Below are 55,547 nucleotides of genomic sequence, written 5' to 3' on the forward strand. Positions count from 1 at the left end.
ATCACCGCCGGCTGGCCGAGACGCTCCAGCAACTCGCCGATGCCGCGGCCGACGAGAAGCAGAAGGAGGATTTCGAGAACGAAAATGCCCTCGCTGGACATGCCGGTCTTTTCGGCTGCCAACGATGCGGCCGGCATGAATGCGAAAGCTGCCGCGGCAAGCGCGACCGACCGGCGCCGGTTGACCACGAAGGACATGCACCCCCTCATTGTGCCCGGTATAACGTTTTGAGGGCGAGATCGGTTGCACGCCACGCTCCCTTAGCGCGCCGCAGGTTCCTCCTTACCTGAATCGCATAACGGGCCTATCTGACTGCGGATAAACCGCCGAGACCCGGGCCGGCGACGGAACATTTTCAACCGATTGCGCGTTGCGCGGATGGGGATGACCGGCGTCGTTTCGGCCGGCCATGGCGTTGGGAGGCGAGTGGCAAGGGATGTCCCAGGTCAAGACCGTGAAAACCGACGAAGCGGCTGCAGCGCCGCGGGCCTCTGATGCGTTCGCGCTGAAGCTCACCTCATCGGAATTCGTGGCCACCATGTCGCATTTCCACCGCGCCGAAATCGCCCGCATGGCCGGCTGGCGCGACCGGCTGGACCGTACCAGCAACTGGGCGATTACTGTCGTCGCCGCCATGCTCTCAGTCTCACTCTCGACGCCCAGCGCCCATCACGGGGTGCTGCTCTTTGCCATGCTGCTGACCACGCTGCTGCTATGGATCGAGGCGCGGCGCTATCGTTTCTTCGATGTCTACCGGGCCAGGGTGCGCCAGTTCGAGCGCTATTATTTCGCGCAGATCTTCTCGCCGCAGCCCGACTACGCCTCCAACTGGCTGGCCATCGTCGGCGAAGGCCTGCGTTCGCCGCGCTTCCTGATCTCGCAACGCGCGGCGTTGGTGCGCCGGCTGCGCCGCAACTACATTTTCATGTACACGATCCTGATGCTGGCGTGGGTGCTGAAGATCACGACGCCCAGTCTGCAGCGCGAAGGGTCGCCGATAGGCTTGGGCGCGTCATTTCTCGACGCCGCGCGCGTGGCGCAGCTCGGCCCGGTTCCAGGCATCTATGTCGTGTGCATGGTCGGGCTGTTCTATGTCGGCCTGCTCGCAGCCGCTTTCCTCATCTCAAGCGACGAGGGCGAGCTTTCGCATGGCACCGTGCATGTCTGAGAGCGGCCTCGAAAAGCGCAATCTGCCGCGGTGATCTTCAGCAGACATTGTCGACCAACAGAGCGGTCGCTTCCGACCGGCTTGCGGCTTCCTCAACCGGAAGCCGTGCGCGATGGCGCTTGTAGGCGGTGAGCGCGATGACCAGCACGCAGCATACGGCGTTCAGCCAGTTGATCGCCGCCAGAGCGGGATCGTTCAGATTGATGTGGGCGTAGAGTCCCGTCGTGGCGTTGGCGCCTGTCCACAACAGCCAGGTCGCGTAGGAAATCGCCGACGCCCCGTGCCTGTCCCGGGCCACCCGCACGATCTGCGGCAGGTAGGACACCACGCGCAAGCCATTGAAAATAGTGAAGAGATAAAAAGACAGATCTGCAAGTGTCATCCGAAACCCCTGTCATGGCCGGACGTCCCATAGCGTTCCTTGCAGTGGCGGCATGTGAGCCCGTTCACATGCCGGCTTTGATTTTCCTGTTGCGGCCCGGCACCCGGATTCTTTCGCCATGTGGGCGTTCGCCGTGAGCCAGCCCGACGAGGTCGACATGAACCAGATCCTGTTTCGGCCGACGGCGCGGGAGTACTAAACAGATCTCGTGCTTGGGCAAAGTTCGGGTTGACCGCTGCCAAGAGCGCGGCGACTATCCCTGCAACGTGCAGGAGGACATGAGAATGGACGAACCCGATCGCTGGCGGCACATGGCGAGCGCGCCCAAGGACGGCAGCCGCATCCTGGTCACGGTCAGGCCATCGGAACAGGGGCCGGCCGAGGTCGACCTCGCTTACTGGTCGCGCGCCGACCAGTTCGGCACGGAGGGCTGGCGCTCTTCCGATTCGTCGCCAGGACGGGTGATCGAATACCCCGAACCGGAGTTAAAATGCTGGATGCCGCTGCCGACGGCCAATCTGAGCCGGGCTTCAATGCCAAGTCCGTGGCAAGGCGAAGACGTCCCGCTGCTCGACGGCTCCGGGATATGATCTCGGCGGGATGACCGTAGGAAATATGCTGCCGGCCCAATACTTGACGGCCTTACTTCGGCCGACGCACTGATCGCACCATGCCGCCGGGGCCGCTGCCGCAGAAGAAGCGGTCGCCGCCGTCGGATTCGAGCCCGGAAACGCCCACCCCTGCCGGCATGTCGAGCCGTTCCAGCACCTTTCCGCTTTGCGGATCGACGCGCCGGACATCGCTCTGGTCGCCTTCCCAGGTGCCGTGCCAGAGCTCGCCATCGACCCAGGTCACTCCGGTGACGAAGCGGTTTGAGTCGATGGTCCGCAGGATTTTCCCGGTCTCGGGATCGATCTGGTGGATCTTGCGCTCCCGGTTTTGCCCCACCCAGAGCGTGCCCTCGGCCCAGGTCATGCCGGAATCGCGGCCGCCGCCGGGCGCCGGGATGATGGAGAGCACCTTGCCGGTATCCGGGTCGATCTTCTGGATGCGGTCCCCGGCGAGCTGAAACAGATGTCGGCCGTCATAGGCGGTGCCGGCATGGGCGGCGACATCGATCGAGCGCAGCGTCTCACCGCTTGCCGGATCGAAGGCGGTCAGCCGCTCGCCAGTCGCAAACCAGACATTCTGTCCGTCGAAGCTCACGCCGTGCACGGTGTCGACATCAGGAAAGGGCCCGTATTCGCGCAGGATTTCCGCTGCTGAATGTTTCATGTCCTGGTCCTCGATCATGGTCACCTTTCCTAGCCGTTCGGCAGCGGCGACGGGAGTAACAAGGTGGTCGTGAAACCAGCGACCGGTGGCGTCATCCAGCGCCGCGCCCGGCCGTGGCCGAAGGACTGCACTTTGCCGGTCTCGGCCAACTGCTCGAGCGCCCGCTGTACGCTGCGCTGTCCGGCGCCCAGCGCCAGCGCCAACGCCGAGCTGGCCCAGGATTCACCATCAGCCAGGAAGGCCAGCACCGCGGCGTGCCGCTCCTCGATCGGCCGCGCCAGCACCGCCACGGAGCCTGCTTCGCGCGGCTTTAGCGCAAAGCCCTGGCTGGTCGCGCCTATGCCCGCCAGCGGCCGCAATTCGGCGCGCAGCCGGCCGATCTCGACCCGCAGCCTGGCGCGATGCGATTCATCGGCATGCCGGCCGCCAAAGGCGCGGGCAATCAGCGTCGCCCTCGGCACATCCGCCGGCCAGGCTTCGGCAAGCGCGCGCGCCAGCGCAAACAGCACCGGCCTCGTTGCCAGCGAGATCGTTGTTTCCTGCTTGTGCACGATATAGCGGAACGTATCGACGACCAGCGCGCGCGACGCCTGCAGCGCTTCGACCTCTTCGAGCAACAGCGGATGCTCCTCGCCGCCTGCGATCAGCCGCGCCGCCGGCGTCTCCAGCGCCAGGAAGGCGCTGTCGACCTCCGCCATGAGACCCGGAATGCCGGCCCGGCGGGCGGCATGGCGCGCCCACTCAAGGGCTGCGCGCGCGGCCTTCGTCTTCAGGCGCCGCATGGCGATGCCGGCAACCGCGAGTTCATGCGCGGCGCGTGAGGCCGGCGGAAGCGGCGACGGATCGAGCCCAGCCAGCACGTCTTCAGCCTCGTCGAGGCGGCCGATCAGCAGCAGGCGGCGCACTTTGAGATGCCCGGCATGCGCCGCGTTCAGCCGGTCGCCATGCTTTTCCAATGTCGACCGCGCCGCGTCGAGCGCCTTGGACGGCCAGCCGAGATCACGCGAAACAAGTGCGATCTCGGCTTCGGCGACAACGCACCTGGCGCGCGCCACCGCCTCCTTTGGACCGAAGGCACGGCCGGCCCTACGCAACAGTACTTTGGCGCGATGGAAATCGCCGAGCTGCGCCATGGCAATGCCGCGCAACGCCAGCGCCGGGGCATCCTCGCGCAAGGCGACGCGGTCGAGTGCCGCCAGCGGATTGCCCGCCGCCAGCGCCAGCCCTGCCGCGGTGATCAGCGAGTCCATGCAAATCCCGTCACATTTGTAACTCCCACCGCTCCCCTTAATCGGCCCTAACTTAAGTCACCACCGCCAAGCAGCAAGCCGCGGACGGCGACCTAGCCATCTGGACTGGTTGAAGACGCCCAGGCCTGCGTTGACGGCAATATTCGCATTCGCTAGCCTGAGCATCTCAGACAGTCGTGTTAAGCTTCTCAATAAGGAAAAACCGACCATGCCTGCTTCCGAGGACTTCGAGCCCACCGTGCGGCCTCGCCACCCCTGCTGCGGTGGCCCGCCTGCAAATGCCGTCACATTTGTAACTCCGCCCTCGCCGCCTCGCGGCCCTAGCCTGCCTCACGATCAACAGGCAACGACAAGCCACAACGGCTCAACAACTGGCAAAGGAAACAAGCAATGACCAAGCACGTGGCAATGAAGACCCCACCGGTCGTTTCAAGGCAGGAATGGGAAGCCGAGCGCGAAAAGATGCTGGTGAAGGAAAAGGCAACGATGCGCGCCAGGGACGCGCTGTCGGCCGAGCGCCGGCGCATGCCATGGATGGAAGTAGACAAGCCCTATGTGTTTGAAGGTCCCAACGGCAAAGCGAGCCTGCTCGATTTGTTCGAGGGCCGGCGCCAGTTGATCGTCTACCGCGCCTTCTACGAACCCGGCGTCCACGGCTGGCCCGAACATGCCTGCCGCGGCTGTTCGCTCGGCGCCGACCAGGTCGGCCATCTCGCCCATCTCAACGCCCGCAACACCACGCTTGCCTATGCCTCCCGCGCGCCGCAGGCCGACATTGCCAGCTTGAAGCAGCGGATGGGTTGGGAGATGCCCTGGTACACAATCACCGACAGTTTCGACAAGGATTTCGGCGTCGACGAATGGCACGGCCACAACGTGTTCATCCAGGACGGCAAGAAAGTGTATCGCACCTACTTCATCAACAACCGCGGCGACGAGCAGATGGGCACGGTCTGGAGCTACCTCGACGCAACGCCGCTCGGCCGCCAGGAAATCTGGGAGGATTCGCCCGAAGGCTATCCGCAGACCGAGCTCTACAGCTGGTGGAACTGGCACGACAATTACGACGCCGCGCCCGACAAGACGTGGGAGGAAGTGTCGGCGGCCGGCGAAGCCGCGTTCCGCAACAAGGACGGCAAGTAAGGACCTGGAGCGGCGCCCATCCAGCTTGGTTTCCTGTCCCTCACGGGACAGGAAACCCGGGCATTGATCATCAAGGGATTACGACCATGAGCGATATCGGCACAGGGACCGACAGTGAGGTCCCTAAACGCTCCGATGCAGTTTCTCTCCGCACCGCCGACTGGCTGTGCCTCGCCGCGGCCCCTGTTTTCGCCGTGATGGCGCTGCTTACCTGCATTCACGCTGGCGACGGCGTCATGTCGTGCCTGGGGGCCGATGCCTCCCCGCTCACCGGCATGCCGCTGATGTATCTCTTGATGAGCGCCGTCCATCTGGCGCCTTGGCTGCGCGTGATTTCCGGCCGGCCGGTCCGGCGATAGGCTGGACCGCCGCCGCCATGCTAACGCTCTTTACGTCGGAGAGAGACTATGAAGCTGGTCAGGCTGAGAGCGCCGGGCGGGTTGGACAAGCTCGACCTGGTCGAGGTGGATCAGCCCCGGCCTGGGCCGGGAGAAATGCTGGTCAGGATTCGCGCCTGCGCGCTGAACATGCGCGACGATTTCGCCGTACAAGGCAAGGTGCCGCTCGCCGAAGGCCGCGTGCCGCTGTCGGATGGCGCCGGCGAGGTGATCGCGATCGGTGACGGCGTCGACACGTTCAAGCCGGGCGACAGCGTCGTCAGTGTTTTCTACCCCTGGTGGCTGGCCGGCGACATGAGATCCGATACAAGCCGCGACATTCCCGGAGACAGTTTCGACGGCTTCGCCAGCGAGTATGTGTGCATGCCGGCGCACGCATTCACCAGGGCGCCGGCGGGCTATACGCATCTCGAGGCGGCAACGCTGACCTGCACGGGCGTCACCGCCTGGCGCGGGCTGGTGACATGCGGCAAGGTAAAGCCCGGCGACACGGTGCTGATCCTTGGCACCGGCAGCGTGTCATTGTTTGCGCTGCAATTTGCCAAGGCCGCCGGCGCAAGGGTCATCGCCACCTCGTCCGATGAAGGGAAGCTGGAGAAGCTCAGACGACTCGGGGCCGACAGCGTCATCAACTACAAGGCGGTGCCGCAGTGGGGCGGCAGGGCCAGGGAACTGACGGACGGACGCGGCGTCGATCATGTGATCGAGGTCGGCGGACCGGCGACGCTGGCGCAGTCGATAGCGGCCTGCCGGACAGGCGGGCATATCGCACTCATCGGCGTCCTGACCGGCTTTGCAGCAGAAGTTTCAATCCCGGCGCTGTTTTCAAACCAGATCCGCATCAGCGGAATTTCCATCGGCAGCAAAGCCGACCAGCAGGACATGATCCGTGCGATAGAGGTCAACCGCCTGAAGCCTGTCATCGACAGCAGCTTTCCACTGCAGGATATCGCCGCCGCCTTCAGGCACTACGAAGCGCAAAGGCATTTCGGCAAGGTCTGCCTCGAGCTTTAGATCCTGCGATCGGCATTCCTACCCAGCGGCCGGCGCCAGCGTCCCGCTTGCCATCAGGCCCCAGAGCTGATCGGCGGTCAGCTGTTTGGCCGAGCCGTCGTAAGCCACCCTGCCGAGGCTGAGCACGACGATCCTGTCGGCCAGCGCCCTGACCGTCGACAGGTCGTGCGTGACCAGGATGACGCCGGTGCCGCTGGCGGCGATCGAACGGATCAGCTTGACGACCTGCGCGGTCTGCTTGACGCCGAGCGCGGCGGTAGGCTCGTCGAGGCAGATCAGCTTGACGTGATCGGCAAGCGCGCGGGCAATGGCGATGGACTGCCGCTGGCCGCCCGACAGCGAGCGCACCAGAACGTTTTCGTCGCGAAGCGTGACGCCCAGCGCGGCAAGCCGGGCACGACACTGCTCGGCGGCCTTTCGGTCGTCGCGAACCGGGAAGACACCGAGCCAACGCCGCGTTTCCTCACGCCCGAGGATCATATTGTGGGCGACGCTGAGGTTCGGGCAGAGCGCCAAATCCTGATAGACGGTCTCCAGGCCGGCGCCGCGTGCATCCTGCGGGCTCCTGAAGGAAATCGGCTGGCCCTCGAGGGTCATCGCGCCGGCATCGGGCTGGATGGCGCCCGAAATAATCTTCACCAGCGTCGACTTGCCGGCGCCATTGTCGCCGAGCAGACAGACGATCTCGCCTTTGCCGACCGTGAAACTCGCCTCTTCCAATGCCGTCAGCGCGCCGTAGGATTTGCGGGCGCCGGCAATCGAGAATGCCGGACCTTGCGGGGCCTCTCCATTGCCCTCCGTCACGGCAGGGCCGGCCGAGGCGACGGCACCATTGTCCGCCACCGTGAAGTTGGTCGCGGCGGCCCGAGCGCGCCGGCCGCGAAAACCGATCGCAGCCTGGTCGGCCACCAACGCCAGCAACAGCATGCTTCCCACCGAAATGGATTGCCACCATGATTGCAGGCCGACGAAGATCAGTCCTGCATTGAGGATGCCGATGGTGGCAACGCCGATGGCGATGCCGAGCGGCCGGCCGGAGCCGCCGGAAAAAGCGACGCCGCCAAGGATCGCGGCGGTGAGCACGTCGAGCTCGAAGCGAACGCCGATGGTCGGCGTGATGCTGCCGAGACGACCGGCGATCAGAACCGAGACCAGGCCGATCAGCAAGCCATTGGCGGCGTAGAGGCCAACCACCGTGCGCCCCACCGGAATGCCGCAGAGTTCGGCTGCGCGCGGGTCGCCGCCTATGGCGTAGAGCCTCAAGCCGGTGACCGTGCTGGTCAAGATAAAGGCTCCGATGACAAAGACAGATGCGGCGATGATCACGGTGTACTGGATGCCGAAGATCTTGCCCCGCCCCAATTCGAGCAGAGCCTCGGGAAAACCATAGACCGCGGTGCTGGAGACGACGAAGGCAAGGCCGCCATAGAGCGCCAGCATCGCCAGCGTGACGATCAACGGCGAGATGCTCAGCCTGCGCACCAGCAGACCGTTGAGCAGACCGAGCAAAAGGCCGAGACCCAGGCCGACGCAGATTGCCAGCGGCGCGCTCTGCGTCGCCACCGCAACCTTGGCAGTGATGATGCCGATCAAGGCGACCATGCTGCCGATGGAGAGGTCGACATAGCCGGCGATCAGCAGCGCGGAGGTGCCGAGCACGGCGATCAGGATCGAGGTCGAGTTGACGCCGATGACGACGAAATTGTCGAGGCTGAAGAACGATTTGTTCAACAGCGAGAAGGCGATGATCAAGCCCAGCGCGACCAGCGCCAGCCCGATGCGGCCAGACGCTTCGCCCGGCGCCTTGACGCCCGGCAGCAAGGATGAAAACCGGCCCGTTTGCAGCGGTGTCGTCCCCGTTCGAAGGCTGTCTGTGCTCATGCTTGCCTCTCACTGAAGCGGGCGGTTTCAGGTCAGGCTGAACCGCCCGTATCGCGCGGGAAAAACAGGCGCTACTTTGCCTCGGATGACCAGGGGAAATTCACATACTGGTCGCGCGTATCGTAGCAGATGTTGCCGTACATCCTGAGATAGATATCGCGGCGCTTCGGGTCCTTGTAGACCGCGGCCGGGTCGGCGACATCGGCCTCGTACTGGGCCATGTAGTCGCTGGTCAGCGCCACGGGCAGGATATCCATCGCCTGCGGGATGCTCTTGCCCTCCAGCCAGTCGGCCGCGTGCTGGCCCATGGCATAAGCGAAGACTGGCGACGCCAGGCTGATGCTTGCCTTGTAGGGACCGCCGCCTTTCTTGATCGCGGCGACTGCCTCCGGTTCGCCGTCGATGCCGCCAAGGAACTGGTCCGGCCGCGCCTTGCCCGCCGCTTCCAGGGCAGCCAGCGCGCCGAGCACGACCGTGTCGGCGCCGAGCACGACATCGACGTCGGGATGGGCCTGGAGAATGGTGCTCATCGTGGCAAAGCCGCCTTCCTTGTTGACGGGATTGGGTGAGATGTCGGCGACGATGGTGACATCAGGCATGGCCTTGAAGATGTCGCGCATGGCGGCAAAGCGCGGCGCCAGGAATTCCATGCTGTCATGGGACAGGATGACGACATTGGCCTTGCCGCCGAGCTTGTCCTTTATGTAGGCTGCGGCCGCTTCGGCCAGCACCTTGCCGGTCTCGTATTGCGGCGCATTGAGCAGCGACGTGGCTGGCGGCGGCACGATGGTGCCGACATAGGCGCCCGACCAGATAAGCTCCTGCAGGCTGCGGCTCATGGAGGCCGGGTCCACAGGCGCCGCCACCAGACCGCCGATCTTGGAGGCGAGAAACAATTGCACCTGCTCGACCCCCTTGGCGGCGTCATTGTTGGCAAGCGCGCGGCGATATCCCAGCCCGCGATCCTTGGCGGCGGCGGCCAGGCCGCGGTCGACGCCCTGCATGAATTCACGCTCGTTATCCTGCGCGAAGGCCAGCACCTTGTTCAGGCCGGGCGGTGGGCTGCAGGCCGGCGCCTTCGGATCGAACGGCGCAAATACCGCCGGCTTGGTGAGCCCGGCCGGGCCGTCCTGCGCGCCTGCCAGAATGGTACCGCCCGCGAGCACACCGGCAACGCCGAGCAGCGTCGCCAGCATCATGTTCCTGTCAGATCGCATTTCACTTCCTCCCTGTCGTTGATTGTTGCCGCGCATCGCAAGCCTCGCGGTCGCTACTCTTCCCAGTCTCCCCAGATACCCACCTTCCCGCTCGCAAGTCAAAACTTTTTCCAGTGGAATTAATTAATCAGAGATAGTCGGGTGACTCGCCCACGCGATCACGCCTTGCCGATCAGCGACTGGACGACTTTGGCCAATTCCGTGCCGAGCACGCGATGCGCGTCGCTGTCGAGGTGAATGCCGTCTACCGCGCTCGACTCGACGACATCGCCGGCGTTGAAGAACGCGGCGCCGGCGCGCCGGGCGGCATCACGGAACAAGCCGGCAAAGTGCATCGACTTTGAAGCGCCGCCCAGGAACATCTGGCCGAACCAGTCGACCTCCAGCATCGGCGGCGGCGCAACAATCAGGACCGCGGGCGCCACGCCTGCGGGGCCAGCTTCGCTGCGCAGCACAATTCTGGCCAAGATCTCAATAGAATCAGCGACATCATTCGGCGTTACCGAGAACCTATGCTTGAGATCGTTGGTGCCGAGCATAAGGATGACGAGGTCGAGCGGCATATGCGTTTCCAGGCACACCGGGAGCGATTTGAGCCCGTTCTTGTGGAGACCTTCGATCGGATCGTCGTGCACGGTGGTGCGCCCGCCCTGCCCTTCTTCGATCACATCCCATCCGCTGCCGAGCTGGCGGCGCATGATGCCCGGCCAGCGCCGGTCGGGCGTGAAGCGGTGCCGTCCGACCCGGGCCAGGGTGGGAATGGCGCCATAGGTATTGGAATCGCCAAAGCACATGATGGTCCGGGTCTGCGTCACGGCATTGCTCCTCCAGGCCTGCATACTTTGAACGACAGCGGGCCGGCCGGCGTCAACTACATTTTTCCATCGGGTGGATTTAAATGTTGCCTTGCCAGGCCCGCATTGCTACGTCAGCGCTTTGATCGGCTCGCCTTGCGGCCAAACTCCTTGCGCAGGGGAAAGCGTGACCGGAACCAGCTTCTTCAGTCTCGAAAAGATCGCCGAGGGCCGCAGCGGCGGAACCACGCAGGCCGAGAGCCGCATCTACAACGAACGCCTGATCGTCTCGCTCATCCGCCGGCACGGGCAGCTGGCTAAGACCGATTTGACGCGGCTGACCGGGCTGGCCGCGCAAACCATCACCACCATCGTCAACCGCGCCGCCGACAACAAGCTGCTGCTGCGCCTGGAGCCTTTGCGCGGACGGCTGGGGCAACCCTCGGTTCCCTATGCGTTGAACCCGAAAGCCGCGTACGCCTTCGGCCTCAAGGTCGACCATCGCAGCGCCGATGTCGCCCTGGTCAATTTCGTCGGCGACGTGATGTCGTTCGAACGCACACTGTTCGACTATCCGACGCCCGTCGAGGTGATGAAATTCGCCAAGGGCGCCATCGCGCGCATGTGCCGCAAGCACAGATCGATAGAGCAAGACCGCATCGCGGGTCTTGGCATCGCCTCGCCATTCCATCAGTGGAACCTGAGCGAAGAGGGCGCGGTGCCGGCGAGCAGGCTGGATGCCTGGAGGGAAATCGACATTCGCGCCGAACTGGACCGGGCGTTCGACTGGCCGGTGTTCCTCTACAACGACGCCACGGTGTCGGCCGCGGCCGAACTGATGTTTGGCGCCGGCGGATCGCGCGCCGACTTTCTCTATGCCTATGTCGGGCACTTCATCGGCGGCGGCCTGGTGCTCGATCATCACTTGTTCCCCGGCCGCAACAAGCTGGCCGGGGCGCTAGGCGACATGCCGGTGCCCGCGCCGGGGCGCAGGGGCGACCGGATGACGCCTCTGCTGCGCGTCGCTTCGCTGCATTCGCTGGCCGGCAAGCTCAACGACCAGGACAATGGGGAGAAGGACGCCGGCCGCATCTGGTCGTCGCCCGACGATTGGGGCGACCTTGGAGAGCCGGTCACCGCGTGGATCGATGAGGTTTCGGACGGGCTTGCCTATGCCGCCCGCAGTGCCGTTGCCTTGCTCGACATCGACAATGTGGTGATCGATGGCGCCATACCCAATGGCGTGCGCAAGGAGATCGCCAAGGCCATGCGCAGAAAACTGGCACGTATCCTTGTCGATCGTCCCGAGCCGTTCTCTGTCATCGAGGGGACGTTTGGCCATCTCGGCCCCGTTATCGGCGGCGCCAGCATTCCGCTGCTGGTGAAATATTCGAACGACAAGGAATTGCTCTTCAAGGAATAGGCGCGCAGCCGCCGGCACCAGGCATTCCCCCAAAACAGCGAACTGTGAGACTTGTCACATACCTGCTCGTGAAGCGCGTGCTACTTGCACTCTGCGGTCGGTCGACGCCGAAAGAAATCGCCTGCCATGGTCTGGCGGTGACGGGCCTTTCACTTTATGCTGTGGCAGGTTGCATACTCTCAACGGACCTTGATGCCGCAAGCGGTGTTCTCGTCGGCGTCAGGCCGCGACCAGGAGTTTTGTCATGCTCCGACTTTGCGGATTCATCGCGGCCTTCATCCTTGCCGGCCTCACAAGCTTTGAGGCCTGCGCCGATCGAAGGGTCGCGCTCATCATCGGCAATTCCGATTATCGCGACATCCCGGCGCTGAAGAACCCGGCCAAGGATGCCCAGGACGTATCGGCCACGTTCCGGCTGGCCGGCTTCGAGGTTTTCGTCGCCGAGAACCTCACCAAGCAGCAGTTCGAAGGCCAGTTCCGGGACTATCTTGCCGCCGCCGACGGCGCCGATCTCGCCGTCGTCTACTATTCCGGGCACGGCTTTCAGATCGGCGGCGAGAATTTCCTGATACCCGTCGACGCCTCGTTGAAGAAGGCGGCCGACATCGAGGTCCAGGCCATCAAGCTCAACGACGTGCTGGAGCAGCTGCGCTCGAAGTCGAAGATCCAGGTGATCATCCTCGATGCCTGCCGCAACAACCCCTTCCCGCGCAACAATTACTGGCTGCGCGACCAGCTTGTCACCGCCGGCAATAATGGGCTGGCGCAGGTGCGAAGCTCGCTCAACACGCTGATTGCCTTCGCCACCGAACCAGGTGCGGTCGCCTATGACGGCAGCGGCGACCTGAGCCCGTTTTCATCGGCGTTTTCGCGGCGCGCGCTGGCGCCGAACCAGGAGATCCGAACGGTCATGTCGGCGGTGCGCCGCGATGTCGTGCAGGCCACCAACGGCATGCAGGTGCCATGGGAAAATTCCTCGCTGATCGACGACGTGGTGCTGGTGCGCCGCAACAATCGGCCTTCGCTGCCGCCAGTGCTGGAGAAGGTGGTGCTGTCGGGGGTCGGGCCTGTCGCTCTCGGCCTGCCGGAGCCGGTCGATGTCGATGGCGGCGCCATCAGCATCAGCATCGAACGGCCGCCGGCAATGGGCCGTCTGGTGCTGGACGGCAAAGACGTCGCGGTGGGCGAACCGATTGCCGGCAAGGACCTGCCGCGCCTGCAGATGGATATCCCCAAAGGAGCCGCCACGCAGGACGAGGTGGATATGCTGGCCTACGCCACGCATGACATTTGGGGCGGCGGGAGCCAGGGCATACTCGTATTCCGCGTCAAGAGCGGCGAAGGCGCTGCCGGCCAGCAGATCATGGCTTCGCTCGAGGCCGAGCAGAAACAGCAGGTGCTGGAGCGCGGCATCCACATCACCGGCGCCGCCGAAGCAATCGAGAACCGCAAGCTTGATATTCCCGTCGGCGTCGGCCCGGTCGCGCTCAATCTGGATTTCCCCACCGACGATCCGGCGGTCAGCCTGAAGGTCTCGGGGTATCCGGCAACGGGAACGCTGTCATTGCCTGATCGAACCTTGTCGCCGCAATCCAGCCTTCTGGCCGGTGAAGTCGACCATCTCCGTTACGAGCCGCAGATCGGCGCCGGCGCGCCGGTCGAGGTCGGCTTCGAAATCCGGGCCGACAGCAGCTCGGCTAAGCCCGCGACAATGAAGCTGTCGCCGACGGTCGATGCCTGCGATACCGCCGCCGGCGAGCCTCTCGACCTGCAAGGGGTGGTGCCCGGCCTGCTGCCGAACGAGATCGGCGCCGGTGCGGTGGCAGCCTGCGAGGCGGCCGTGAAAACCTATCCAGACGTCGCCCGCTTCCACTACGAGCTCGGCCGCGCCCTGCTTGCGGCAGGCCAGGTTAGAGAGGCCAGGACAGCCATCGAGGACGCCGCCAAGAAAGGCCATGTGCGCGCCGTCTTCGAACTCGGCTATCTCAACGCAACCGGAACCGGAACGACCATAGACCGCACCCAGGCCAACGCTCTCTACAAGGCTGCCGCAGACAAGGGCGATCCTTACGGCATGACCTCGTGGGGACGCGCGCTGTTCAATGGCTATGGCGTCAACCGCGATACGGCCAAGGGCCTCGACCTGCTGCTCAAGGCGGCGGCCATGGGGCACACCTATGCCATGAACGATCTTGCCGCCATCTTCACCGAGGGCCGCAACGGCGTGCCTGCCGATCCGGCCCGCGCCGTCGCCTTCCTGCAAGCGGGGGTGCAGCGCCAGGACATGTATTCGATGAACCTGCTCGGCCGCAATTACCTGGCCGGCCAGGGCATCGACAAGGATCCGAAGACGGCGCAGGCGTTGTTCCAGCAGGCCACCGATCTTGGCCAGCCCTACGCTCCGGGCAGCCTCGCCCGCATGTACAGGGACGGCGCCGGTGTGCGCCAGGACCCGGCGGAAGCGCAAAGGCTGTTCGAACTGGCGACCACGCGCGGCGATCCGTCGAGCGCCTATGATCGCGCGGCGCTTGAAATGGCGAAAGGCGACAAGGCCGATCAGGCTGTCGCGGTGCGCTTCCTGGCATTCGCCGTCGCGCTCGATCTGCGCAAGGAGCTGCCGGACGCCAAAAAGGGCCTGGCGCAGTTCGGCACCAAGCCGAAAACGGCAGCTTTGGACGCCCTGCGTCGAGAGCTCAAGTCGAAGATTCCCGCGTCCGGTTCGCTGGACACGCAACTGGTCAATGCGGCCCGGGGGGTCTGGGAAGAAGCCAATCCGCGTCGGGATTTGTTCTGAACAATAAGGAGGCCATGGTGGGCAAGGCATTCAAGCAGACATTCATCGGGCAGGCATTCATCGGGATAATTCTATCCGGCGTTCTGGCCGGGCTCATGGGCTGCACCTCGGTGTCGCCGATGTTTGAGCCGGCACCGCCGGTGAAACATCGCAAGGTGGTTCGCGTAGCACCTCAGCCAAAGGTGGTCAGATACAAGAAGGCGACCACCGGCAAAGTGGTGAAGCCGGCCGAGGAGATCCCGCAAAAGCCGCCCGTGATTCCTTCTCTCGGCGGCAGCGGAGGCGGCGGTGGGGCTGGCGGCGGCGGCGGCGGTTGGGGATGAGATCGTCGACCAAGGGCGCTGCACTCAGCGGCCCCAAAGGGTCTTGCTAAGATCCGCATGAGCCTTGGACAACGTCAAGCCGAAATCGTCCATCCCTGTCGCGGCATCGGTTGGCCAGCGGACAATTCGGCGCAGCGCTGCACGGAAAAGGCAGCGGACGAACGCTGCCAGTGCAGAGGCCACGACCGCCGCCGGATCGAGTCTGCGAGCCGCCAATGCCCGATGGGCCTGTTGTGTTTCGAGATAGCGGGCCAGCGCAATATCGTGACGCGATGGTGCGCCAAGCTCCTGCCGGTCGCGCCCGGGGTCGTCATGCCAGATGGGCCACTCGGTCGGGCCAGGGTGATGCACGGTATCCTCCTGCGAAAAGAGATCCAGTGCGAACAATCTCCTCAAGCGCCGTGAGCAACGCGTGGGAACCTGCGTGATGGAATCGTGAAAAGCGCCTCGGCGGCGGAATAAGTGTTGAAATGGAGTGAGCTTGAGCGGATCGTCGTCGCGCTGTGACCGTGGCGGATCCGATGACCGGACCTTATCTTCACCTGCTGGGTGGTTTCGACTTTGCCGGCGTCGGGGCCACGGTTCCAGCCATCAGCCGCAAGGCGCGTGCGATGGTCGCCTATCTCGCGCTGCAGTCGGGGCATTCGCAGTCGCGCGAGAAGCTGGCGACCCTGCTCTGGGGCATCAACAGCGAGGCGCAGGCGCGAATGAGCCTGCGGCAAGCGGTATCGTCTGTCAGGAAGGCCATGCAGACGTGCGGCGGCGGCCGCTTCCTCACCGATGGCAACAGCGTCGCTCTGCATCTCGACGGCCTTGATTTCGACGTCGCGCGGTTCGAGGCGCTGGTCGCCAGCCCGGCACCCGAAGACCTCGAACTGGCGCTCAATGTCTACCGCGGCGACCTGCTCGACGGCTTCGGCCTGAAGGAGGAGCCATTCGAGGACTGGCTGAGGATCGAACGCGAGCGGCTGCGGGCACTGGCCGTCGCGGCGCTCGACAGGCTCGTCGCGCATTATGCAGCGACGAACGATCCTGCCGCATGCGTGCGCGCGGCGGCGCGCCTGCTGGCCATGGACCCGTTGAGGGAGGATGTCCACCGTGCCCTGATGCGCGCCTATGCGGCGCAAGGCAGGACCAATCTCGCGCTGAAGCAATATGAGCACTGCCGCACCGCGCTTCTACGCGATCTCAAGCTGCAGCCGGAGCCGGAGACGCGGCAATTGTTCGAGACGCTGCGCACACGCCGCACAATGGCGCCGGCACGGCCACCCACGACTGATGCGGATGACGCTACCGGCTTCAGCCACGAACTCGCAGCCCCCCCGACCCACTATGTCAAATCGGCCGGGATCAACATCGCGTATCAGGTGACCGGCGACGGTCCGGTCGACCTGATCCATGTGCCGGGATGGGTCTCCAACCTCGACCACGCCTGGGGCTCGCCGCGGCTTTCGCATGTGCACCGGCGGCTCGGCACTTTCTCGCGCCTAATCCGCATGGACAAGCGCGGCACCGGGCTCTCGGACCGCAATGTCGGTCTGCCGACCCTGGAAGAGCGGATGGAAGATGTGCGGGCAGTGCTGGATGCGGTTGGCTCAAAGCGCACGGTGCTTTTCGGCAGCTCCGAGGGCGGCCCGATGTGCATGCTGTTCGCGGCGACCTATCCCGAGCGCACAGCGGCACTCGTGCTCAATGGGGCCTACGCCCGCGGCAGGTGGTCACAAGACTATCCGTGGGCGAAGACAAGCGAGCAGGTGGAAGAGGATCTGGCGATCGTCGAGAAAGAATGGGGAGCGGCGGCGGATATGAGCAACGCGGCGCCCAGTCTGATGAGCGACACGTTCGAGACAGAATGGTTCGCCGCCTATCTCAGGAATTCTGCCTCGCCCGCCGACGCGATCGCCCTGTGGCGCTGGGGAGCCGAAATCGATGTTCGCGACATTCTGCCTGCTGTCCATGTTCCGACACTGATCATGCAGACGACTGGCGACGGCTGGGTGAAGCGGGAAGAAGGACGTTACCTGGCGACGCACATCGAGGGCGCCCGATACATTGAGTTCGCCGGCCGCGACCACGTCATCTGGGGCGAGAATTCCGATCGGATCGTCGACGAGATCCAGGCTTTCGTCACCGGCGCCTTGCCGGCGGCCCCAGGCGAACGGCTGCTTGTGTCGGTGCTGTCCCTCGATATGACGGGCTCGCCTTTCGGCATCGACCCGGCCGAGCGGCACGCCGAAGCGCTCCGTGGCGAACTCCTCGCGGCCGAAGGCAGAGAGATCAGGCGATCGGACGGCAAGGTGCTCGCGGTGTTCCAGCGGCCAACGCGGTCGATCCAGTGCGCGATCGCCATCCGCGATCGCTTGCGGCAATCCGGTGTCGAGGTCCGCTCGGCGGTGCATATCGGCGAGTGCGAGCAGCGGGGCCATCAATTTTCAGGCGCGGCGATCGAACTGTCATCGCGTCTGCTTGACCATGCGCGGCCGGGCGAAATCATCGCATCAAGGACGGTGCGCGATCTCGTGGTCGGCTCCGGCCTGCGGTTCGAGAAGCGTGGCGAAATGGCGGCAAGCGGGCTGCCCGGCGCGTTTCCGTTCTATGCGGTCGATGGTTCGGCTTGAGCCGCTAGGTCACCTCTTCCCTGCCCCGAACCGCAGCCCGTCCATCAGCAGCTTGACCAGCCGGCGCGAGCGGTCGCGCCAGTCCTTGGTGTCGGGGGCCGAGTAGATGCCGCCGAGTGCGTGCAGCACATCGGAGGCATCGACGTCGCTGCGGATCGAGCCTTCGGCCACCGCCGCCTCGACCAGTTGCCGCAAGGCCAGCGACACCCGGCCCGACATGTCGGAGAACACGGCGGAATTCGTGTTGAACAGGATGCGCAGGCTGGCCGCCAGGCCGCGCTTGGTGGCGATGTAGTCGACGAAGCGCTGCATCCACTGTTCCAGCGCCATGTCGGCCGAATGGTGGCTGGCGAGGTCATCGGCCGCCGCACAGAGCGCCTCGACTTCACGCCGGTAGACCACTTCGACCAGATGCTCGCGGGTTGGGAAATGCCGGTAGAGCGTGCCGATGCCGACGCCGGCCTGGCGCGCGATCTCCTCCAGCGAGGCATCGACACCGTGCTCGGCAAAGGCCGCTGCCGCAACCTCGACCAGCCGGTCGCGGTTGCGCTGCGCATCGGCGCGCAGCGGCCTTGGCGCTGCGGCTTCGCGCTTCTCGTCGGCAATTGCTTGCGACTGCTCGGTCAATTTTTTCTCCACTGTTGATATATGGGGGCTTGAACCCAAAGGGGTAAGCCCCCAACTAGATAAACGGAGGCGCCTCCGTTTTAGTGGAGCAGTCTTATCATATAATCAGGGGAGCCGATATGTCACGTGTTGAGATTGTGAAGACTGAAGCATCCCCTGCCGGCTGGAGAGTCGGGGCGGCAGAGCTGCCAATCTTCCCCCTCGTGGGGGAGATGTCCGGCAGGACAGAGGGGGGCGCTGTCCCGCCAGCCTATCAAGGCCTGACTAGCGCCTCCTCGGACAAGATTCGTGTCGACGCATGTAAATCGGGAACGTCGCATTCCTTCGCGCCCCCTCTGCCCTGCCGGGCATCTCCCCCACAAGGGGGGAGATTAGGCGCACCGTCGCCTCTTCCCTTGTCCTCTCCCACTCGAGCCCATTTCAATCCCCTAGCGTCAAGCAACTGGAGCCAGACGCCTCATGACCGACCAAACCAAATCCACCACTATCCCAATCCGTCTCACCATCAACGGACACAGTCACGAACTGCAGGTCGAGCCGCGCGTCACGCTGCTCGATGCATTGCGTGATCGCCTCGACCTGACCGGCACCAAGAAGGGTTGCGACCAGGGCCAGTGCGGCGCCTGCACGGTGCATGTCGAGGGACAGCGCGTGCTGTCCTGCCTGACGCTTGCAGCACAAGCCGAAGGCCGCGAGATCACCACCATCGAAGGATTGGCCGGCGATGACGGCACGCTCAACGCGGTTCAGGCTGCTTTCCTCGACCAGGATGCTTTCCAGTGCGGCTACTGCACGCCCGGACAGATCATGTCGGCGGTGGCCTGCATCCGCGAGGGCCATGCCGGCTCGGATGACGAGATCCGCGAATACATGGCCGGCAATCTGTGCCGCTGCGGAGCCTATCCGCACATCGTTGCCGCCGTGCGCCAGGCGGCACTGGAGGTCGCGTCATGAGGGATTTTTCCTACGTTCGCGCCCATAGCATCGACGCCGCACGCCAAGCTGCCGCCCTGCCTGGGGCCATGCTGCTTGCCGGTGGCACGACGCTGGTCGATCTCGCCAAATGCGGCGTGGCCGAACCCGACAGCCTGGTCGACATCACCCATCTCAAAGGACTCGACGCCATCAAGGTCGACGCTGACAGTGCCATGATCGGCGCGCTGGCCAAGATGAGCCACGTCGCCGACCATGCCGAGATCAAGAGCCGCTTTCCCGCGGTCTCCGAAGCGCTGTGGCAGGCGGCTTCCGCGCAACTGCGCAACATGGCGACCATCGGCGGCAATCTGATGCAGCGCACGCGCTGCCCCTATTTCCGCGATCCCGCGAATTTTTCCGCCTGCAACAAGCGCTCGGCCGGCAGCGGCTGCTCGGCGATCGGCGGCGTCACCCGCGGCCATGCCGTGCTCGGCACCAGCGACGCCTGCATCGCCATGTATCCCGGTGACCCCGCCACCGCGCTGGTCGCCTTCGACGCCGTGGTTCACCTTGGCGAACGCCAGGTTGCCGTCGACGACTTCTTTCTCCTGCCCGGCGCCACGCCCGACAGGGAACATGCCATGCAACCGGGCGAGATGATCACGGCCATCAGCATCCCGGCTTCAGTCGCCGCCCGGCAGTCGACCTATCTCAAGGTTCGCGACCGGCAGTCCTATGAGTTCGCCGCTGCAAGCGCCGCGGTCGGCATCGACTTCGAAGCCGATGGCCGCACCATTCGCGACCTGCGCGTCGCGCTGGGCGGCGTCGCGACGAAGCCGTGGCGGGCGCACGCCGTGGAAGCGGCGTTGAAGGGCAAGGTGCTCAGCGAAGACAGGGTGCGGGCAGCCAGCTTGCTCGCCATGGAAGGGGCGATCGACCACGGCGCCAACCACTACAAGATCGAACTGGCGCCGCGCGTCGTTGCCCGCGCCATCCTCAAGACGGGAGCCATGTCATGACCATTCACGACCCGAGGACACGGCACGGCGACGCTTCGGACGGCACTGCCGATCAGGTTGGCGGGCGGCTGTCGCGCGTCGACGGCCCGGCCAAGATTACCGGTGCGGCAAAATATGCCGTCGAGCAGCAGCTCGACGGGCTAACCTACGGCGTCCTGGTCGAAAGCACGATCGCATCAGGCAAGGTGCGCTCGATCGACACGTCAGCCGCCGAGGCGGCACCTGGTGTGCTCAAGGTGCTGACGCCGGACACCATCATGCCGCTGAAGACTGCATCGGACTGGTTCGGCACACCGCCGCCGGACAAGCCCTACTGCCCGCTGGCGCGCGATATCACCTTTTCGGGCCAGCATGTCGCCGCGGTCATCGCGGAGACCTTCGAGCAGGCCGTTGCGGCCGCAGCCCTGGTCAAGGTCAGCTATGACGAGACGCCGGCCATCGTCGACCTCAGCGACGCCAAGGCGGGCGACGGCATTCCGATCGCCGCCATGACCAAGGAATGGGGCGATGCGCAGGCCGCTTTCGCCGCTGCCCCGGTGCGCGTCTGCGGCGCCTATAACACGCCGCGCGAATACCAGGCGCCGATGGAGCCGCATGGCCTCATCGCCCGCTGGGAGGGCGACCGGCTGACCGTGTGGGAACCGAGCCAGTGGCTCGACGGTATGGCCCGCACCTATGCCGAATGGTTCGGCGTGCCGTTCGAAAATGTACGGCTGGTCTCGCCCTATATCGGTGGCGGCTTCGGCTCCAAGGCGCTGGCGCTCGGCCACGGCGCGGTAGCGGCTGCCGCAGCCAAGATGCTGGGACGGCCCGTGAGGGTGGTCATGACTCGGCCGCAGACTTTTACCGGCTATGGCGGCCGCGCCGCGACCCGCCAGACGGTGACGATCGGCGCCGACCGTGACGGAAAAATCCAGTCGATCGTGCATCGCGGCGTCAATGAAACGTCGATCGACGGCATGTGGGTCGAGCCTTTGGGCGTGGTCACCTCGATCATGTATGCGACGCCCAACTTCTCCTCGAAGCAGAATGTCGTGCGGGTGAATTCGGTGGTGCCTGGCGCCATGCGCGCGCCGGGCGAAAACCCTAGCGCCTTCGGCATCGAAAGCGCCATTGACGAGCTCGCCTACGAGGTCGGCATCGATCCGCTGGAGATCCGGCTGAGGAATTACGCCGAGCAGGATCCGCACGCAAAAAAGGCTTGGTCGACGCGGCAGTTGCGCGAGGCTTTCGCGGCTGGCGCCGAACGCTTCGGCTGGGCCCAGCGCACGCCCAAACCGCGTTCGATGCGCGACGGCAACCAGCTGATCGGCTGGGGCGTCGCCGCCGGCACCTATCCGGTACGGCGCGCTTACGGCGAGGCCATCGTGCGTATCCTTGCCAACGGCTCGGTCGAGGTCGAAAGCTCCTCGATCGACATGGGCCAGGGCACCTACACGATCCTGGCGCAGACAGCGGCCGAAACGGTAGGCGTGGCGGCCGACCATGTCGTGGTGAAGCTCGGTGATTCCCGGTATCCCCGCGCCGGCGTGGCCGGCGGGTCGCGGCTGGCCGGCGTGATGACGGGCGCGGTCTACAAGGCAGCGACATCGGCACTCGACCAGCTGGTTGGTCTGGCGATCAGCGATTCACGCTCGCCCTTCCACGCGCTGCAGGCCAACACGCTGGTCGTCGCCAACGGCCGCATCAGGTCGCCGCGCGGCGATGGTCCCGATGTCTCGATCGCCGACCTGCTGGCCAGCGTCGGCCGCGACCGCATCGAGGCCACAGGCGACACCATGCCGGCGAACTCGACGGCCGCCGATCGCTACAAGAACTACACCACCATCGCGGCGGCATTGCCGCACACCGAGGGCGACTATTCGCGCCACTCCTGGTGCGCGCATTTCATCGAGGTGCGCGTCGACGAGGATTTCGGCACGGTGCGCGTGTCGCGCGTGGTATCGGCGCTGGATTCGGGCCGGCTCTACAACCCCAAGCTGGCCGAAAGCCAGTGGAAGGGCGGCATCATCATGGGCATCGGCCAGGCGCTGTTTGAAGAAGGCATTGTCGACCGCAGGCATGGCCGCATCGTCAACAACAATCTCGGCGACTATCTGGTGCCGACCAATGCCGACATCCCCGATATCGAGGTCATCTCGGTCGGCATTCCCGACCTGCACTCTTCGGTGCTCGGCGGCAAGGGTGTCGGCGAACTGGCCATCGTCGGCGTAGCGCCGGCGATCGCCAATGCGGTGTTCCACGCAACTGGAAAAAGGATACGCGACCTCCCGATCACGCTGGAGAAGTTGATCTAGGAAGCGGCGTGCGTAATCTCCCCCCTTGACGAGGGGGAGATGTCGCCGAAGGCGACAGAGGGGGTCGCCTCTCGTAGAGCGCCAACCTCCTTCCGCCGCCGTAGGTCGAGCCCGGTCGGACCGACCCCCTCTGCCCTGCCGGGCATCTCCCCCTCAAGGGGGGAGATTGGCAGCTCGCGCGCCTCGGTTACCAGTCGAGCTTGAACGCAAGCTTGCCGAAATGCTGCCCGCCTGCCGACATGTGCGCGTAGGCTTCGGCCGCCTGCTCCTGGCTGAACACCTTGTCGACGACCGGGTCGATGCGGGCGGCGGCGATGGCGCGGACGGCGGCGCGAAGGTCAGATACCGACCCGGTGTTGTTGCCGACCACCTTCAGCGCCTTGATGATGATCGGCAGCAGGTCGACCGTGGCCTCGGCGCCGGTGACGAAACCGATGGTGAACAGCGTGCCGCCAGGCGCGGTGGCGTTGACGGCGCGGGCGAAGGTGGCGGTGCCGGCGGTCTCGACGACGAGGTCGGCGCCGAGGCCGCCGGTCAGTTCCAGCACCTTGCCGTCCCAGTCGGGCGTCGCGCGGTAGTTGATGAGATGATCGGCGCCGAGTGCCTTCGCCCGCTCCAGCTTCTCGTCCGACGAAGAAGTGATGATGACGGTGGCGCCAGCGGCTTTCGCCAGCTGAAGGGTGAAGATGGAGACGCCGCCGGTGCCGAGCAGCACGACGACCGAGCCCGGCCCGACATCGGCGGCGCGGACGGCGTTCCAGGCGGTGGTCGCGGCGATCGGCAGGGTCGACGCCGCCTCGAAAGAGAGACGAGCCGGTACCAGCACGAGCGAGTTGGCCGGCAGCGCGACATATTCGGCGAGCGACCCCGGCAGCGAAATTCCGCGCATCTGCGTCATCTCGTTAGGCCGGGGCGGACCGCCGATCCAGCGCGGCTTGGCATGGGCAACGACGCGATCGCCGACGGCGAAATCCGTAACGCCCTCCCCCAGCGCGACGATCTCGCCGGCGCCGTCGGCGACGGGAATGAGCGGAAAGCCGGGCACGCGATAATTGCCGCTGGCCACCGCCACATCGACGAAATTCAGGCTCGCGGCGCGCTGGCGGATCAGCACTTCGCCGCGCTGCGGTTCAGGCGTGGCAATGGTGGTGGCGCGAAAGGCGTCCAGCTTGGCGGCGGTCAGTTCGATGGCTTTCATGGCTCACGCATTCCTGTTTAAGGGGTCAATCGTCAGGATTGAGTGAAGCTATCTGCTGCGCTACAAGCAGATAATCCGGAATTTTTACATTTGAGTCCTGTGCTTTATGCAGCAATCACACGACCCCGCCAGCCTTGCCGAAATGGCCGCCTTTGCGGCCATCACCGAAGCGCGCTCCTTCACCAAGGCAGCGTTGCGCGTCGGGCGCGACTCGACGGTTCTGTCACGCCGCCTGCAATCGCTGGAGCAGCGGCTCGGCGTGCGGCTGCTGCACCGGACCACCCGAAGCGTATCGTTGACGGAGGCGGGAGCGGAGTTCCTGATACGCGTCCGCGCCATCCTGGCCTCGGTAGACGAAGCCGAGGCTGCTGCTTCCGCGCATGCCAGCGGGACGCCGCGCGGCTTGCTGCGGCTGGCGCTGCCGGGAACCTTTGGGCGTATGTGGATCGGGCCGCTGTTGCCGCACTTTCTAGCGACGTTCCCGGATGTCCGCATCGAGGCCGAGTTCTCCAACCGGTTCGTCGATCTCGTTGCAGAGAACTTCGATGTCGCCGTCCGTCTCGGCGCGCTGGAGGACTCGCGCCTGGTGGCGCGCAAGATCGCGACACGGCGGCGGTTGCTGTGCGCTGCTCCCTCCTACCTCGCCCGCAGGGGCGCGCCGGAAGCGCCGGAAGCGCTGACCGAACACGCCTGCCTCGGCTTCTCCGGCTTCCAGACCTTTCCCACCTGGGAGATGACCGACAGTTCGGGCCGCCGCGTTAACGTCGAAGTCTCGGGGCCGATGGTTTGCGACGATGCCGAAGTGCTGGTCGAAGCCGCGGTGCAAGGCCTCGGCCTGATGATGAGCACCGATTGGCTGGTCGGGCGCGAACTCGCCGACGGACGGCTGGTGCCGTTGCTGGAGGACTGGACGCTGGCCGACGAAGGCGCTGTCTATGTCGTCATGCCCTCGGCCAGGGGACAAGCCGCCAAGACACGCGCCTTCGCCGACTGGATCGGTAAGCGCTTCGCGCCGGAGCCGCCCTGGACGTCGAGGCCGGTCTCAAAGGCTTGATCAATGGGGCGGGCCGGGGCTAAGACGGCATGCCGCTGTCGCGAGGCCTTTTGTCCTGTATGATCTCGTTGAATGTAGCTCGGAGGGGATCATGCAAAGTGCATTGGCGAAGTTCATCATGGCAAGTTCCGTTCTGGCCGCGCTGCAAGCCGCGCAGCCGGCTTTTGCCGCGTCCTGCAACTGGAGCGCCAAGATGGAAGAAGACGAAGGCGGCAGCGTGCTGACGGCTTCGGTGTGCGGCGGACCGAAGGCCGAGGCGCATCTGATGCTGGTCTGTTTCGACAAGCCGTTGCTGAGCTACGATCTGGGCGCGGCCGGCCAGCAGCTGGAGCCCGGCATCAGCGCTTCCTTCACCTTCAAGGGCGGTGACAAAAGCATGACCAAAAAGCTCGACCTCGAGGCCATGTACAATTACTTCACGGCTGAGCTGAGCAAAGACGATCCACTGCTCGGCTTGTTGCGCGGCAAGGGCGACGTCACGGTTACGGCCGACAAATATGGCGAGAACAGCTTTCCGCTGACGGGCTCGAGCGCTGCGATCGGCAAGGTGCTGGCGCAGTGCGGCAAAGGTTCGGCCGGCGAAGCGGACTGAAGCTCCCTACTTCGACCACGCAGCTTGGTCCCGCGCCTCCATCAGGGCAAAGCCAAGCGGGTTCTAGCCGCGCCCCGGTTTGCCGTTTCGCTCATCGACGGGGGCACGGGTTTGGAGGCGGCAACATGCGGCCTGAGTTTTCAACGCGAGCTGCGCTCTCCCTCCGGTGTCGCCACCAGCAAGGCGGCGGTGGCATTGGCTGCGGCAATCGCTGCTTCCATCTGATGGCCACGCGCAAGGCCTGCCGCGAAGGCGCCGACGAATTCGTCGCCGGCGCCATGGGTGCTGACGACCTTGACGGGGACGGCCGCCAGCGCGAAGGCCGCGCCGGTCCGGTCGCAATAGGCGACGCCTTCGCCGCCGGCGGTGACGATCGCCGAGGGGTAGGCATCGATCAGCCGCCGCGCGGCTTCGGTTGCGCCGGCGAGCGTATCGACGACCGGAATGCCGGCCAAAAATTCCGCTTCGATGGCGTTGACGATGACGATGTCTATCAGCGCGGTCAATTCGGCCGACAGTGTTCGCGCCGGTGCGGCGTTGAGCACGACGCGGCCGCCGGATGCCTTCACCGCGCGCGCGGCAGCGATGTTTGCGGCGTCGGGCACTTCGTTTTGCAGCAACAGCACTGCCGTCTGTACCACCACCTCCCTTGCTGCCACGACGTCATCATCGTCCAGCGTGAGATTGCTGCCGGAGACGATCACCGCACCATAGTCGCCATCGCTGTCGAAGATCGCCACGCTCATGCCGGAGCCTGCGCCTGCCGCCACGCGCACGAAGCGGCGATCGACGCCGGCGCGATCTAGATTGGCCAGCAGCGCCGTGCCGAAATCGTCGTCGCCGACGGCGCCGATCATCGCCGCGCGCACGCCGGCGCGTGCCGCCGAGACCGCCTGGTTGCCGCCCTTGCCGCCGCATTTCGGCTGCCAGGCACGGCCGGTCACCGTCTCGCCCTTACGCGGACGGTCGGGCGCGTCGACCATGATGTCGTAGTGCAGGCTGCCGAAGACGGTGACCAGCGGAACCGTCATGTGCCCCGGTCTTTTCGTTTCGAGGTGACGGCCGACATGGTGCGGCCGAGATTGCGCTCCGCCGCCTGATAGTCGCGCTGCGCCACCGCCACGAACAAAGCGTCGAGGATGTTGAGCTGCGCGATGCGCGCCGCCGCGTTTTCGCCCATCAGCGGCGAGCCTTGCGCGGTCGAGCACAGCACGATGTCGGCAATCTGGGCCAGCGGCGAGTTGTCGTAGTTGGTGATGGCCAGCGTGCGGGCGCCGCTCTTGCGGGCTAGATGGATGGCGTCGATGACGGCCGACGTGTTGCCGGAATGCGAGAAGCCGACGGCGATGTCGTCGGCGCCGAGGAGCGAGGCCGACATCAGCATCATGTGCGAGTCGTCATAGACAGACGCGCGGATGCCGATGCGCAGGAATTTGTGCGAGACATCGCGGGCGATCTGGGCGGAGCCGCCGACGCCATAGAAATCGCGGTTCCTGGCGCGGTAGAGCAGATCGGCGGCACGGTCGAAATCGTCCATGTCGAGGATCGCGAGCGTCTCCTCCAGCGCCTGGATCGAGGTGCGGAACACTTTCTGCACGATCTCGGCCGAGCTGTCGTCGACCGACAGTTCCTGGTGCATCTCGGCGGTCGGGAGGCGGCTGTATTCATAGACGGCGGTGCGGAAGTCGCGGTAGCCGGAGAAGCCGAGTTTCTTGGCGATCTTGACCACCATCGCCTCCGACACGCCGGCCTCCTCGGCGATCTGCTTGAGCGGAATGGTCTCGTCGAAACCGCGCCGGCCGAAGACGGTTTCCACCACCTTGGCCTCAAGCGGGGTGAGATGCGGCATCATCATGCGGATGCGCGGCCCCACGGCTTTCAGATCGAGATTGCTCAACGTCATCCACGTCCCCTCGTCTCCGGCCCGAGCATGGCTTCCTGGACGATAGCCTGCGACGTCACGGCGTCCTGGCTGGCCATCGCGGCGGACAGGCGGTTATCCTTCTCCAGCCGGTCGACAACGCGCAGCAGGCGCTTGACGGTGGCGATGTTGACTTCGCATTCGCGCACCGGATCGAGCCCGGTCATGTCGGGGAAAGTGTCGAAGTAGATGGCGCCGGCGTAGCCGTCGCGACGGATCTGGCACAGCAGTTCGATGGTCTGCAGCGTGTGCACCGCGCCGACCATCAGGCCGTCGTCGCGCTTGGCATAGCCATCGTTGAGATGGACGCCGAGCAGCTTGCTGTGGCGAGCGATCAGCGCCGCGGCGAAGGCCGGCTGTTCGTCGGCATAGAGCACATGGGCGAAATCGAGCGTGACGCCGAGATTGGGTAGGCCGACCTCGCGGATCGCCAGCAAGGTGGTCGCCGCATCCGGCATCAGCGAGTAGGAGCGCGGTTCGTTAGGCTTGTACTCCAGGCTGATCTGGCAGCCGGGATCATGCGCGGCAACTTCACGAATCCCCTCGATTTCGTGCTGCCAGAGCGTCGCATAGTCAGTTTGAAATGCATAGTCGAAGCCATCCTGGCCCAGCCACAGCGTCATCAGACTGGCGCCGGCCGCGCGCACCGCATCGATACCGGCCTTGGTCAAGTCGATGGCTTCGCGGCGCACCGCCGGGTCCGGATTGGTGAAGGCGCCGAGCTTGAAGGCCGGATTGGAGTAGTAACGCATGGCAAAGCCATTGATGGAAAGCCCGAAATCGCCGAGCTTTCGGGCGATTTCAGCCGGCTTTTCACTGACATGATCGGGGAAATTAAGATCAAGATCGGTCAACCCGTCGACCTTGGCCGCGCGAGTGGCCATCTGCAGCATGGACGGCTTGCCGGTGAGATCAGGCCATTCGGCTTGCGGCCGCGAGGCGAAGGAATTCAGGCGGGTGGCGAAGCGACTGTTTGTCATGATCGACCTTTCAGTGATTTACTTCACATAAATACGAGTATTTGTAAAGTTATCATTTGCGAGGCGGTTTGTAGCGCGCAACATCCTGCTTGGCCGAGATCTTCGGCTGCGCCTCTGCATCCATGCCGGGAGTTTCGAGTCCCGCAACGGTGCGGATGCTGGTGCGAGCCCTTGCGCCCTGCCTGCCGATTGACCAATCTGGCCGACACTGTCATGAGCCGCGGTTGGGGGATCGCACATGCCAACGCTTTATCAACTGAAACCGGCCTTTCAGGCCAGGCTGCGGCCGTTGGCCGACCGGCTGGCCGATGCCGGCGTCACCGCCAACCAGATCACGCTTCTCGCCGCAGCACTGTCCATCGCCACAGGCCTGGTGGTCACTGCCTTTGCCTTCCGTCCCCTGGTGTTCCTGTTGATGCCGGTGGTGCTGTTTGTGCGCATGGCGCTCAACGCCATTGACGGGATGCTGGCCAGGGAACATGGACAAGCATCAAAACTCGGCATGTATCTCAACGAACTCTGCGACGTCGTCTCGGACCTAGCGCTGATCCTGGCCTTTGCCACCTTGTTCCCGGCCTGGGGTGTCGTCGCCTTCTCTATTACCGCCATGCTGGTCGAGTTCGCCGGCGTGCTTGGCGTTGCCGCAGGCAGCGGGCGCAACTATGCCGGGCCGTTCGGCAAGAGCGACCGGGCCCTGGCGCTCGGCGTCATCGCCTTCCTCATCGCCTGCGGCCTGTGGTTCCAAGCGATTGTGCCCTTTGTGTTTCCGGTCATGGCTACACTGTCAGTCGTAACCGCCATCAACCGGATACGCGGCGGCCTTAGAGCGGGCGGCGCATGATGCCAAAGCGTCAGGCACCCGACCGCCAGAGGGAAACCATGATCCACCAGACCATTGCAGCCGGAGCACCGGCAAGCCTCGAGCGCATCGCGCAGGAGCGCACGTTCAAGAGCCATGACGGCACCGAGATCTTCTACCGCTACTGGCCGGCCGCCGGGTCGACGCCAAAGGGTGCGATCCTTCTGTTCCATCGCGGCCACGAGCATGGCGGCCGCATGGCGCATCTGGTCGACGAACTCGCCATGCCCGACCATGCCTTCTACGCCTGGGACGCGCGCGGCAATGGCCGCTCGGCCGGCGAGCGCGGCTATGCGCCATCCTTTGCCGCCCTGGTTCGTGACATCGAGTGCCTGGTGCGTGAGATCGGCCGGGATGGTTTTGGCCAGCGCGACATCGCGCTGATCGCGCAGTCCTTCGGCGCCGTGCTGGCCGCTGCCTGGGTGCATGACCATGCGCCCGACATCCGCGCGCTGGTGGTGGCTTCACCGGCCTTTTCGGTCAAGCTCTACGTGCCCTTCGCCAAGGAGGGCATTGCGCTGTGGCAGAAGCTCAAGGGCCGCTTCTTCGTCAATTCCTACGTCAAGGCGAAGTTCCTGACGCATGATGCCGAGCGCATCGCTTCCTTCGACGCCGATCCGCTGATCACGCGACCGATCGCCTCCAACATCCTGGTCGAGCTTTACGACCACGCTGCCCGCATCGTCTCGGACGCGCGCGCCATCACCGCGCCGACGCAGCTCTTGATCTCCGGCAGCGATTGGGTGGTGCGGCATGGACCGCAGCACGAGTTCTTCGTCAATCTCGGCAGCAGCGCCAAGGAGCGGCATGTGCTGCCCGGCTTCTTCCACGACACGCTGGGCGAGCGCGATCGCAAGCAGGCGCTGGACCTGATCCGGCCATTCCTCGAAAAGCAATTTGCCACGCCGGAGAAAACCATCGACTTGCTTCAGGCCGACCGCGCCGGCTACACCCGCGACGAGGCCGAGAGGCTGGCCTCGCCGCTGGCGCTGCTGTCGCCAAAGGGTATCTACTGGGCGATAAGCCGCGCCTCGATCCGCATGGGCGCCTGGCTGTCTTCGGGCATGAAGACCGGCATCGCCACCGGCTTCGATTCCGGCTCGACGCTCGACTATGTCTACGAGAACGACGCGCGCGGCATCGGCTTCATCGGCCGCATGATAGACCGCACCTTCCTCGACGCCATCGGCTGGCGCGGCATCCGCCAGCGCAAGCTGCATCTGGAAGAGCTGATCGGCAACGCCGCCGCCAGCCTGAAGGCAGCCGGCCGTCCCGTCCACATGCTCGACATCGCCGCCGGTCACGGCCGCTATGTGCTCGATGCCGTCGCCAAATGCACTGAACCACCAGCAAGCGTGCGGCTGCAGGATTATTCCGAACTCAATGTCGGGCTCGGCTCGAAGCTGATCGCCGAGCGGCGTCTGCCGACCAGCGTTACCTTCCATCAGGCCGACGCCTTCGATGCCGACATGCTGGCTGGGTTGACCCCGGCGCCGGACCTCGCCATCGTCTCCGGACTTTACGAATTGTTCGCCGACAATACGATGATTTCCCGCTCGCTCGGCGGGCTGGCGAGCGCCATGCAGTCCGGCAGCCTGCTCGTCTACACCAATCAGCCGTGGCATCCGCAGCTGGAGATGATCGCGCGCAGCCTGACCTCGCATCGCGGCGGCCAGGCCTGGGTGATGCGGCGGCGCACGCAGGGCGAGATGGACCAGTTGGTGACGGCGGCCGGTTTCGAGAAGATCGACCAGCGCATCGACCAATGGGGCATCTTCACTGTTTCGGTCGCTCGGCGCGTCTGAGACCATGGCCGCACCTGCGACTGACCCTGCCCCGGCTCGGGAACACAATTTGGGTATCGTGCTGAGGGCCGCCCTTTGGCTGGCGCTGCTGGCGCCGTTCTTCTATTCGACCTACGGCTTCGCCAACTGGCTGGCGTCGCGGCGCGACCATGTCGGCAGCATCGTGTTTGCCTGGGAACACGCCATCCCGTTCGTCGCCTGGACGATCGTGCCCTACTGGTCTATCAATCTGTTCTACGGCCTGTCGCTGTTGCTCAACACGACCAGGCGCGGCGTCGACCGGCTCGCCGGCCGCTATCTCTCGGCGCAGATCATTGCCGTCGCCTGCTTCGTCGCGTTCCCGCTGACGGCGACCTTCGTGCGGCCGGAAACCACCGGCTTGCCGGGTTTCCTGTTTGCGGTGCTCGGTGGTTTCGACAAGCCGTTCAACCAAGCGCCATCCCTGCACATCGCACTCCTGGTGATCATCTGGGACCATTGGCGTCACGTTCTGGCACGTCACCGTCTCGGCGGCATTCTCCGCCCGGTCTGGCACGTCTGGTGTTTTCTCATCGGCGCCTCGGTGCTGACGACCTGGCAGCATCATTTCATCGACATTCCGACCGGCGCCCTGCTCGGCCTGTTTGCGCTGTGGCTGTTTCCGTCCAACGGCGAGCTGCCATTCTGGGGTTTTCGGTTGACCGCCGACCCAAGGGCGCGGCGGCTGGCGGGTTATTACGGGCTGGGGGCGGCCCTTGCCTTGGCCGGCGCTGCCGAGGGCGCGTTGGTCTCCGCCGATTTTCTCATCCTGTTGTGGCCGGCATTGGCGCTGGCCATCGTCGCCTTCGGCTATGCTGGGGCCGGCGCCAAAGTGTTCCAGAAGGCAGCCGATGGTAGCGTCTCACTGGCCAACCGTATCCTGCTCCTGCCCTACCGGCTTGGCGCCCGGATCAATGTGTGGGTATGGACCCGCCAACTGGCGCCGCAAGTGGAGATCACCGACGGTGTTTTCCTCGGCCGGTTTCCGAGTGCCGACGAGGCCAACCGTTTCGGCACGGTGATCGACCTTGCCGGCGAGTTGGAACGGCCCGGTGGCGTGACCTGCCGCTGGATCAGCTACGCGATGCTCGACCTCGTGGCGCCGCCTCACGACAGGCTGGAGCGGGCCGTGGCGGCGATCGAGCTGGCGCGCCGGCGCGGCACCGTCCTGGTCTGCTGCGCGCTCGGCTTCCAGCGCAGTGCGGCCATCGTCGCCGACTGGCTGGTGGTGACGGGGCGCTCGTACACAGCTGCACAGGCGCGCAAGAAACTCGCCGCGTCGGGAAGGCCCGTGCACCTTCAGATCGGGCTGGATGAACCGGGGCTGGAAGAACCGACATGAGTTGGCCGGCATGAGTGGCGACAATTTTCCCGAGAAGGCCGAAATATTCGCCGCCGGGCTGATGGTGCAGGCGGTGTGGCCGATCCTGCTGGTGGTCGCGGCTGTGATGGCAGCGCCGGTCATCGGCCTGGTGGCCGGACCGCAGACGACAGCGCTGTCCGCGGCGGCCTGGCTGGTCACGGCGGCGAGCGCCGTGGCCACGCTGGCTCTTTCGGCCTTGCTTTTGTTCGATGCGCTGCTGTTCCGGCTGATGGCAAGCCACGCCAGCGAGGCCGCCGGGGGTGCCGCGGTCGACGATGTGCTGGCGCGCATGCGCCTGAAATCCACCACTGCCGGCGGCCGCTCGCTCGACCATCGCATGGCAGGCACGCGCCGCCTGCTGACAAGGCAGCGCATGGCGCTCGCCATGTTTGCTGCGGCATCCCTTTTCGCAGCGTTTGTTTGAGCCATGACAAAACTTCACCTGCGCGCCAACACCTTCACCTTGCTGCAGACGGTGACGTCGGTCGGCCTGTCGGCGGCGGCCTGGGTGGTAACCGGCGTCAGACCAATCTGGAACGGCAGCCAGCCGTCGGAGCGGCAGCGCATCTACTTCGCCAACCATGCCAGCCATGGTGATTTCATCCTGCTGTCGGCTTGTCTGAGCGAGAAGGTGCGCGCCCGCACCCATGCGATCGCGGCGGCCGAATATTGGGGCAAGTCGCGGCTGCGCCGCTTCATCGCGCAGGACATGCTGTCGTCCGTGCTCATCCACCGGCAGTGGACCGACGAAACGCAACACCCGATCTCGATCATGCTGTCGGTGCTCGACGACGGCCACTCGCTGATCCTGTTTCCCGAAGGCACTCGCAACACGACGGAGGCGGATCTGCTGCCGTTCCGCTCCGGCCTCTACAATCTGTCGATGGCGCGGCCGGATGTCGAACTCATCCCGTGCTGGATCGAGAACATGTCGCGCGTGCTGCCCAAGGGCCAGTTCCTACCGGTGCCGCTTTTGTGCCGCGTCGTCTTCGGTCCGCCGGTGGCGATCGCGCCCGGCGAAGAACGCCACACCTTCCTCGAGCGCGCGCGCCAGACGCTGCTGTCGCTCAACCCGCGTCCCGATCGGGACCACTAGCATGACCAGGCAAAGAGACTTCGTATGACACTGCCGCCAATGCATGAAACCGTCATCCTGCTGGCCGGCCTGATCTGCGTGCTGACCATGGCGAGCATCGTTGCCGGTATCCTCTCATGGCGGGCGCCGAAGCCGCTGCCCTCGACGCTCGTCAACTTGAACCAGCGCATCAACGCCTGGTGGGTGATGGTGCTGGCGATCACCGTCGCCTTCTTCTTCGGCCGCACCGGCATGACCATCCTGTTTGCGCTGATCTCGTTTGCCGCGCTGCGCGAGTTCGTGACGCTGACGCACAGCCGGCGCAGCGACCACTGGGTGCTGCTCGGCATGTTCGGCATCATCATTCCCTTCCAGTACTGGCTGGTGTGGACCGCCTGGTACGGGCTCTTCACCATTTTCATCCCCGTCTACTGCTTCCTCTTGATGCCGGCGGTCACCGCGCTCAACGGCGACACCGAGCGCTTCCTCGAGCGCGTGTCCGCGCAGCAATGGGCGGTCATGATCTCGGTCTACTGCGTCAGCCATGTGCCGGCGCTGCTGACCCTCAACGTGCCCGGTTTCGAGGGCCGCAACCTCCTGCTCATCGCCTTCCTGATCATCACCGTGCAAGGCAGCGACGTGCTGCAATACATTTTCGGCAAGCTGTTCGGCAGGCATCTTCTGTCGCCCTCCGTCTCGCCCTCGAAGACCTGGGAAGGGCTGGGCGGCGGGCTGGTGGCATCGAGCCTTCTCGGCGCGCTGCTGTCGTTCCTGACGCCGTTCTCGCCGCTGGCGGCGGCAGGCGTCGCCTTCATCGCCTGCCTGATGGGGTTCCTCGGCGGGCTGGTGGCGTCGGCGATCAAGCGCGACCAGGGCGTCAAGGACTGGGGTCACCTGATCGAGGGTCACGGCGGCATGATGGACCGCGCCGACAGCCTGGTCTTCGCCGCACCGGTGTTCTTCCACATCGTCCGCTATTTCTGGACGTGAGCGAAGCCGTTCAATCGCGGATGGCCCGGCCTGCCTGCTGCAGCAATTCGAAGGCGGCGAAGCGCTTGTCGTGCCAGGGCACGAGGTCGCCACCGGCCGGGCGATAGATGTCGCCGATGCGCGACATGCCGGTCATCGCCGCGATCACATCGGGAAATTTTTGCGCCGCCACCGCAGCCAATATGGCTGAGCCGAGCAGCACCGGTTCGGGCGAGGTCGAACCGGCGACGGTCAGGCCTGTGGTGTCGGCCAAAAGCTGACGTACCAGCTCGCTTTGCGCCGCACCGCCGCTGACGACGACAGTGTCGATGGCAATGCCTTTTTTGGCCATCGCCGCCAGGATCTGGCGAACGCCGTAGCCGATGCCCAGCAGGCCGGCGACATAGAGCGCGACCAGACTGTCGAGGGACGTGTCCATGCCAAGCCCGGCGATCAGGGCCTTGGACTCAGGATCGGCGAAGGGCGAGCGGTTGCCGAGGAATTCCGGCACGACATGCAGTCCATCGGCTAGGTGCGCTACTGCGGACAGGTCGGCGGACTGTTTCGCCGCCTGCTGACCAAGCCAAGCGGTCAGGCCGAGACCTTCCGCATTGGCTTTTGCGGATGCCTCAGCCGTGGCCGGATGGAAAGCGACGAGGTGGTCGATTGCAGCACCCGCCGCCGATTGCCCGCCTTCATTGAGCCAAAGCCCCGGCACCATCGAGGAAAAATACGGACCCCAGACGCCGGGCACGAAGGCCGGCTCGCTGGTGCTGGCCATGGTGCAGGCCGAAGTGCCGAACACATAGGCCATGCGCGACTGCAAGGTGCCGACCGAGCCCTGCCCGCCAACCGTGCCGACGCCGCCGGCATGGGCATCGATCAGGCCGGCCGCAACCGGCGTTCCCGGCAGCAGGCCGAGATCGGCCGCGGCGGCCTCAGTCAGGCCTTGGGCAAGTGCCGTGCCGCCTTCGACGATTTCGGTGCCGATGCGGGCAAAGCCTTCATCGGCGAGCGCGCCGAGGCCGACGGCACGGAAATAGGCGTCGTCCCAGCGCCGCTCATGGCCGAGATAGGTCCATTTGCAGGTCAGCGTGCAGATCGAGCGGGCCAGGCTGCCGGTCGAGCGCCAGGTCAGATAGTCGGTCAGGTCGAAGAAATGCTCGGCCGCATCGAAGGTGGCGGGCAGGTTCTCGCGCAGCCACAGCAGCTTCGGCGTTTCCATTTCCGGCGAGATGGTGCCGCCGACATAGTCGAGCACGGCGTGCTTGCCGGCATTGATGCGCTGCGCCTGGTCGAGCGCGCGGTGATCCATCCAGACGATGATGTTGCGCTGACTGTCGCCGGAACTGCCGACCTGCAACGGCGCGCCGTCCTTGCCGACCACGACCAGCGAACAGGTGGCGTCGAAGCCGATGCCAGCAATGTCGCGCCCAGCGAGCCCCGACTTGGTCACCGCCTCGCGCACGCTGGCGCAAACCGCACGCCAGATGTCCTCGCTCGACTGTTCGGCGATTTCGCCGGGCTCGATGAACAGAGCGATGTCGCGCTTCGCCGAGGCAAGCATGGTGCCCTTGCTGTCGAATACCCCCGCCCTGGCACTGCCAGTGCCGACATCGATGCCGAGGAAGTGGGACATGGGAACCTCAGAAGTTAGGCAGTAGGCGAGATGGTCAGCAGTGAACGGCCAGTTGCAAGAGCCTCTCCCCATTCCCTACTGCCTAATGCCTACTGCCTCACAAATCATTGCTCTGCGGCAGGATCACCAGATCCCGGATAGTGACATTTCTCGGCCTAGTCAGCATGAACAGCACGGCTTCGGCGACCTCGACCGGTTGAATCAGGCCGCCCTTGGCCAGTTCATCCTCAAGCTTGTCCTTCGGCCAGTCGCTGATCAGCGCTGTCACCACCGGCCCCGGCTGCACCGCGCCGAGGCGCAGGCCGTGCGGGGCGACCTGCCGGCGCACCGTGTGGACGAAGGCCTGCACGGCATGCTTGGAGGCGGTGTAGATCGGCTCCCAGACCACCGGCACCAGTCCGGCGATCGAGGACGTCACGATGATGTCGCCGGTCTTTCGTTCGACCATATGCGGAAGCACGGCGTGTATGGAACGGAACACCGCGTTGATGTTGAGGTTCAGCATGCGGTCCCACACATCGGGGTCGCCTTCGAGCACCGGGCCTCCGACATAGGCGCCGGCATTGGCGTGGAAGATATCGAGCTGGCCGGCCTTGTCCAGGATTTGCGGCATCATCGTCGCGACGCTGGCCGGCTCCATCAGATCGATCACCAGCGGGATCGCGTTGGGACCGAGTTCGGTGCAGACGCTTTTCAGCGCGTCGGCGGCGCGGTCGACGAGCACAACGCGAACGCCGGCGGCAATCAGCGCTCTCGCGCATTCCAGGCCTATGCCCGACGCGGCGCCGGTGATCGCCGCGACCTTTCCACTCAAATCCTGAGCCATTCTATCCTCGTATCGATTGCGGTTGCGTTCAGGCGCGGCCGTGGGAAACCCGCGAGCGGCGTGCCAGGGAGTCGACGATGACCGCAATTGCCAGAACGGCGCCGGTGATCATGTAGCGAAGCGACGATGACAGATCGAGCAAGGTCAGCCCGCTGGCGATCGACTGGATGACGATGATCCCGAGCAGCGCGGAATAGGCGCTGCCACGGCCGCCAAACAGGCTGGTGCCGCCTATGACCGCCGCCGCAATGGCGTTGAGGTTGACGTCGCCGGTGCCGGCCTGCTGGCTGGCAGAGGCCAGCCGCGCCGCCGACAGCACGCCGCCAAGGGCGGCGAACATCGAGCACATGACGAAGGCGCTGAGGTAGATCGAGCGCACCTTGATGCCGGCGCGGCGCGCCGCTTCGCGGTTGCCGCCGACGGCGGTCATCGAGCGGCCCCATTGGGTGCGGGTCAGCGCATAGTTCATCGCCACCACCAGGCCGACGAACAGGCCGAACATCCACGGTATGCCGCGCGCCTGGTTGAGATAGCCGACGATCAGTTCGAGCAGGATGGTCAGGGCGGCGACGCGCACGATGAGGCCGCCGACAGACGGCGCCGACAAATTGACGGCCCGGCGGCGGCTGACGGTGCGCAGGCCGCTGATCAGCATGACGATGCCGGGCAATGCCGCCAGTGCATAGGACAGCCAGTCCGGCATGACCAGCAACTGGCCGAAATTCACCAGGTTCGAGCCATAGGGCAGATTGATCGAGCCGGTGGAGCCCAGAATATACAGCTGCAGGCCGAGCACGGCGAGCAGGCCGGCGAGCGTCGAGACGAAGCTTGGCATGCCGAGCCGGTTGAACAGCAAGGCATAGAGCGCGCCGATGAAACCGCCGACGGCAATTGCGGCGAGGATGGCGAGCGCCACCGGCCAGCCCTGGTTGACCCACAGCGTGCCTACCATGGCCGAGGCAAAGCCGCTGATCGAGCCGACCGACAGGTCGATCTCACCGACCATCAGCACACAGACGATGCCGAGCGCGATGACGCCGACGGTCGAGCAGTCGAACAGGAGATTGACCAGATTGCTCGACGAGACGAAGACCGGATTGAGGGCGGTGAACACGCTCCAGATGATGACCAGGCCGACGATGACCGGCAACGAGCCGAGGTCGCCGGAGCGGACGCGGTCGAAGAAGGCGCTGATGGCGCCACCAACGCCGGCCTGGTGCTTGACGCGCACGTCGCTGCGGTCGAGGGCCGTCGACGAGGAGGTGTCCTGCTTGGGCTCCGCGCTCATGGCCGCTGCTCCTGATTGTTCGCTTGTTCGGCGGCCTTGCGCCGTTCGGCGCGGCGCGACACTGCATTGTTGGCGGCGCCGGTGATGGCGCTGACCAGTTCCTGGTTCGAGGCGTCGGGTTCGAAGACGCCGTTGTTGCGGCCGAGCCTGAGCACGACTATGCGGTCGGCGACGGCGCGCACGTCCTCCATATTGTGACTAATCATCAGCACGCCGAGCCCACGCTCGCGCACCCGGTCGATGAGGTTCAGCACTTCCGCCGTCTGGGCGACGCCAAGAGCGGCGGTCGGCTCGTCGAGGAGGATGACCTTGGGGTCGAGCAGCAGCGAGCGGGCGATCGCCACGGTCTGGCGCTGGCCGCCGGACAGCGAGGCGACCGCCTCGCGGACGCTTGGAATACGCGCCGACAATTCGTTGAGCAGCGTCCAGGCGCGAATTTCCATCGCCACCTCGTCCAGCCGCAGCGGGTTGATCTCCTTGCCGAGAAAGATGTTGGCGACGACGTCGAGGTTTTCGCACAGTGCGAGATCCTGGAAGACGGTGGCGATGCCGAGCGTCAGCGCGGCGCTCGGGTCGGGCATCGTCACTTGCCTGCCGCGGAAATTGATGGTGCCCGAGCTCGGCTGGTGGACGCCGGCCAGAATCTTGACCAGCGTCGACTTGCCGGCGCCATTGTCGCCGACCAGCGCCACCACCTCGCCGGCATGGACATCGAGATCGATATCGGTGAGCGCCGAAACGGCGCCGAAATTCTTCGAGATGCCGCGCAGGCTGAGCACCAGCTCGCCTGCCGAAACCGGTCCGTCAGAGATGTCAGACATGGTGGCAAACCTTTCCGGATGGGCGGTCAAGAGTGACTGCGAACTTCCGGCCACCGCAAGGGCGGCCGGAAAGCAGGATCAGGATTCTAGGTCATCCTTTTATGCATGTCGTTATCCCAAAACCGCTGCGCGATTTTGGGCGACCTGCATTGTCACTTTGTAATGCCGAGCTTCTTGCAACCTTCGGCGTAGCGGTCGACGCAAAGCTCTTCGGCGGTGTTGATCTTCTTGTCGATGATCTCGGCCTTTAGGTTTTCCTGCGTCACCACCGCCGGCGTGAACAGCTGCGAAGGAGTGTCGTAGAGGGTCATTTCGGCCTTCGGCGTCTCGCCCGACAGAAGCTGGACGGCGACGTTGGCGGCAGCCGCCGCAACGATCTCGCTCGGCTTGGAGATGGTGTTGTACTGATCGCCGGCGATGATCAGCTGCAGTGCGGCGATCGTCGCGTCGTTGCCGGTCACCGGCGGCACCGGATCGACACCGGCGGCCTTGAAAGCGGCGAGGGCGCCACCACCGGTGCCGTCATTGGCCGCAACGACGCCGACGATCTGCGTGGAGAAGCGGGTGATCTGGCCGCTTGCCCATTGCTGCGCCTTCGGCGGCGCCCATTCCGGCGTGTCGTATTCGGCAAGGATCTTGTAGCCGCTGTTGTCGAGGCTGGAATGGATGCCCTTCTTGATCAGCCCTGCGGCCGCGTCGGTCGGCGATCCGTTGATCTGCAGCAGGCCGCCGCTGGCCGGGTCGACCTTCAGCGCCTTGAGGTGTTCGACGAGCGAGTCGGCAATGGCCTTGCCGATGCCTTCATTGTTGAACGAGACGTAGAAGTCGGCAGGTGCAGTCGGGATCGGGCGATCATAGGCGATGACCTTGACGCCCTGGCTCTGCGCCAGCTTGACCAGCGAGGCGGCGGCGGTCGAGTCGACAGGGTCAAGCACGATCGCCTTGGCGCCCTGCGAGATTACCGAGTTGAACTGCTGCTGCTGGCGCGAGGCGTCGGCATCGGCGTTCTGGTAGATCACCTTGCAGCCGGGGCAGAGTTTTTTCATCTCGGCGACGAAGCCGGGATAGTCGTGCTGCTCGTAGCGCGTCGAGGCCTGGTCGGGCATCAAGAAGGCGACCGTGGCGTCGGTAACCGGGGCGGCAAAGGCAGCGGTGCCGCCAAGAAGAGACAGAGTGAGCGCAATGGCTCCCGTCGATTTCCAGGCAAATCTGGTCATTTTGATAGCTCCGTTTCAAGGAATGGTTTCATGAAGCCCTGGACACCACATGGCGCCGGGCCTTGACTGCAGTCGGCTGTTGCGAGGAACAACGGAGCACTTGATCCGTGCTGCGCATCCCCTTGATATCCCTGGATTTCGGGACAAGCGATCTCCAGCACGGGGCGCCTCCAACGCACCCCGCGTTCTTACCTCAGTAAACGTCTAGGCTCCTCCCGGTCCTCCCTGTTAGGCGGCAATCTCCGCGCTGATGTTTTCCGCCAGCAGGGCCCTGAAGCGCGAAGGCGACATGCCTTTCTGGGTCAGGAACTGGCGGTTGAAATTCGAGATGTTGTTGTAGCCGGCGGCATAGCAGATCTCGGTGATCGGCATGTCGGCCTCGCTCATCAGCAACTGGCAGGCAAGGTTGATGCGCAGCCGGTTGACATACTGCACCAGCGCCATGCCGGTATGGCGGCGGAAGCTGCGCGAAAACGCGCTCGGGCTGCGGCCGGCGATCGCCGCCAGATCGCTTTCGCTGAACGGCTCGGTCAGGTTGGCGTTGATATAGGCAAGCGCCTTGTTGACGCCGGCCGACATGAAGCCTGAGGGATCCGGCAGATAGCTGGCGCTGGTCAGCGTCCGCACATCGGCGGCGCGGCTCAGAATGTCGATGAGCTCCATGAACAAAGCGATGCGGCGAACGCCTTGCGCCTCGACCAGTTCGGCCAGCACAGGTGCGGCGAGCTTGGCGGTAGCGGTGGAGAACAGCGCGCCGCGGCGGCTGAGCTCGAGAATGTTTTCACAACCGGCAAGTTCCGGCAACGCGGCGGTGGCGTCGGCAATGAACTCTTGCGAGAACTGCACGACGCGGCCGCGCAGCGGCACGCTGGCGCCTGCCGGCACGTCGCTGACCCAGTTGTGCGGCAGGTTCGGGCCGGTGAGCACGAGATTGCCGGGCTCGAACTCGCCGATGAAGTCACCGACGAAATAATGGCCCGTGGTGGCGACGACGTGATGGATTTCGTATTCGGGGTGGAAGTGCCAGCGCACCGTGTGGAAGGGGTAGCCGTGGGCCCAGGCCTTGAACGACTCGCCGCGTCTGATCTGGACGACTTCCAAGTCCGGATTCATGTCAGTTCCTCCCGGCGCCGGTCCGGTCATGCGACCAGTTGCAGTGCCATCTCCCGCAGGCCGCGTTTGCCGCTCTCTGCAGTGATCGAAGCTTAGGCGGCAATTCATGCAGCCGCCACCACGGTGTGTCCACCTCACTGATACTTTTTTGACGTTTTTGTGGTCAAGGCGATACGTATGCGAGTACGCGGGAGAGATCAGGCCCCGCTTGCGAGACGGTGACGACGCAAACGATGTCGCCGGCGGCGAGAGCTGGTCGCTCGATTTCGGCTCCGTCACAGTGACAATATGCAAAGGGAGCGGATCGGCATGACAAGGACGTTCACCTACTCCGGCAGCCCTGCGCATATTGTCTTCGGCAATGGCGCGTCGTCCGAGGTGGGCACCTGGATCGAAAAACTCGGCTGCAATCGCGCGCTGGTGCTGTCGACGCCGCATCGGGCTGCCGACGGCGAGGCGCTTGCCAAGTCCCTCGGCGCGCTGGCGGCCGGCACCTTTTCGGGCGCCGCCATGCACACGCCGGTCGAGGTAACCCAAACGGCAATGGCCAAGGCGACCGAGGTCAAGGCTGACTGCGTTGTCGCGCTTGGCGGCGGCTCTACCACCGGTCTCGGCAAGGCGATCGCCTGGCGCACCGACCTGCCGCAGATCGTCATCCCGACCACCTATGCCGGCTCGGAGGTGACGCCGATCCTCGGTCAGACCGAGAACGGCGAAAAAACCACAATGCGTGACGCAAGGATCCTGCCGGAAGTGGTGATCTACGATCCAGAGCTGACCGTCGGCCTGCCGATAGCGATGAGCGTCGCGTCAGGACTCAACGCCGTGGCGCACGCGGCCGAAGCGCTTTACGCGCAGGATCGCCATCCGATTTCCACCCTGATGGCGAAAGAAGGATTGCGCGCCATGACGGCGGCGCTGCCGGTGTTGACCAAGGAGCCTGGAAATATCGATGCACGCAGCGATGCGCTTTACGGCGCCTGGCTGTGCGGTACGGTGCTCGGCGCCGTCGGCATGGCGCTGCATCACAAGATCTGTCACACGCTGGGCGGCTCTTTCGACATGCCGCATGCCGAGACCCATGCGGTGATGTTGCCGCACACGATCGGCTTCAACGCCGTCGCGGTGCCCGACTCGTTGAAGCCGGTCGCCGACTTGTTTGGCGGCAGTGCGGGCGGCGGTCTCCACGATTTCGCCAAGGCGGTCGGCGCGCCCCTTACATTGAAAGAACTCGGCCTCATGCAGGCCGATCTCGACCGCGCCGCTGAGATCGCGACCAGGAACCCATACTGGAATCCGCGGCCTTTCGACCGCGCCGCAATCCGCGCCCTGTTGCAGGACGCGTGGGAGGGAAGGCGTCCGCAAAACTGACGGCAACAAGCAAGGAACTTACCCGCCGCGAATTCATCAGGATACCGCCACGAGTGGCTCCGCCTGATCGGCGCAGGCCGCTCACGCATATGTGCGCGTGAAAAACTGAGCGGCTCAACAAGCCCATTGACATCAGCCGTATTTTCGACGCAAACGTTATATTGTTACTGTTATACAGTTACACAGCCCGCCTCTCCGGCGACATACCTTTCAGACTGCAAGGAGACCACGGATGCGTCGCATTCCCTTTCTCGCCGCGCTGCTCGTCGCGGTGCCGCTTTTGACCGGCACGGCTGCCCGCGCCGAAGACAAGCTGACCATCGTGGCAGCCGAGAATTTCTATGGCGATCTTGCCCGCCAGATCGGCGGCAGCAACGTCACGGTCACCAGCATCCTGGCCAATCCCGACGACGATCCGCATCTGTTCGAGACCAGCCCGTCGACGGCGCGCACCATCGCCGACGCCAAGATCGTCATCTACAACGGCGCCGACTACGATCCGTGGATGGACAAGCTGCTGTCGGCCTCGACAGCCAAGGATCGCACGACCATCGTCGCCGCCGACCTGATCGGCAAGAAGTCGGGCGACAACCCGCATCTGTGGTACGACCCGGCGACGCTGCCGGCCATCGCCAAGGCGCTGAGCGCCGATCTTGCCAAACGCGATCCGGCCAATGCGGTGCACTACGAGGCGAACCTGAAGGCATTCCAGACCTCGCTCGAGGCCATTGACAAGGAAATCGCCGACGTCAAGAAGACGTACGCTGGCACCGAGGTGACGGCTACCGAGCCGGTCTTCGGCTACATGGCGGAAGCGCTCGGTCTCAAGATGCTGAACTACGATTTCCAGGTGGCCTTGATGAACGATGCGGAGCCGAGCGCCACGCAGGTGGCGGCGTTCGAAAACAGCCTGAAGGACGGCTCGGCCAAGATCCTGTTCTACAATTCGCAGGTGACCGACGAGGCAACGACAAGGCTGCTCGACATCGCCAGGCAGAATAAGGTCACGGTCATCGGCGTCACCGAGACGGAACCGGCGGGCCAGACGATCCAGACCTGGTTCGGCGGCCAGATCGACGCGGTTCAGAAGGCGCTCGCCGCCCGCACACAATGAACGTGACTGCGAATGAATGTGACTAAATGAACGCAATCGAATTCGACAAAGTCACGCTGACCTATGGGGGACGCCGGGTTTTATCCGACGTCTCCTTTTCTCTACCGCAAGGCGCCTTTGTCGGCCTGCTCGGCGCCAATGGCGCCGGCAAGACGACGATGCTGCGCGCCATTCTCGGCCTGATCAAACCGGCCGGCGGCGCCATTTCGGTGCTTGGCAAATCGCCGACGCGCGGCAACGCCGACATCGGCTATATGCCGCAGGCGCGGCGCGCGCTTGGCGATGTCGGCGTCAGCGGCCTCGACTTCGTGCTGAGTGCCGCCGGCGGGCATCGCTGGGGCTGGCCCGTCGCATCGGCTGCCGAGAAGGAGGCGGCGTGGAAGGCTCTTGAAGAGGTGGGCGCCGGCGACCTTGCGCGGCGGCCGCTGGGCGAGCTTTCCGGTGGCGAGCGCCAGCGCATCCTGATCGCGCAATCGTTGATCGGCAATCCGCAACTGCTTTTGCTCGACGAGCCGCTGATCAGCCTCGATGCGGGCCATCAGCGCGCGATCATCGACCTGGTGCATCAGATCGGCGAACGGCTCGGCATTGCCGTGCTGTTCTGCTCGCACGAGATCAACCCGCTGCTGCGCGCCGTCGACCGCGTGCTCTATCTCGGCAACCGCAAGGCGGCGATCGGTTCCGTCGACGAGGTCATCAGCGGTCCGGTGCTGTCGAAACTCTACGGCACGCATATCAATGTGGTGCGGGTTGCCGGCCGCATCTTCGTCATGGCCGACGATGTCGAACTGGAGAGCGGGGCGCATGTCCACGATCTTTGACTATGAATTCATGCGCAACGCCTTCTATGCCTGCACCATCGTCGGCATCGTTTCGGGCGCGGTCGGCTATTTCCTCGTGCTTCGGGGCCAGACCTTCGCCGGTCATGCGCTCTCCCATGTCGGCTTTCCGGGCGCCACCGGCGCCGGCCTGATCGGGCTGTCGCCGTTTCTCGGCCTCACCGTGTTTACCGTCGCCGCCGGCATCGGCATCGGCCTGCTCGGCGAACGCGCGCATCGCGACGTCGCCATCGGCATCGTTTTGACGCTGTCGCTCGGCCTGGGCTTGCTGTTCCTGCATTTCTACACCGCCTTCGCCTCGCAGGCGACCAACGTGCTGTTCGGCAATGTGCTGGGCATCAGCCTGCGCACCGTTATCGTGCTTGCGGTGCTGGCGGTGGCGATCCTTGTCGCGCTTTTGCTGATCGCGCGGCCGCTGCTGTTCGCCAGCCTGCAGCCGGAACTCGCCGAAGCGCGCGGCGTGCCCCTCACTCTTGTCTCGACCCTGTTCATGGTGCTGGTCGCCGTCGCCACGTCCGAGGCGGTGCAGATCGTCGGCGTGCTGCTCGTCTTCGCGCTGATGGTGGCGCCTGCAGCCACCGCGCTCAGGCTTACCAGCGGCGTCGGAGCCGGCGTGCTGACGTCCATCGCGCTTGCCGTGATCATCGCCTGGATCAGCCTGACGCTCGCCTTCCTGACCGACTGGCCGACGAGCTTCTGGATCACGGCGCTGGGCGCGGCGGCCTATGTCGTCAGCGGCATGGTCCGGCGCCCGTCGGTCCGAGAGACTCAGAGCGCCGACGCCGGCCCCTGAGGCTTGCCCTCCGGCGGGTCGATCGGGCCGGCTGGAGTGCAAAACTGACGTGAGGGAAATACACCCAAAAAAAGTCAGGTTTACAAACCGGCTCCTGAAACGTTTCAGCCGGGAAAGACAAATTCATCCAATCGCCTAGATCGCGACCTCTGTCGCGCCAAAGGGCCGCTCCGGAGCGGCCGGAACACCCGGAAAACCGCCATTTCAAGCGCATTTTGCAGCGGCGAGAGGCTTGCGCGAGGCCGGCTGGAAAGCTGGCCGGGAGGCGCAAAAGGGACCTCCCGCGGCCATTGCGGGCGGCGTTGACAGACCGCGGTGCTGCATGCGTATAGCAAGCCATGGGTCACGCCATGGCCGTGGCGGTTGAGACGGGGCTGGGGGGTTTCGTAACAACAGCATTGACGGCCCGGCGCCGGACGGGCGGCATGCACTCTCGAAGTGCGCCGCTCGCTCTTGGCTGACGCGCCGGCGACCCGGCAGCAGTCCTGGCCTGCGTTCTCCCGACCAGGCTCCGCAGAACGCCATCGTCTCAGCTTTTCGATCCGCATCGGTTCGAAGCGAACGAGGTGACGCCCTCTTAACCGATATTCGCTTCGCTACGTCCCCCTCCCCCTGCTGGGCGAGGGGGACGCTGGCGATGAACCGCGCCGGCCGACGTGTATCGGCACCGATCAGACACTCCTGACGACGCGATCAAGCAAGCCTGACGACGAAGTGCTTGGTTACCGGCTCGATGATCTGCCAGGTGCCCTTGAAATCGGCTTCGACCACGAACGCATCGCCCGGACCGACCTCGACCGGCGTGCCGCCATCGGGCGTGATGATGATGCGGCCGGCGATCATGTGCACGAACTCATAGTCGGTGTAGGTGGCGTGATAAGTGCCGGGCGAGGCCCGCCAGGTGCCCGACAGCACCTTGCCATCGGCGGTGGTGTGCTGCACGGCGGTCTGCATGGTCGGCCGGCCCGCCACAACGATCCAGCCCGGCAAGTCGCCGCCCTCGGCATGCTCGACAGCGCCGAATTTGAAAATGGTGGTGTTGGTCATGGGAGGCTCCGTTTGAATTGCATGGCTGCCGGTTGGATAGCCGATGCGTGTGACGGGGGCAACGCAAGGGCCGACCCCGGATGTCGGAGATTTGGCGAAGGAGGCGGTGGCCGCGCGTGGAGCGCCTGCCTGCATCGCCGCCAGCGCCGCGCAGCCGTCCACGGCGCGCGCGGCCGGCTGTATTCTCTCCTTTGAGACGGTAACGCCGAAGGCCTGCGTGTTCGGCAACAAGGACGCCGGGCGGTCGATTGCGCTGTTCGGCGATTCGCATGCCGACCACTGGTCGACGCCGCTGATCGAGGCCGCCGAGAAGAACGACACCAAGGTCGTCACCTGGCTCAAATCCGGCTGCCGCGCCTCGCGGGTGACGGTATGGGCGACCAAGCTGAAGCGGAACTACACCGAATGCGATCAATGGCGCGCGCAATCGATCCGGCAGATCATCGCCGCGCGGCCGAACCTGGTGGTGATCTCGGAGATCGCGCTGGACAGCCTGGACAAGATGTCGGCCGGCACGCAGGCGCCCGTCAGCCAGGATGCCGAAGGCGCGCCGGCCTGCACGCGACGCTCACCGCGTTCAGCCAGGCCCGGGCTGAAGGTTGCCGTCATCCGCGACGTGCCGTTCAGCGACGATCATGTCGACACCTGCGTGTCGCGCGCGCTGTGGCGCGGCGAAAAGCCGTCGCTGTGCGACCAGAAGCGCACCGAAGCCGCCAACGACGCCAACGCGGCGGTGGAGCGCAGCATCGTGCGCGCCGTGCCCGGCGCCAGCTACATCGACATGACCAACCAGTTCTGCGACGCCAGAACCTGCCACGTCTTCATCAACGGCAAGATCGCCTACCGCGACCAGCATCACCTGGCGACACCGTTCGCGGAGACGCTGGAGCCGGCGGTGGAGAGGGCGCTGTTTTAGGGGGTGCCATCTTGACAACTATCGCTTGGCGGCAAGTGTCCTAGCCGTTCGTAGAACTCGCGCTGGCTTTCCGAGAACATTTGCGAAAGAGGGCGACCGAGGTCCTGGACCTTGTCGAACGACAGCCATAACCCTTTCGGATTCTGGAATTGTTTCCCTAGATGTCGGCGGATCGCATCCGCGCAGAAAAACCAGAGGCTTGTTTGATCGGAGAGTACCCTCCCCGCATGAGACGCCTCCAGTATCAGACGCTCGGCCGGTCCCCTCAGCGCCCGGTCAGTCATCAGATCCATAGCGGTCTTGTCAGCATGAATCAGGTGACTGGCCATTCCATACATGTGGAGCAGCACCTTGATGTCTCCCAATGCATATTCACCGTCGGGAAGCTTGCTTAGAGATTCGATAATTTCCGAGAACGACCAACGCTGTTCGATGGCCTTGCGCTCCGATTTCGACCTCTTGTCGTCCGGGTTGAAAAATTTGGGATCACGCAAGGCGGAGAATACCGCCGACGACGCGCTGTCGGTTTTTTTAAAAAGCTTTTCGGGAAACTCAGCTATCCTTGCAGTCTTTCGCGCATGTATTGCCTCAAAGTCGAGCCAGAATTCCGTCGCCAGGGCTTTCCGTTTCGAAACATCCGACAGGCAAATGTAGACGATTTTTGCCGTTGTCTCGTAGAAGGATCTAAGGATGATTTCTGCATCCCATACATAGCCCCAACTGACCAGCATCGATACGGCCTGACTCCGGCCGGATAGGTAGTGAACCAATGCTCTAAGCGTGTGCGTTACCTCGTCGCTTTCTGCCAACTGATCGCCCAGCAGTCCGTCGATTTCGGAGACAATTGCCGAGATTGATGCCAGGTTTGCTTCCTGAAGCTCGGACAGTGAAATGCGCCGCGAGGCGCGGTCGTCGTTCATCGGAAGCTCTCCGCAACAGGCATTCTAAACCTATCGTAATTTTTCACCGCGCAGTATGGCGAGGCCGGGCTGCAGGAGGTACGCTCGGCCGCGCTTTTGCCAGAGGCCAAAGTTTGCTCACCATCTACAACTTTATCAGGACTTGATAGCAGGAGTTTAGGCCCTACGCTAAGATCATGGACACGCTTACCCCCAAGGAACGCAGCCGCCGAATGTCCCTTATTCGGAGCAAGGATACAAAGCCTGAGGTCCAGCTTCGGTCCATGCTACATGCTGAAGGCTACCGCTTCCGCCTCCATCGCCGTGACCTCCCGGGTGCTCCCGACATCGTATTTCCATCGCGTCGCAAGGCGATCTTGGTTCACGGCTGCTTCTGGCATGCTCATGAAGGTTGCAAAACAGCCAACATCCCCAAGACGCGAACAGACTATTGGCAACTCAAGTTCGCAAGGAACAAAGCTCGTGATATGGAGAATGAGAGCCGCTTGCATCATCTGGGTTGGCAAACTTTGGTGGTTTGGGAGTGCGAGATCAACGAGAAGGCCAAATTGCTAAGGACGGTCGTGGCCTTTCTGGGGTCAAAGAATTCACAATAGATATTAAAGGGACGGCGGGCCCGGCAATGACACAATGACCGAATTGCATTTCGATGTTATGTCCGGGCTCAAAAGAGTCCTTGGACGCGAATTGATAACGAACGACGAGGTGGCCGTCTTTGAGTTGGTAAAAAACTCTTTCGATGCCGCAGCTAAACAAGTTTACTTGTACTTTGGCGAAAACAACATTGTCATCGCCGATGATGGACGTGGGATGTCTTACGAGGACATCACAAACAAATGGCTTAGCGTCGCATATTCGGCCAAGCGCAACCCAGAGAATGACAGAGATTTTCGTGCATTGGCTGCCGCTCGCGGCCCCTTTGCTGGGAGTAAGGGGATCGGGCGTTTTTCGTCCGATCGCCTTGGCTCTGAAATCATTCTGCAAAGTCGCTCAGAAGCTACGCCAAATAAAATCGTCAATAGACTTACAACCTTCTGGGCACGGTTCGAAGAAAACGACCGTGAAAGGTTTGAAAACGTGCCTGTGGACTATGAGGCCACAGCGACTTTTGAACTCCCGCTTGAACTCTCAGCTTTCGCCAAGACATTAAGCAACGGCACGGTGCTGGAAATACGCGACCTGCGCCAAAAATGGGACCGCGAGGTTCTCAAGCGTCTCAAATCCGCGCTCGCCAAGCTGATCAATCCGTTCGGATCCGGAACGGACGGCTTTTCTATCCATATCGTCGCTCCAGCTGAGGAAATTGAAGACCAAAGGGCTATTGCCAAGGCGGTATCTCGAAGCGAAGAGCCCTCTGCACGCGATACCGTGAACGGCCGAGTCGGCAACTTCATATTTTCAGCACTGCGAGAGAAGACGACCTTTATCAGTGTTTGGATCAAAGATAGTCACATCTATACAAATTTAACTGACCGGGGGGAGCTTATATACGCTATCCGTGAACCCAACGATTTTGATCTTCTAGAAGGCGCCGAACTTCGCTGCGATATCTATTATCTAAATCAATCAGCTAAGATAACGTTCGCCCGCCGAGTGGGTTTGCCCTCCGTGCAGTTCGGCAACCTCTTTCTATTTAGAAACGGTTTTCGAGTCTTCCCAATTGGCGAACAAGACGATGATTGGTTTGGCTTCACTCGGCGCAAACAGCAGGGTTACAACCGCTTCCTTGGAACGCGTGAGATAATCGGCCGAGTTGACGTCAGCGGCGCAGAGGACAAATTTCAGGAGGCATCCAGCCGGAACCAAGGCCTGATCGACACGCCTGCTGTCCGTCAACTGCGCGATTTCGTGATGGATAACTGCCTCAGGCGGCTTGAGCGCTATGTTGTCCCAGTTTCATGGGTCGACAAGGGCGAATCACTCACCGACGATATATCTCGCCTGCTAACTGAGCCTGGAAAGGCGCGCGTAACAGCGGCGGTAGCTAATCTGGTGGATAATGAGAGCATTGAACTTCTCGACTACAGCCGCGAGCTAGTCAGTATCCTCAACGAGCGATCCGCAGAGTTCGAATCATCCATTGTTAGCCTTCGCACCATCGCCGAGAAAGTCAATGATAAGGCTCTCTTGTCGAAGGTCGCAGAGGCCGAAAAACGCTTCGATGAGTTGAAACGAGCAGAGGCAGAAGCACGCAAGGCCGCCGACGAACAGCGCGAAGCAGCGCGAGAAGCCGAAGCACGGGCAACGGCAGCTGAATCTGTTGCTGAAGAAGCTAAGGCCGAAGTCGAAACCGAGCGTCGACGTTCGCACTTTCTTGAATCGATAGTGGACCTTGACGCCGCCACGATCCTCAATTTGCACCATCAGGTTACCATCTATTCTGTTAATGCTGCGCAACAGATCGAAAACTTTCTTAACGACACCGCTCGCCAGAAGTCGATCCCGCGAGAGAACGTTCTTAAAGCCTTCGAGCAGATCGCCTATCTCAATGCAAAAGTCTACGCTATTACCCGTTTTGCTGCTCGGGCCGCGTTTAAACTTGAATCAGAGAAAATAACCACCGACATCGCCGGCTTCACGACGGATTACATCGAGGATATTGCAAAGCAATTTTCTAGCGCCCGAATGCGTATAGAAGTGGATAACACTCATACTGGCTTAGAGGCGACCTTCAATCCAATTGACATTTCGATCCTAGTAGACAATCTCATAAGCAATGCCCGTAAGGCTAGGGCTAATTTAATTACCTTCGAATTAACGCCTATTGGAAAGACTGGCTTGCAAATTAGCGTCTCCGACAACGGCCGAGGTATTCCAGCATCTGTCGATAAGTCGCGGATCTTCGAGATGGGATACACGACAACTCATGGTTCCGGCCTTGGCCTCTACCACGTTCGTCAGATTCTAGGCGAAATGGGAGGTACTATTGAGTTGGCAGAGGCTGAAAAGGGTACGAGTTTTGTACTCAAAATCGTTCCCCCGAAGCGGAAATCCGAATGAGGCTCGACTTCAACGTTCTATGGGTCGATGACCAGCCTGGCCAGTTAAAGGACCAACTGAAGGCCATCGGCACTCGAATGCGAGATCAAGGCTTTGATTTTGTCGCGAAAACGACTCAGTCACTGGATGAAGTCAGAGCTCAGGTTCGTGATGATGTATTCGTCGATGAAGTCGACCTGATTCTTGTTGACTGGGACTTAGGCGCGAACCTAAGAGGCCAGCAGGTGATTGCAGAAATACGAGAGACAATCCCCTATAAAGATGTGATTTTCTACTCCTCCTACACTGATGTCACTCAATTGCGGAAGCACGCCTACGAGGCCGGAGCTGAGGGTGTTTACTGCGCCAGCAAGAACGCCCTTATTGACGAGGTTATGGCGGTCTTCGAGACGTTGGTGAAGAAGGTCCTTGACCTAGACCACACTCGCGGCATCGTAATGGGTGCAACCAGCGACATAGATCAAATGGTGGTGGAATGTCTGTCGGGCATCAACGAGAGGGCTGGGGAACCTGACCAGAGGGCGCTATTGGAAAAGGCCAAGAAAATTGTTCTGAACAGGATTGAGGAACTCGGAGATAAGGCCAAAGAGTTGGACGCTGCAGCTAGCATAGCTGTGATACTTCAAGCGCATGCACTTTTTGGAGCAAATGATCGTCTTCGCGTGCTTAGCACCGCACTGAAAATCAAAGACTACGATGACCATGATTCGTTGCGAGGCGGCCTAGCAAATTATATCTCTAAGGTAGTCCCGATGCGGAATGAATTAGGCCATTTGGTATTAATCCCTGCAGGGAAGCCCTCGACCTTCGCAACTATCGGCGGGAAAGAGGTCGGCCTTGAGGACATGCGCGGACTGCGTCGAGCCTTACTGGATTTACGCGCCGATTTTCGCAAGCTCCGGGACAGCATCAAGCTCTCCTGATAGGCTTTTTGCCGATAGATTCGCCTGCAGAATCTTAGCTATTACTGTTCCAATCGCTCGGCCGGCAAGAGGCGGGACTGCATTTGCAACCTGAGTATATCGAGGGACCTCATGCCGCCGTCTCTTCCCCCCCGTTGTGTATTTGCCTTTAAAGGCAAACCAATCTGGAAATGACTGCAGTCTAGCGTTTTCCCGCACAGTCAGTATCCTCGGTTCTTTATAGTGTATCAGGTCATCCGGCATACTTGTAATAGTCGGAGACGGACGGTCTGGGTCAAGAACCCGTAGCGCTCTCTTCTTCAATCCGAACTTTTGGCGCAAACTCTCGCTAATACTGATGTTTAAGCGTCCTTCCGCGCGACATAGTTCTATAAGCTCTGCAAATCGACCCAAGACTGCCTTGCTATGCCGTGCCAACCGCAAGTCACCTGGGCCGGATTCAGTCGCCATCAGGCGCTGGTATTTCGTGCGCGGCCCAACATAGTTGATTTCAGTGAATCCAGCACTCTCCGAGGATGCTTGTTCCCCGCATCTTGAGATCTCAAGATCCGAGATCGCGGCCCAAGATGAAACTGGCGCTTGCAATCCAAGGGCCCGAAGAAAACCTGGAAGCATCTTGCTAAGCTCGTTAAATGGCTCTCCGACTTTCAGGCCTTTTCTAAACGCCAGGACGAAATAACGAACGCGATTTTGCGGCACGCCGAAGGACGACAGATTAAGCAGGGCATCCTTCACCTGATACTCATCGGAGAGCGCCTCAGTGAGCATGGAAGAATAGTTGTCTTTGGCTGATGCACTCTGAAAATCTACTGTAAAACCCCTCACGTTCTCGATCAGCACCGCCCTCGGCTTCACCATATCCACGAGTTTCAGATAGGATTTGAAAAGCTGGTTGCGAGGATCATTGACCCGCCGCCGGCCCGCCGATGAAAATCCTTGGCATGGAGGCCCGCCAGCGAGAACGTCGATCATACCCTCTAGGCCCGCGAGTTCCGCCTCGTGGCTCTCCATCAACTCCTCTATTCCGATAGCCTCCTTGGGCAGCCATGGCGGCCACTGGAACTTGTACACCGAGTTGGGTGCCAGAAAATTCGCTTCGAATGTTTCGAAAGCTGACTCGTTTCGTTCGATCGCAAAAAGTCCCCGCAATCCTGCTTGCGAGAGTCCGAGAGATAGTCCCCCACAGCCAGAAAAAACGTCAATAAATTGCAACTTTTGCTCTTCTCTTTCGGACATGGCCACCCACAAAATTGAGCTATGTACATGAAAGGTATGAATGAATCCTGTCCAATGCACAAACTCCAAACGAGGTCAAGGATTCGCGCATGGTAGCCTACAAATGCTTCTCGCATAAGAACATATCGAGAACAAATATACAATTTTTTTGGTGATAGGGTGTTCCAGATTATTCTCCCACGAGTCCAACCTTCAACAGCTTCATTACCGACGACAGCCCTCTCCGGACTTTTCATCAGGCCCTTCATCGAGCCGTCAGCGCTTGCAAATCTCCCCCCAAATGCCATCTAGATCTCAGGCGCACCGCCGGTGCGCCGGCATCCACGGGAGCATTCACTTGACACAGCGAAGCGGCAGTGCGGACTTGCCGCTGCATGGCGGGCGGGTTCCGAAATGGCTGGGCGATCGCATGACGCGGCTGGGTGCGGTGTTGTGCGAGGCGATCATCCATCACTATGGCCGCGACGAGCTGTTGCGGCGGCTGGCGCATCCGTTCTGGTTCCAGTCCTTCGGCGCCGTCATGGGCATGGACTGGCACTCCTCAGGCATCACCACCTCGGTCGTCGGCGCGCTGAAGCGCGGGCTGAACCCGATGTCGCGGGAGCTCGGCATCCATGTCTGCGGCGGGCGCGGCGCGCATTCGCGCAAGACGCCGCAGGAGCTGATGGCGATCGGCGAGCGCGTCGGCATCGATGGTGCGGCGCTTGCCACCGCCAGCCGCTTGGTCGCCAAGGTGGACAGTGCGGCCGTGCAGGACGGTTTCGACCTCTATCTGCACGGCTTCATCGTCACCGACGACAGCCGCTGGGTGGTGGTGCAGCAAGGCATGAACGGCGACAGCCGCCAGGCGCGGCGCTATCACTGGCTGTCGGAAGGGCTGACAAGCTTCGTCGACCAGCCGCATGCGGCGATCGAGGGCGAGCGGCAGGGCGAGATCGTCAACCTGACCGACCATCGCGCCGCGCCGTCACGTAGCGGCCAGATCGACCTGTTGAAGACCATGAGCCCGGAACGGATCCTCGACGAGCTTGCCGTGCTGGAGCCGCCGCCGAAAGCAGCGCCTGCGAAACCGGCGGCGCAGCCGATGCTGCCCAATCTGGTGATGCCGGCGCATCACGACGTGCGCGAGAGCGACATCGTCATGCACCGGCTGCACGGCAACATTTCCGCCGCCATCGAAAGCGGGCCGGCCGATTTTCCCGAGCTGCTGCTGGTGCCCGGCGTCGGCGCGCGCACGGTGCGGGCGCTGGCCATGGTGGCGGAAGTGGTGCATGGCGCGCCCTGCCGCTTCTCCGATCCGGCGCGCTTCTCGCTCGCCCATGGCGGCAAGGACCGCCACCCCTTCCCGGTGCCGCTGAAAGTCTATGACGAGACGATCGCGGTGCTGAAATCGGCCGTCGGCAAGGCCAAGCTCGGCCGCGAGGAAGAGCTCGGCGCGCTGCAGCGGCTGGATGGCGAAGCGCGGCGGCTGGAGCGCTACGTCACCGGGCCAAGCCTTAAGGAGATCGTCGCCGGCGAGTTCGACCAGTCGCATCTGCTTGGCGGGCGCAGTGTGTTCGGGTGGGAGGGGGCGGCGGAAAGCGACGACGGTTCAGACAGGGGCCGCCAGTAGCTGCCTGTCCATCATGCAGAGATAGTGCGCGGCCCATAGAAACACGTGCTCGGCTTGTTTTGATAATGCTTGCAAAGACCCATTTCTCAAGTGATGCTCTGCCAGGCGAGGCTCGGCATGAAGACATTCGCATGGACGTTGGTTTTCGTGCTGCTGGCGATTGGCGGCGCGATCGCCCAAACGACGCCTGAGCCTGCCATACTGGCATATACACCGCCGATGCACTTCGTCGTTGTACGCAACAGCACGCCAGGATGCGAGCCGACATGCCCGGAATGGATTTCGGCGGAAGGTCACATCGTGGCCGGCACGCCAGCTTTGCTGAAGGCTTTGCTGAAAAAACTCGGCCCCCGCAAATTGCCTTTGGCGTTGAATTCCCCGGGCGGCGAGACCGATGCGGCGATGGCGCTTGGCCATATGATCCGCGCCAGCGGGCTCGACACGATGGTTGGCAAGACGGAGTTCTCCGAATGCGCGCCAGACACAAAAGCCTGCGGGCC

General features: G+C 63.4%; 52 protein-coding genes (2 of these 52 cut by a window edge). 30 read left to right on the top strand and 22 right to left on the bottom strand.

All coding sequences use genetic code 11. From position 1 onward, the window contains the following. Positions 1-197, bottom strand: the 5' end (the start) of a protein-coding gene (locus NKJ75_RS26350; protein ID WP_352500367.1) for a cation:proton antiporter domain-containing protein. It extends 2,098 nt beyond the left edge of the window; 197 of the gene's 2,295 nt are visible here — the first part of the coding sequence; it begins with the start codon at positions 195-197; its stop codon lies off the left edge, out of view. Between the two features lie 239 nt (positions 198-436). Here NKJ75_RS26350 and NKJ75_RS26355 point away from each other — a divergent pair, with 239 nt between their 5' ends. Then, positions 437-1,168: a DUF2270 domain-containing protein gene (locus NKJ75_RS26355; protein WP_023673885.1), complete on the top strand. Its 732-nt coding sequence runs from the start codon at positions 437-439 to the stop codon at positions 1,166-1,168. Positions 1,169-1,205: 37 nt separating this feature from the next. Here NKJ75_RS26355 and NKJ75_RS26360 read toward each other — a convergent pair whose 3' ends face one another. Continuing rightward, positions 1,206-1,550 (bottom strand): PQ-loop domain-containing transporter, encoded by a 345-nt coding sequence (locus tag NKJ75_RS26360; RefSeq protein ID WP_023685493.1) that lies wholly within the window; start codon positions 1,548-1,550, stop codon positions 1,206-1,208. Between the two features lie 284 nt (positions 1,551-1,834). Here NKJ75_RS26360 and NKJ75_RS26370 point away from each other — a divergent pair, with 284 nt between their 5' ends. Then, entirely contained in the window at positions 1,835-2,140 is a 306-nt protein-coding gene (locus NKJ75_RS26370) for a hypothetical protein (RefSeq protein ID WP_023689804.1), read from the top strand. Between the two features lie 52 nt (positions 2,141-2,192). Here the strand turns inward: NKJ75_RS26370 and NKJ75_RS26375 are convergent, their stop codons facing one another. Continuing rightward, complete coding sequence (locus NKJ75_RS26375; RefSeq protein ID WP_023715140.1) at positions 2,193-2,825, bottom strand: Vgb family protein; 633 nt, start codon at positions 2,823-2,825, stop codon at positions 2,193-2,195. A gap of 29 nt (positions 2,826-2,854) precedes the next feature. Beyond that, positions 2,855-4,075, bottom strand: coding sequence for a hypothetical protein (locus NKJ75_RS26380; RefSeq protein ID WP_023834511.1), 1,221 nt, complete (start codon positions 4,073-4,075; stop codon positions 2,855-2,857). A 390-nt stretch (positions 4,076-4,465) separates the two neighbouring features. Between NKJ75_RS26380 and NKJ75_RS26385 the strand changes: the two genes are divergently transcribed. From NKJ75_RS26385 to NKJ75_RS26395, 3 genes are all read left to right on the top strand, one after another. After that, entirely contained in the window at positions 4,466-5,218 is a 753-nt protein-coding gene (locus tag NKJ75_RS26385; RefSeq protein ID WP_023685489.1) for a DUF899 domain-containing protein, read from the top strand. Between the two features lie 86 nt (positions 5,219-5,304). Beyond that, complete coding sequence (locus NKJ75_RS26390) at positions 5,305-5,577, top strand: hypothetical protein (protein WP_023672530.1); 273 nt, start codon at positions 5,305-5,307, stop codon at positions 5,575-5,577. Between the two features lie 48 nt (positions 5,578-5,625). Beyond that, positions 5,626-6,630, top strand: coding sequence for a zinc-dependent alcohol dehydrogenase family protein (locus NKJ75_RS26395; protein WP_023672529.1), 1,005 nt, complete (start codon positions 5,626-5,628; stop codon positions 6,628-6,630). An 18-nt stretch (positions 6,631-6,648) separates the two neighbouring features. On the opposite strand, the gene NKJ75_RS26400 is transcribed toward NKJ75_RS26395, so the two are convergent. From NKJ75_RS26400 to NKJ75_RS26410, 3 genes are all read right to left on the bottom strand, one after another. After that, complete coding sequence (locus NKJ75_RS26400; protein WP_081726142.1) at positions 6,649-8,511, bottom strand: ATP-binding cassette domain-containing protein; 1,863 nt, start codon at positions 8,509-8,511, stop codon at positions 6,649-6,651. Between the two features lie 71 nt (positions 8,512-8,582). After that, entirely contained in the window at positions 8,583-9,728 is a 1,146-nt protein-coding gene (locus NKJ75_RS26405; protein ID WP_032886623.1) for a sugar ABC transporter substrate-binding protein, read from the bottom strand. 158 nt (positions 9,729-9,886) lie between these two features. Next, positions 9,887-10,543, bottom strand: a complete 657-nt coding sequence (locus tag NKJ75_RS26410; RefSeq protein ID WP_023715137.1) for an SGNH/GDSL hydrolase family protein — start codon at positions 10,541-10,543, stop codon at positions 9,887-9,889. 166 nt (positions 10,544-10,709) lie between these two features. Here NKJ75_RS26410 and NKJ75_RS26415 point away from each other — a divergent pair, with 166 nt between their 5' ends. From NKJ75_RS26415 to NKJ75_RS26425, 3 genes are all read left to right on the top strand, one after another. Continuing rightward, on the top strand, positions 10,710-11,945 hold the full coding sequence (locus tag NKJ75_RS26415; protein ID WP_023685483.1) for an ROK family protein: 1,236 nt from the start codon (positions 10,710-10,712) through the stop codon (positions 11,943-11,945). 244 nt (positions 11,946-12,189) lie between these two features. Then, a complete protein-coding gene (locus NKJ75_RS26420; protein WP_023685482.1) occupies positions 12,190-14,739 on the top strand; it encodes a caspase family protein in 2,550 nt (849 codons plus the stop codon). 14 nt (positions 14,740-14,753) lie between these two features. Further along, positions 14,754-15,062 carry a hypothetical protein gene (locus tag NKJ75_RS26425; RefSeq protein WP_023685481.1) on the top strand — a complete coding sequence of 103 codons (309 nt, stop codon included), beginning with the start codon at positions 14,754-14,756 and terminating at the stop codon, positions 15,060-15,062. A gap of 24 nt (positions 15,063-15,086) precedes the next feature. On the opposite strand, the gene NKJ75_RS26430 is transcribed toward NKJ75_RS26425, so the two are convergent. Continuing rightward, positions 15,087-15,449 (bottom strand): hypothetical protein, encoded by a 363-nt coding sequence (locus NKJ75_RS26430; protein ID WP_023685480.1) that lies wholly within the window; start codon positions 15,447-15,449, stop codon positions 15,087-15,089. A 134-nt stretch (positions 15,450-15,583) separates the two neighbouring features. On the opposite strand from NKJ75_RS26430, the gene NKJ75_RS26435 reads away from it, so the two are divergent. Beyond that, entirely contained in the window at positions 15,584-17,680 is a 2,097-nt protein-coding gene (locus NKJ75_RS26435) for an alpha/beta fold hydrolase (RefSeq protein ID WP_023705137.1), read from the top strand. A gap of 9 nt (positions 17,681-17,689) precedes the next feature. On the opposite strand, the gene NKJ75_RS26440 is transcribed toward NKJ75_RS26435, so the two are convergent. Beyond that, positions 17,690-18,307 (bottom strand): TetR/AcrR family transcriptional regulator, encoded by a 618-nt coding sequence (locus NKJ75_RS26440; protein WP_023709407.1) that lies wholly within the window; start codon positions 18,305-18,307, stop codon positions 17,690-17,692. A gap of 459 nt (positions 18,308-18,766) precedes the next feature. Between NKJ75_RS26440 and NKJ75_RS26445 the strand changes: the two genes are divergently transcribed. Genes NKJ75_RS26445 through NKJ75_RS26455 form a run of 3 tightly spaced genes read left to right on the top strand, consistent with a single transcriptional unit; the run spans position 18,767 to position 22,538 of the window. Then, positions 18,767-19,261: a (2Fe-2S)-binding protein gene (locus tag NKJ75_RS26445; protein WP_023705138.1), complete on the top strand. Its 495-nt coding sequence runs from the start codon at positions 18,767-18,769 to the stop codon at positions 19,259-19,261. Further along, the gene (locus NKJ75_RS26450; protein WP_352500368.1) at positions 19,258-20,241 is read left to right on the top strand and encodes an FAD binding domain-containing protein; all 984 of its coding nucleotides are present in this window, start codon (positions 19,258-19,260) and stop codon (positions 20,239-20,241) included. Before NKJ75_RS26445 ends, NKJ75_RS26450 begins: the two co-directional genes overlap by 4 nt. Beyond that, positions 20,238-22,538: a xanthine dehydrogenase family protein molybdopterin-binding subunit gene (locus tag NKJ75_RS26455; RefSeq protein WP_352500369.1), complete on the top strand. Its 2,301-nt coding sequence runs from the start codon at positions 20,238-20,240 to the stop codon at positions 22,536-22,538. The genes NKJ75_RS26450 and NKJ75_RS26455 overlap by 4 nt, the downstream gene beginning before the upstream one ends. Before the next feature lie 187 nt (positions 22,539-22,725). Here NKJ75_RS26455 and NKJ75_RS26460 read toward each other — a convergent pair whose 3' ends face one another. After that, positions 22,726-23,736, bottom strand: coding sequence for a zinc-dependent alcohol dehydrogenase family protein (locus tag NKJ75_RS26460; RefSeq protein ID WP_023834515.1), 1,011 nt, complete (start codon positions 23,734-23,736; stop codon positions 22,726-22,728). Positions 23,737-23,842: 106 nt separating this feature from the next. Between NKJ75_RS26460 and NKJ75_RS26465 the strand changes: the two genes are divergently transcribed. Both NKJ75_RS26465 and NKJ75_RS26470 read left to right on the top strand, forming a co-directional pair. Then, on the top strand, positions 23,843-24,790 hold the full coding sequence (locus NKJ75_RS26465; protein WP_352500370.1) for a LysR family transcriptional regulator: 948 nt from the start codon (positions 23,843-23,845) through the stop codon (positions 24,788-24,790). A 91-nt stretch (positions 24,791-24,881) separates the two neighbouring features. Beyond that, positions 24,882-25,382 carry a hypothetical protein gene (locus tag NKJ75_RS26470; protein ID WP_023708694.1) on the top strand — a complete coding sequence of 167 codons (501 nt, stop codon included), beginning with the start codon at positions 24,882-24,884 and terminating at the stop codon, positions 25,380-25,382. A gap of 140 nt (positions 25,383-25,522) precedes the next feature. Here NKJ75_RS26470 and NKJ75_RS26475 read toward each other — a convergent pair whose 3' ends face one another. From NKJ75_RS26475 to NKJ75_RS26485, 3 genes are read right to left on the bottom strand one after another with little or no spacing between them, the layout of a single operon-like run. Beyond that, a complete protein-coding gene (locus tag NKJ75_RS26475; protein ID WP_023705145.1) occupies positions 25,523-26,413 on the bottom strand; it encodes a ribokinase in 891 nt (296 codons plus the stop codon). After that, the gene (locus tag NKJ75_RS26480) at positions 26,410-27,285 is read right to left on the bottom strand and encodes a MurR/RpiR family transcriptional regulator (protein ID WP_023672510.1); all 876 of its coding nucleotides are present in this window, start codon (positions 27,283-27,285) and stop codon (positions 26,410-26,412) included. The genes NKJ75_RS26475 and NKJ75_RS26480 overlap by 4 nt, the downstream gene beginning before the upstream one ends. After that, a complete protein-coding gene (locus NKJ75_RS26485; protein WP_023672509.1) occupies positions 27,282-28,283 on the bottom strand; it encodes a sugar phosphate isomerase/epimerase family protein in 1,002 nt (333 codons plus the stop codon). The genes NKJ75_RS26480 and NKJ75_RS26485 overlap by 4 nt, the downstream gene beginning before the upstream one ends. A gap of 238 nt (positions 28,284-28,521) precedes the next feature. Between NKJ75_RS26485 and NKJ75_RS26490 the strand changes: the two genes are divergently transcribed. The 6 genes from NKJ75_RS26490 to NKJ75_RS26515 are packed head-to-tail and all read left to right on the top strand — an operon-like array spanning position 28,522 to position 34,393. Continuing rightward, positions 28,522-29,124: a CDP-alcohol phosphatidyltransferase family protein gene (locus NKJ75_RS26490; protein ID WP_352500371.1), complete on the top strand. Its 603-nt coding sequence runs from the start codon at positions 28,522-28,524 to the stop codon at positions 29,122-29,124. 41 nt (positions 29,125-29,165) lie between these two features. Then, positions 29,166-30,947, top strand: coding sequence for a bifunctional alpha/beta hydrolase/class I SAM-dependent methyltransferase (locus tag NKJ75_RS26495; protein ID WP_502903929.1), 1,782 nt, complete (start codon positions 29,166-29,168; stop codon positions 30,945-30,947). 4 nt (positions 30,948-30,951) lie between these two features. Further along, positions 30,952-32,307, top strand: a complete 1,356-nt coding sequence (locus NKJ75_RS26500; RefSeq protein ID WP_502903928.1) for a phosphatase PAP2/dual specificity phosphatase family protein — start codon at positions 30,952-30,954, stop codon at positions 32,305-32,307. A gap of 10 nt (positions 32,308-32,317) precedes the next feature. Beyond that, positions 32,318-32,752 (top strand): hypothetical protein, encoded by a 435-nt coding sequence (locus NKJ75_RS26505; RefSeq protein WP_352500373.1) that lies wholly within the window; start codon positions 32,318-32,320, stop codon positions 32,750-32,752. 3 nt (positions 32,753-32,755) lie between these two features. After that, on the top strand, positions 32,756-33,424 hold the full coding sequence (locus tag NKJ75_RS26510; protein WP_352500374.1) for a lysophospholipid acyltransferase family protein: 669 nt from the start codon (positions 32,756-32,758) through the stop codon (positions 33,422-33,424). Between the two features lie 39 nt (positions 33,425-33,463). Continuing rightward, the gene (locus tag NKJ75_RS26515; RefSeq protein ID WP_031193489.1) at positions 33,464-34,393 is read left to right on the top strand and encodes a phosphatidate cytidylyltransferase; all 930 of its coding nucleotides are present in this window, start codon (positions 33,464-33,466) and stop codon (positions 34,391-34,393) included. Between the two features lie 10 nt (positions 34,394-34,403). Here the strand turns inward: NKJ75_RS26515 and NKJ75_RS26520 are convergent, their stop codons facing one another. The 6 genes from NKJ75_RS26520 to NKJ75_RS26545 all read right to left on the bottom strand — a co-directional run bounded on the left by NKJ75_RS26520 (position 34,404) and on the right by NKJ75_RS26545 (position 41,276). Next, positions 34,404-36,011: an FGGY-family carbohydrate kinase gene (locus tag NKJ75_RS26520; RefSeq protein WP_352500375.1), complete on the bottom strand. Its 1,608-nt coding sequence runs from the start codon at positions 36,009-36,011 to the stop codon at positions 34,404-34,406. A 97-nt stretch (positions 36,012-36,108) separates the two neighbouring features. Beyond that, positions 36,109-36,837 (bottom strand): SDR family oxidoreductase, encoded by a 729-nt coding sequence (locus tag NKJ75_RS26525; protein ID WP_023735452.1) that lies wholly within the window; start codon positions 36,835-36,837, stop codon positions 36,109-36,111. Positions 36,838-36,865: 28 nt separating this feature from the next. After that, complete coding sequence (locus tag NKJ75_RS26530; RefSeq protein WP_023672500.1) at positions 36,866-38,125, bottom strand: sugar ABC transporter permease; 1,260 nt, start codon at positions 38,123-38,125, stop codon at positions 36,866-36,868. Beyond that, positions 38,122-38,946: an ATP-binding cassette domain-containing protein gene (locus NKJ75_RS26535; RefSeq protein ID WP_023715131.1), complete on the bottom strand. Its 825-nt coding sequence runs from the start codon at positions 38,944-38,946 to the stop codon at positions 38,122-38,124. Before NKJ75_RS26535 ends, NKJ75_RS26530 begins: the two co-directional genes overlap by 4 nt. A 152-nt stretch (positions 38,947-39,098) precedes the next feature. Further along, the gene (locus NKJ75_RS26540) at positions 39,099-40,163 is read right to left on the bottom strand and encodes an ABC transporter substrate-binding protein (protein ID WP_352500376.1); all 1,065 of its coding nucleotides are present in this window, start codon (positions 40,161-40,163) and stop codon (positions 39,099-39,101) included. Positions 40,164-40,391: 228 nt separating this feature from the next. Continuing rightward, the gene (locus NKJ75_RS26545) at positions 40,392-41,276 is read right to left on the bottom strand and encodes an AraC family transcriptional regulator (protein WP_023672497.1); all 885 of its coding nucleotides are present in this window, start codon (positions 41,274-41,276) and stop codon (positions 40,392-40,394) included. A 309-nt stretch (positions 41,277-41,585) separates the two neighbouring features. Here NKJ75_RS26545 and NKJ75_RS26550 point away from each other — a divergent pair, with 309 nt between their 5' ends. The 4 genes from NKJ75_RS26550 to NKJ75_RS26565 all read left to right on the top strand — a co-directional run bounded on the left by NKJ75_RS26550 (position 41,586) and on the right by NKJ75_RS26565 (position 45,393). Next, positions 41,586-42,647 carry a maleylacetate reductase gene (locus NKJ75_RS26550; RefSeq protein ID WP_352500377.1) on the top strand — a complete coding sequence of 354 codons (1,062 nt, stop codon included), beginning with the start codon at positions 41,586-41,588 and terminating at the stop codon, positions 42,645-42,647. A 232-nt stretch (positions 42,648-42,879) separates the two neighbouring features. Beyond that, entirely contained in the window at positions 42,880-43,761 is an 882-nt protein-coding gene (locus NKJ75_RS26555) for a metal ABC transporter solute-binding protein, Zn/Mn family (protein ID WP_023672495.1), read from the top strand. Between the two features lie 26 nt (positions 43,762-43,787). Next, positions 43,788-44,582 carry a metal ABC transporter ATP-binding protein gene (locus tag NKJ75_RS26560; protein ID WP_023685455.1) on the top strand — a complete coding sequence of 265 codons (795 nt, stop codon included), beginning with the start codon at positions 43,788-43,790 and terminating at the stop codon, positions 44,580-44,582. After that, positions 44,566-45,393, top strand: coding sequence for a metal ABC transporter permease (locus tag NKJ75_RS26565; RefSeq protein WP_023685454.1), 828 nt, complete (start codon positions 44,566-44,568; stop codon positions 45,391-45,393). The genes NKJ75_RS26560 and NKJ75_RS26565 overlap by 17 nt, the downstream gene beginning before the upstream one ends. A 693-nt stretch (positions 45,394-46,086) precedes the next feature. On the opposite strand, the gene NKJ75_RS26570 is transcribed toward NKJ75_RS26565, so the two are convergent. Further along, positions 46,087-46,440, bottom strand: a complete 354-nt coding sequence (locus NKJ75_RS26570; protein WP_352500378.1) for a cupin domain-containing protein — start codon at positions 46,438-46,440, stop codon at positions 46,087-46,089. A 43-nt stretch (positions 46,441-46,483) separates the two neighbouring features. On the opposite strand from NKJ75_RS26570, the gene NKJ75_RS26575 reads away from it, so the two are divergent. Beyond that, positions 46,484-47,356 (top strand): SGNH hydrolase domain-containing protein, encoded by an 873-nt coding sequence (locus NKJ75_RS26575; protein ID WP_352500379.1) that lies wholly within the window; start codon positions 46,484-46,486, stop codon positions 47,354-47,356. Here the strand turns inward: NKJ75_RS26575 and NKJ75_RS26580 are convergent. Then, positions 47,353-48,276, bottom strand: coding sequence for a DUF5677 domain-containing protein (locus NKJ75_RS26580; RefSeq protein ID WP_352500380.1), 924 nt, complete (start codon positions 48,274-48,276; stop codon positions 47,353-47,355). The genes NKJ75_RS26575 and NKJ75_RS26580 overlap by 4 nt on opposite strands. A gap of 176 nt (positions 48,277-48,452) precedes the next feature. Between NKJ75_RS26580 and NKJ75_RS26585 the strand changes: the two genes are divergently transcribed. Genes NKJ75_RS26585 through NKJ75_RS26595 form a run of 3 tightly spaced genes read left to right on the top strand, consistent with a single transcriptional unit; the run spans position 48,453 to position 52,199 of the window. Then, a complete protein-coding gene (locus tag NKJ75_RS26585) occupies positions 48,453-48,872 on the top strand; it encodes a very short patch repair endonuclease (protein WP_352500381.1) in 420 nt (139 codons plus the stop codon). Between the two features lie 34 nt (positions 48,873-48,906). After that, on the top strand, positions 48,907-51,276 hold the full coding sequence (locus tag NKJ75_RS26590; protein WP_352500382.1) for an ATP-binding protein: 2,370 nt from the start codon (positions 48,907-48,909) through the stop codon (positions 51,274-51,276). After that, positions 51,273-52,199 (top strand): response regulator, encoded by a 927-nt coding sequence (locus NKJ75_RS26595; RefSeq protein ID WP_352500383.1) that lies wholly within the window; start codon positions 51,273-51,275, stop codon positions 52,197-52,199. Before NKJ75_RS26590 ends, NKJ75_RS26595 begins: the two co-directional genes overlap by 4 nt. Here the strand turns inward: NKJ75_RS26595 and NKJ75_RS26600 are convergent. Beyond that, a complete protein-coding gene (locus NKJ75_RS26600) occupies positions 52,152-53,435 on the bottom strand; it encodes a DNA cytosine methyltransferase (RefSeq protein WP_352500384.1) in 1,284 nt (427 codons plus the stop codon). The two genes, NKJ75_RS26595 and NKJ75_RS26600, sit on opposite strands and share 48 nt — an antisense overlap. Positions 53,436-53,772: 337 nt before the next feature. Between NKJ75_RS26600 and NKJ75_RS26605 the strand changes: the two genes are divergently transcribed. Together NKJ75_RS26605 and NKJ75_RS26610 are read left to right on the top strand one after the other, a co-directional pair. Further along, on the top strand, positions 53,773-55,047 hold the full coding sequence (locus tag NKJ75_RS26605; protein WP_023824439.1) for a DUF763 domain-containing protein: 1,275 nt from the start codon (positions 53,773-53,775) through the stop codon (positions 55,045-55,047). Positions 55,048-55,194: 147 nt separating this feature from the next. Next, positions 55,195-55,547, top strand: partial view of a COG3904 family protein gene (locus tag NKJ75_RS26610; protein WP_155923295.1) — the 5' portion only. It continues 415 nt past the right edge of the window; the window shows 353 of its 768 coding nt (coding positions 1-353); its start codon is at positions 55,195-55,197; the stop codon falls past the right edge of the window.

It is taken from the genome of Mesorhizobium sp. M0058 (assembly GCF_040323095.1).
Lineage (GTDB): Bacteria > Pseudomonadota > Alphaproteobacteria > Rhizobiales > Rhizobiaceae > Mesorhizobium.

What these genes read in the sequence shown, in the direction of transcription:
- NKJ75_RS26355 (WP_023673885.1), top strand. Translation starts at nt 437, where the DNA reads ATGTCCCAGGTCAAGACCGTGAAAACCGACGAAGCGGCTGCAGCGCCG.
- NKJ75_RS26405 (WP_032886623.1), bottom strand. Translation starts at nt 9,728, where the DNA reads ATGCGATCTGACAGGAACATGATGCTGGCGACGCTGCTCGGCGTTGCC.
- NKJ75_RS26555 (WP_023672495.1), top strand. Translation starts at nt 42,880, where the DNA reads ATGCGTCGCATTCCCTTTCTCGCCGCGCTGCTCGTCGCGGTGCCGCTT.
- NKJ75_RS26475 (WP_023705145.1), bottom strand. Translation starts at nt 26,413, where the DNA reads ATGACGGTTCCGCTGGTCACCGTCTTCGGCAGCCTGCACTACGACATC.
- NKJ75_RS26595 (WP_352500383.1), top strand. Translation starts at nt 51,273, where the DNA reads ATGAGGCTCGACTTCAACGTTCTATGGGTCGATGACCAGCCTGGCCAG.
- NKJ75_RS26470 (WP_023708694.1), top strand. Translation starts at nt 24,882, where the DNA reads ATGCAAAGTGCATTGGCGAAGTTCATCATGGCAAGTTCCGTTCTGGCC.
- NKJ75_RS26485 (WP_023672509.1), bottom strand. Translation starts at nt 28,283, where the DNA reads ATGACAAACAGTCGCTTCGCCACCCGCCTGAATTCCTTCGCCTCGCGG.
- NKJ75_RS26590 (WP_352500382.1), top strand. Translation starts at nt 48,907, where the DNA reads ATGACCGAATTGCATTTCGATGTTATGTCCGGGCTCAAAAGAGTCCTT.
- NKJ75_RS26585 (WP_352500381.1), top strand. Translation starts at nt 48,453, where the DNA reads ATGGACACGCTTACCCCCAAGGAACGCAGCCGCCGAATGTCCCTTATT.
- NKJ75_RS26545 (WP_023672497.1), bottom strand. Translation starts at nt 41,276, where the DNA reads ATGAATCCGGACTTGGAAGTCGTCCAGATCAGACGCGGCGAGTCGTTC.
- NKJ75_RS26390 (WP_023672530.1), top strand. Translation starts at nt 5,305, where the DNA reads ATGAGCGATATCGGCACAGGGACCGACAGTGAGGTCCCTAAACGCTCC.
- NKJ75_RS26460 (WP_023834515.1), bottom strand. Translation starts at nt 23,736, where the DNA reads ATGAAAGCCATCGAACTGACCGCCGCCAAGCTGGACGCCTTTCGCGCC.
- NKJ75_RS26360 (WP_023685493.1), bottom strand. Translation starts at nt 1,550, where the DNA reads ATGACACTTGCAGATCTGTCTTTTTATCTCTTCACTATTTTCAATGGC.
- NKJ75_RS26465 (WP_352500370.1), top strand. Translation starts at nt 23,843, where the DNA reads ATGCAGCAATCACACGACCCCGCCAGCCTTGCCGAAATGGCCGCCTTT.
- NKJ75_RS26505 (WP_352500373.1), top strand. Translation starts at nt 32,318, where the DNA reads ATGAGTGGCGACAATTTTCCCGAGAAGGCCGAAATATTCGCCGCCGGG.
- NKJ75_RS26480 (WP_023672510.1), bottom strand. Translation starts at nt 27,285, where the DNA reads ATGACGTTGAGCAATCTCGATCTGAAAGCCGTGGGGCCGCGCATCCGC.
- NKJ75_RS26375 (WP_023715140.1), bottom strand. Translation starts at nt 2,825, where the DNA reads ATGAAACATTCAGCAGCGGAAATCCTGCGCGAATACGGGCCCTTTCCT.
- NKJ75_RS26370 (WP_023689804.1), top strand. Translation starts at nt 1,835, where the DNA reads ATGGACGAACCCGATCGCTGGCGGCACATGGCGAGCGCGCCCAAGGAC.
- NKJ75_RS26450 (WP_352500368.1), top strand. Translation starts at nt 19,258, where the DNA reads ATGAGGGATTTTTCCTACGTTCGCGCCCATAGCATCGACGCCGCACGC.
- NKJ75_RS26535 (WP_023715131.1), bottom strand. Translation starts at nt 38,946, where the DNA reads ATGTCTGACATCTCTGACGGACCGGTTTCGGCAGGCGAGCTGGTGCTC.
- NKJ75_RS26385 (WP_023685489.1), top strand. Translation starts at nt 4,466, where the DNA reads ATGACCAAGCACGTGGCAATGAAGACCCCACCGGTCGTTTCAAGGCAG.
- NKJ75_RS26510 (WP_352500374.1), top strand. Translation starts at nt 32,756, where the DNA reads ATGACAAAACTTCACCTGCGCGCCAACACCTTCACCTTGCTGCAGACG.
- NKJ75_RS26500 (WP_502903928.1), top strand. Translation starts at nt 30,952, where the DNA reads ATGGCCGCACCTGCGACTGACCCTGCCCCGGCTCGGGAACACAATTTG.
- NKJ75_RS26490 (WP_352500371.1), top strand. Translation starts at nt 28,522, where the DNA reads ATGCCAACGCTTTATCAACTGAAACCGGCCTTTCAGGCCAGGCTGCGG.
- NKJ75_RS26565 (WP_023685454.1), top strand. Translation starts at nt 44,566, where the DNA reads ATGTCCACGATCTTTGACTATGAATTCATGCGCAACGCCTTCTATGCC.
- NKJ75_RS26525 (WP_023735452.1), bottom strand. Translation starts at nt 36,837, where the DNA reads ATGGCTCAGGATTTGAGTGGAAAGGTCGCGGCGATCACCGGCGCCGCG.
- NKJ75_RS26580 (WP_352500380.1), bottom strand. Translation starts at nt 48,276, where the DNA reads ATGAACGACGACCGCGCCTCGCGGCGCATTTCACTGTCCGAGCTTCAG.
- NKJ75_RS26435 (WP_023705137.1), top strand. Translation starts at nt 15,584, where the DNA reads ATGACCGGACCTTATCTTCACCTGCTGGGTGGTTTCGACTTTGCCGGC.
- NKJ75_RS26600 (WP_352500384.1), bottom strand. Translation starts at nt 53,435, where the DNA reads ATGTCCGAAAGAGAAGAGCAAAAGTTGCAATTTATTGACGTTTTTTCT.
- NKJ75_RS26530 (WP_023672500.1), bottom strand. Translation starts at nt 38,125, where the DNA reads ATGAGCGCGGAGCCCAAGCAGGACACCTCCTCGTCGACGGCCCTCGAC.
- NKJ75_RS26560 (WP_023685455.1), top strand. Translation starts at nt 43,788, where the DNA reads ATGAACGCAATCGAATTCGACAAAGTCACGCTGACCTATGGGGGACGC.
- NKJ75_RS26455 (WP_352500369.1), top strand. Translation starts at nt 20,238, where the DNA reads ATGACCATTCACGACCCGAGGACACGGCACGGCGACGCTTCGGACGGC.
- NKJ75_RS26570 (WP_352500378.1), bottom strand. Translation starts at nt 46,440, where the DNA reads ATGACCAACACCACCATTTTCAAATTCGGCGCTGTCGAGCATGCCGAG.
- NKJ75_RS26515 (WP_031193489.1), top strand. Translation starts at nt 33,464, where the DNA reads ATGCATGAAACCGTCATCCTGCTGGCCGGCCTGATCTGCGTGCTGACC.
- NKJ75_RS26380 (WP_023834511.1), bottom strand. Translation starts at nt 4,075, where the DNA reads ATGGACTCGCTGATCACCGCGGCAGGGCTGGCGCTGGCGGCGGGCAAT.
- NKJ75_RS26575 (WP_352500379.1), top strand. Translation starts at nt 46,484, where the DNA reads ATGCGTGTGACGGGGGCAACGCAAGGGCCGACCCCGGATGTCGGAGAT.
- NKJ75_RS26395 (WP_023672529.1), top strand. Translation starts at nt 5,626, where the DNA reads ATGAAGCTGGTCAGGCTGAGAGCGCCGGGCGGGTTGGACAAGCTCGAC.
- NKJ75_RS26425 (WP_023685481.1), top strand. Translation starts at nt 14,754, where the DNA reads ATGGTGGGCAAGGCATTCAAGCAGACATTCATCGGGCAGGCATTCATC.
- NKJ75_RS26550 (WP_352500377.1), top strand. Translation starts at nt 41,586, where the DNA reads ATGACAAGGACGTTCACCTACTCCGGCAGCCCTGCGCATATTGTCTTC.
- NKJ75_RS26400 (WP_081726142.1), bottom strand. Translation starts at nt 8,511, where the DNA reads ATGAGCACAGACAGCCTTCGAACGGGGACGACACCGCTGCAAACGGGC.
- NKJ75_RS26520 (WP_352500375.1), bottom strand. Translation starts at nt 36,011, where the DNA reads ATGTCCCACTTCCTCGGCATCGATGTCGGCACTGGCAGTGCCAGGGCG.
- NKJ75_RS26445 (WP_023705138.1), top strand. Translation starts at nt 18,767, where the DNA reads ATGACCGACCAAACCAAATCCACCACTATCCCAATCCGTCTCACCATC.
- NKJ75_RS26420 (WP_023685482.1), top strand. Translation starts at nt 12,190, where the DNA reads ATGCTCCGACTTTGCGGATTCATCGCGGCCTTCATCCTTGCCGGCCTC.
- NKJ75_RS26540 (WP_352500376.1), bottom strand. Translation starts at nt 40,163, where the DNA reads ATGACCAGATTTGCCTGGAAATCGACGGGAGCCATTGCGCTCACTCTG.